The sequence below is a fragment of the Pseudomonas sp. NPDC089741 genome, from assembly GCF_044748825.1.
GTDB classification, from domain to species: domain Bacteria; phylum Pseudomonadota; class Gammaproteobacteria; order Pseudomonadales; family Pseudomonadaceae; genus Aquipseudomonas; species Aquipseudomonas helmanticensis.
Genome location: NZ_JBIVGT010000009.1, coordinates 113,608 through 171,278 on the forward strand (window position 1 = coordinate 113,608; position 57,671 = coordinate 171,278).

A 57,671-nucleotide genomic window follows, 5' to 3' on the forward strand; every position below is an offset into this window, starting at 1 on the left:
TCGGCGCGGGATTGGCGAGGGGAAATCCGCTCACTGGACACATCCGTACATTGATCAAAATTCATACAGCGCAACGCTCAACTAGACTGAAAGTACCAGCCCATGACTCTCGCGGAGGGTCACGTGAACAGTCGTTGTTGTACGTATGTCTCGCTCCTGCTGATCAGTGGCGCTGCCCTCGCCGCTGACACCCCGTTGCCGCCGATGAGTCCGTTCGGCCTGTGGTTGATTACCCTCGGCATCGTCTTTCTGATCGCCGAAGCGGCGCTACCCAACTACGGCGTGATCGGTCTGGGCGGGATCATCATGTTTGTCATCGGCGCGCTGATTCTGGGCAACGCCGAATTGCCGATACCGATGATGATCGGCCTCGGTCTGATCAGCGCCCTGCTGTTGCTCGCGCTAGTGATTCGCGCGCTGAAAACCCGCCCGCGCCAAGCGGTCAGTGGCGACGCCGGGCTACTCGGCAGCGTGACCGCAATCACCACCGTGCAGCCGGGCGATGCCCGCAACGGTTGGGTGCAGTTGCAAGGCGAACGCTGGCAAGTACTCAGCGCGACGCCGCTGCAAACCGGGCAATCGGTGCGCGTAGTGGCTCGCAAGGGATTGTTGCTGCAAGTGGCCGCGGCTGACGCGGCGCCGCTCGGAGAGTGATCATGGGTCTGCAAATCGGTTTTGTTGCGCTGTTGTTTTTGGTGATTGCCCTCGCCGGCTCGACATTTCGCATCCTGCGCGAATATGAACGCGGTGTGGTGTTCCAGCTCGGACGCTTCTGGCAAGTCAAAGGCCCCGGGCTGATCCTGCTGATTCCGGTGGTGCAGCAAATGGTTCGGGTCGACTTGCGCACCGTCGTCCTCGACGTACCGCCGCAGGATGTGATCACCCGCGACAACGTCTCGGTGAAGGTCAACGCAGTGCTGTATTTCCGCGTGCTCGATCCGCAGAAGGCGATTATTCAGGTGGAAGACTTTCTCTCCGCCACCAGCCAATTGGCGCAAACCACCCTGCGTGCCGTACTTGGCAAACACGAACTCGATGAGTTATTGGCCGAGCGCGAGCAGTTGAACATCGATATCCAGCAAGTGCTCGACGCCCAGACCGACGCGTGGGGCATCAAGGTCGCCAACGTCGAGATCAAACACGTCGACCTCAACGAGTCGATGGTCCGCGCCATCGCCAAACAGGCCGAGGCCGAGCGTGAACGGCGGGCCAAGGTGATTCATGCCGAAGGTGAATTACAGGCTTCGGAAAAACTCATGCAGGCTGCGGAAATGCTCGGGCGCCAGCCGGGGGCAATGCAGTTGCGTTATATGCAGACGTTGAGTTCGATTGCGGGGGACAAGAGTTCGACGATTGTCTTTCCGCTGCCGATCGAGCTGCTCAAGGGCATGGCGGACCTGTCCGGCAAGTCCTGAAGAGCAAAAGATCGCAGCCTGCGGCAGCTCCTACAGGGGATCACATTCAAATGTAGGAGCTGCCGCAGGCTGCGATCTTTTCAGGCTCCACGCAATTTTTCCAAAGCTTCATAAGGCGCACGCGCACACGTCTGCACGCGTGCCTGCAACAATGCCGAAGCCTCACGGCGCTTCTCTTCTCCGTCGGCAATGAACGCACGCGAAGGCTGTTTCGCATGCCGTGTCGCTACCGCAAAAACCCGCTGCTGCTGTTCATCGCTCAAGCGAAAAAACCTCGCCAGCCGCCCCGTCATCGCTGCCGGCAATTCGCTGTAATTCACCAGAAAACCGGCCGCATCACGGCAATGCACCAAGCCCGCTTCGAGCAACCGCCCCACACGCCGCGCGATGAAATCTTCGCGCCCCTCAAACGGCAAGCCGTCCTCCAGCACGCAATCGCCGAGCATGCCCGGGACCATGTGCATGCCCGGTCGGCGCAGGTGGGAAACCGCGATTTCCAAAGGGTCACGATAGAGAAACAACCACGGCGTATCGGCAAAACAGGCTTGCAGCAGCGGCCATTCGCCGATGTTCCAGGCATCGAGTTTGATCACCAGATGCTTTTCCACACCGCGCCGGCGCTGGCCATACGCCGAAAGCAAACCGGCAATCGCGGCCTGACGTTCGGCGTCCGGTAAATCGCTGCGCAACAAGGCATCCAGCGGTGGTGGTTCGGACACCACGATGTGATCGTCGAGCTGCGCGAGCATCTGGCTGATCAACGTCGAACCGCAGCGCGAGGCATGCAGAACGAATGCGCTCGGGGCGATTCCCGGGCTTTGCGCTTGCCAAGCGGTCAACGCCGCCAATGGCGTCTGGCGCCGGAATGCCTGGTTGAACGGCAGCCGCAGCGCATCTTCGACCGCATCGCGAAAGAATGGCTGATGCAACGGCGTGTCGCCGAACCAGCACCAATCCACTTGCCATTGCCCGGCGACCGGCCAGATCCGAATGGGCAACCAGCCGTCGAAATTCAGTGGCTCCATTGTTCATTCCATTGCCGGCGACCATTGCGCATGGCCGCGCGCAATTCTTCGCGAGAAAACTCCAGACCCTGTTCAGCGGCCAGCGCCAGTGTGCGGCTGATGAATATTTGCGGATCCTGCAGCGCCTGCAACTCGGCAGACAACGCGGCATCCTCCGCCAGCCGACGCTGAAAACGTTGCAGCGCGCTTTCAGACAACTTGGGCGCGGGCGTGTCCGGTAGACCTTGAGCAATCATCTGCGCCAGCCAGGCACTGGGCCGACAATCGAGGACCAGATGCACCCGCGCCGAGGTGTCACGGTTAGCCACCCGATGCGCACGTGCGAGGTCGAGAAACCAGCACTCGCCGGCCTGCATTGGCACACACTGGCCGTCGAGCCAGAAATCGACATCGGGTGGACTGAGCAACGGAATGTGCAAGCGCAGATCGGCGTCCGGGCCATCAAGATCGTAGTCACGATGCTCATAAATCCGCCCGCCCGGCCCCAGCCGCAGGAGTCGGGCACTGACGATTTCGAGCGGCAAATCCTGCAGCGCGCGCGACCAGCGCTGATCATGCTGCCAGGCTGCGCGGTGCACCGGTTCACCACGACCGGGAGACAACTCGGTGCGCGCGTCGAGCGCTGAAATCAGCGCCACACCGCTCCACTCGCCGGAAAAATAATCCGCATTGAAATGGCTGCGCCAAGCGTCTTCGTCAATGGCCGCCAAGGCTTGCAACAGCCGCGGCAAATCCAGCGTCACCGGCAAGCGCGCGAAGGCCGGTCGGCTCATGTCCGAGGCAACACCGAACATTCGCCGAGCCAGGTCAGCAGGCGATCAAGGCAGGCGTCCACCGACTGCGCGCCGCTATCGAGCACCAGCGACGCCTGCACCGGTGGCTCGTAGGGCGCCGAGATGCCCGTAAACCCGGGCAGCTCACCGCGCCGGGCGCGCGCGTAATGGCCCTTCGGGTCACGTTGCTCACAGACTGCCAATGAAGCGCTGCACCAGACCTCGCGATAGTCGTCGCCCAAGCGACTGGCGAACACTTCACGCAACTCGGCCAGCGGTGCAATCATCGCCAGAATCACGATCTGGCCGTTGTCCACCAGCAACGCAGCGAGTTCGCTGGCGCGGCGGATGTTCTCCAACCGGTCTGCATCACTAAAACCGAGGTCGCGATTAAGCCCGACACGCAAGCCGTCGCCATCCAGTACCACACTGTGCAAACCCCGTGCGAACAACTCGGCGTGCAACGCCTGGGCAAGTGTCGACTTGCCCGCCGCCGGCAGACCGGTCAGCAGAATCGCCGCCCCGCGATGGCCGTTGCGGGCCTCGCGTTGCGTGCGAATGACACTGGCGCGTGGCGCCAGCACATCACTGCTCGGGGGCATGCGCCACCACGGGCACGGAGATATCGCCCGCCGCCCACGCCGATTCACGATTGGCCAGCGCGGTGGCGATCGATTGCACTTCGGTCGATTGCACCTGGTCCGGCAGCGGATCGAGGCCGGCGCTGGCGAAGATCTGGCCGTAGGCATTGCGCAGATCGGCGTACGACAGGTCGCGCCGCAGGTCCGCTTGCAGGTTGTTCAATTCGCCCTGAATCAGTTCCAGTTCACCAATGCCCGCCGCCTGATGACGGTTGCGCAACTGACCGACGATTTGCCCATCGATGTCCGACAGCTGTTGGTTGGTCTTGAACTGGCGCTTGGCTTCCTGATAGTTGGCGTTGGCCACATAGAGTTGGGCCAGCACGGCGATCGACATCGCCTGACGCCGGGCACTGGCGACTTCTTCGCCGGCCTTGGCGACGTTGATGGCGGCCGGTGCGGAAATCACGTTGAACAGGTTCCAGGTGACTTTGACGCCATAGTCGGCCCAGCCCTGTTCGACGAGGAACGAGTTGCTGTCGTAATGCCCGCCAGCGGAAAACTCCAGACCGGGCAGCAGGCGCAACATGGCTTTGCGCGTTTCGGCGGCGCTGATGCGCGTCTGGTAATCCTGCTCACGCAGTTCCGGGCGACTGGTCAGTGCTTCCTGCTCAAGCTTGGCCAGATCGACCTTGAGTTCAGGCACCTGATAACCGTCATCGGTGGCCAGGGTCAGGTTGGTGCCCAGCGGCAGGTTGATCAGCGTCGCCAGTTCGGTTTTCGCCAACGACAGGGCGCGCCGCTGTTCTTCCAGTTGGCGCGTGGCTTCGATCAGCGAACGTTGATAACCGAGCGCTTGCACCGGGTCGCCGATACGCTGGCTGCTCATGCTTTCGCTATCACGCCGGGCGGTGTCGACCCGCGCCATCAGGCTGTCGATCTGTTTGAGCAGACGTTCGGCCGCCATCGCCCGCCAATAAGCCGAGCGCACGTCCTGGACGATGGTGTTGATGACCTTGCGTCGACGCTCCTGAACAATCAGACGCTGGTCGCCCTGCTGTTTGGCGCTGATGTAACTGACGCCGAAGTCGAGGACGTTCCAGACCATGGTCAGGTCAGCGACGTCGCGGTCGCGGTCCTGCGAGGTCGACGGCTCCAGAGACTGGGTGCCGGTGCGCACGCTCTGGCTGCTGGAAGCGTTGACGTTGTTACGTCCGACGTAACCGGCGTCCAGTGCCATGCGCGGCAGCATGTCGAAACTGGCGAGGTCGAGCTGCCGCTTGGCCAACGCTTCCTCCATGATCTTCAAACGCCCTTCGAGGTTGTATTTCACCGCGCGGGCCATGGCTTGATGCAGGGTCAACGGGCCGCGCAGCGGTTCCTGATCCTTGTACATGTTTTGCAGGTCGCTTTTGGCCCGCTGTTCACTGACGCTGCGTTCAATCGGTTCACTGGTCACTGCACATCCGCTGACCGCCAGCGCCAGCAAGCTGGCGCCGAACAACTTCTGAGTTCTTTTCATCCCTGGATCGCCCCTAGGTCCTGCACAGTGTTGAGTAGTTGTGTATTCAGGCCGAAATTTCGCTGATGCCGACCTGTTGCAGAGCCGCCGCCAGGCTGTCGACCCGGTGCTGCTCGCTGTCTTTGAGCTGTTGCAGTTGCTGCACCAGTGACGGCGCGCTGAACACGCCGCGCAGTCCTTGGGAAATATCGCCGGCCTTGAGTGAGTGGCTGCCGAATGCGTTTACCGCATCACGGTCGGCATCGCTGTTCTGGTTGAACAGGCTCGACAGCGTGCTGCTGCCGAAGACCCCGCCATCGCCACCGCCGAAACCGAGAAAACCGTGACCGCTGCCGTCACCGTAGGTGCTGTCGCTGAACACCTGGGCAATGAAGCTTGGGCTCAGCGCGCCGTGGTTGATGAAAATGTCACCGAGCGGGCGCAGGCCACTGCCGATGTCGCGTTGTTCGAACAACGGCGCGAAGGTCAGCGGCGAGCCGAGATCGCCGGTCGGTGGCGAGAAAATGATCGGTTGCAGCGGCACATTCGCTGGCAGTGGCGGCACCACCGGATCGCTGCTGCGGATCAGCGGATCCGGGATCACCACGCTAGTGGTTGGCAACGTCGGCGGCGTTGGCGGCGTTGGCGGCGTCACCAGCGGCAGCGTGTTGATCGCGTAATTATTGGAGCTGCTGACTCCGGCCCCGCTGTTGCCGGACGCATCGCTGACCCCGGCGCTGTTGACGCTGATCGCATTGCTGGCGCTGTTGACGTTGGCGTTCGGCGTCAGGGTTGCGGTCCAGGTCTTGCCGCCGTCGCTGCTGCTCAGATTGGACAGCGTGCCGTTGCCGACATTGATGTCCGACAGATCAAAGCCGCTGACCGCCTCATTGAAAGTAATGGTCACCGCCGACGTCTGACCGAGGCCGATGTTCGGGTTGGCGATCACCACCGTCGCACTCGGCCGCTCGCTGTCGAGCGCGTAATTGTTCGAAACCGCGACGCTGCTGCCGACGTTGCCGGCCAGGTCGCTGACGTTGCTGGTGTCGAGCGCAATGAAGTTGCTCGGATCGGTGACATTGGCCGTCGGTGTGAACGTCGCGGTCCAGGTCTTGCCGCCATCGCTGCTGCTCAGATTGCTCAGGTCGCCATTGGTCACGCTCAGGTCGGACAGGTCGAAGTTGCTCACCGCCTCGCTGAAGGTGAAGGTCACCGTGGTGGTCTGGCCGATGCCCAGATGCGGGTTGGCGACCACAATGTTCACCGTCGGCCGGATCGCATCAAGCACATAGTTGTTGGAGATGGCGATGCTCGCGCCAAGGTTGCCGGCCAGGTCCTGCACCCCGGCAGTGTCGACGATGATCAGGTTGGTTGTGTCGTTGACGTTGGCCGTCGGCGTCAGCGTAGCGGTCCAGGTGATGCCGCCATCGCTGCTGGTCAGGTTCGCCAGCGTGCCGTTGGCGACGCTGATGTCCGACAGGTCAAAACCGCTGACCGCTTCGCTGAAAGTGATGGTCACTGTGGTGGTTTCACCGATGCCCAAGCGGTTGTCGGCGACCACGATGGTCGCGGTCGGCAACGCCGTATCGATGGCGAAATTGTTCGAGTCGGTGGTGCCGACGCCGCTGTTGCCGGAGGCGTTGGCCACGCCACTGTTGTCGAGGGTAATCAGGTTGGTCGTGTCGGTGATGTTGGCGGTCGGGGTGAATGTCGCCGTCCAGGTGATGCCACCATCACTGGAGGCGACGTTGCTCAGGGTGCCATTGGCGATGGTCAGATCTGCATTGGTGAAACCTGTGACCGCTTCGCTGAAGGTGATGGTCACCGTCGAGGTTTCGCCGGCCTTGAGCGCGGTATCCGCGACGACGATGGTCGCGGTCGGCACTTCGGTCTGCACCGCATAGTTGGCCGAGTTGGTGATGCCGATGCCGGCATTGCCCGCCAGATCACTGATGCCAGCATTGTTCAGCACGATCAGGTTGGTGGCATCGCTGACGCCAATGGTCGGCGTGAAGGTCGCTGTCCAGGTGATGCCGCCGTCGCTCGACGAGACATTGCTCAGCGTGCCATTGGCGACGCTCAGGTCAGAGTTGTCGAAACCGCTGACTGCCTCGCTGAAGGTAATCGTGACCAGCGCGGTTTCGCCCGGACGCAGATCGGTATCACTGATGACGATGGTGGCGGTCGGGCGCTGACTGTCGATCACGTAGTTGGCGGAATCGGTGGTGCCGCTGCCGGTGTTGCCCGCGATGTCAGTGATGCCGGTGTTGTCCAGGGTGATGATGTTGCTGGTGTCGGTGATGCCCGCCGATGGCGTAAACGTCGCCGTGTAAGTGATGTTGTCCGAGGTACTCAGCCCGGAGAGTGTGCCGTTGGCCACAGTCAGGTCGGCGAGGGTCAAACCGCTCACCGCCTCGCTGAAGGTGATGGTCACGGTGGTGGTCTGGCCGACGCCCAGCGCCGAGTCGGCAAGCACCACGGTAGCGGTCGGGCGCTGGGTGTCGATGGCGTAATTGTTGGAGTTGGTGGTGCCATTGCCAGCGTTGCCGACGGCGTTCTGCACACCGCTGTTGTCGAGGGTGATCAGGTTGCTCGCGTCGGTGATGTTGCTGGTCGGGGTGAAGGTCGCCGTCCAGGTGATCCCGCCGTCGCTGCTGCTCACCGCCGTCAGCGTGCCGTTGGCAATCGTCAGGTCGGCGTTGTTGAAACCGGTCACGGCTTCGCTGAAGGTAATGGTCACCAGCGACGTTTCGCCGATGGTCAGGCTGTTGTCCGCGACGACGATGGTCGCGGTGGGCGCCACGGTGTTGATGGTGAAGTTGCCGGAGTTGGTCGTGCCCGTGCCGGCGTTCCCGGCCAGGTCAGCGATACCGGTGTTGCTCAGGGTAATCAGGTTGGTCGCATCGTTGATGCTGCTGGTCGGCGTAAAGGTCGCCGTCCAGGTGATGCCGCCATCGGCGCTGCTGACCGCCGTGAGCGTTCCGTTGGGAACGGCCAGGTCGGCGTTGGTGAAACCGCTGACCGCTTCGCTGAAGGTGATGGTCACCAGTGAGGTTTCGCCGGCGCTCAGGCTCGGATCGGCGATCACGATGGTTGCGGTTGGACGCTGGGTGTCGATGCTGTAGTTGTTCGAATCAGTGGTGCCACTGCCGGCGTTGCCCGCCAGGTCGGCAACGCCAGTGTTGTCCAGCGTCACCAGGTTGGTGGCGTCGGTGATGTTCGCGCTCGGTGTAAACGTTGCCGTCCAGGTGATGCCGCCGTCCGCGCTGCTGACCGCCGTCAGGGTGCCGTTGGCGATGGTCAGGTCGGCGTTGGTAAAACCGCTGACCGCTTCACTGAAGGTGATGGTCACCAGTGATGTGTCGCCGATCTTCAAGGTGCTTTGCGCGAACACCACGGTTGCGCTCGGCCGCACAGTGTCGACCGCGTAATTGTTGGAATCGGTGGTGCCGACGCCGGTGTTGCCCGCCAGATCCGCGACCCCGGTGTTATTGAGGGTGATCAGGTTGGTAGCGTCAGTGATGCTGCTGGTCGGCGTGAACGTCGCCGTCCAGGTGATGCCGCCATCCGCGCTGCTGACTGCGCTCAACGTGCCGTTGGCAATGCTCAGATCGGCGTTGGTGAAGCCGCTGACCGCTTCGCTGAAGGTGATGGTCACCAACGACGTTTCACCGATTTTCAGCGCGGTATCGGCGACCACGATGGTCGCGGTCGGCCGCAAGGTGTCGATCACATAGTTGTTGGAGTCGGTGGTGCCGGTGCCAGCGTTGCCGGCCAGGTCAGTCACGCCAGAGTTGTTCAGGGTAATCAGGTTGGTCGCATCGTTGATGCTGCTGTTCGGCGTGAACGTTGCCGTCCAGGTAATACCGCCGTCGGCGCTGCTGACTGCACTCAGCGTGCCGTTGGCAATGGACAGATCGGCGTTGGTGAAACCGCTGACCGCTTCGCTGAAGGTGATGGTCACCAACGAGGTTTCACCGAGACTCAGTGCGGTGTCGGCCACCACGATCGTGGCGGTCGGACGCACTGTGTCGATGGCGTAATTGGCCGAATCGGTGGTGCCACTGCCGGCGTTGCCGGCCAGATCCGCCACCCCGGTGTTGTCCAGGGTGATCAGGTTGGTGGCATCGGTGATGCTGCTGGTCGGCGTAAAGGTCGCCGTCCAGGTGATGCCACCGTCGGCACTGGAAACGTTGGTCAGCGTGCCATTGGCAATCGTCAGGTCGGCGTTGGTGAAACCGGACACCGCCTCGCTGAAGGTAATGGTCACCAGTGAGGTGTCACCGATTTTCAGCGCTGTATCGCTCATCACAATGGTGGCGGTCGGACGCTGGGTATCGATCGCGTAATTGTTCGAGTTGGTGGTGCCGACACCGGCAATGCTGTCGGAGACTGCCGTCACCCCGGTGTTGTCGAGGGTGATGAGGTTGGTGGTGTCGGTAAGGTTGTTGGTCGGCGTAAAGGTTGCCGTCCAGGTGATACCGCCGTCGGCGCTGGAAACATTGGTCAGCGTGCCGTTGACAATGGTCAGGTCGGCGTTGGTAAAACCGTTTACCGCGCGACTGAAGGTGATGGTCACCAGCGAGGTTTCGCCGATTTTCAACGCGGTGTCGGCGACCACGATGGTGGCAGTCGGCGGTTCCACGTAAGCGGTGTTGAGCGTACCGCCGTTGTTGTAGATGCCCACCAGCGCACTCGGCGTTGTGCCCGTCGAACCACCGTTCGACAGCCCGCCACTACCGCTGGCCGCGCCATTGCCACTGATTGCGGCAAAGTTGCTCGCGGTGATCAGCACCACGCCACCGTTGTTCCAGATCGCCCCGACGCCGCGACCGCCGGCACCGCCATCGGCACCGTTGCTGCCGACTCCGCCACCACCGCCACCGCCACCGCCGGCAGCAATGTTATTGCTGATGACCGAGTTGCCGATGACTTTCAGGGTGCCGCTCGCGGCGTTGTAGATACCGCCTGCCGCGTTGGCACCGACGCCGCCGACTTTGTCCCAGCCGGAACCACCGCCGCCGCCACCAATGGACAGCGTGCCGTTGCTGGCCGAACCGCCATTGCCGCCATGGCTGTAACCGGCACCGGCGCTGCCGCCATTGCCGCCCACGCCACCGGTGCTGGTGCCGCCCCGGCCGCCCATGTCGGTCGGGCTGTAACCACCGCCATAACCACCGGCATTGGCACCGCCCGCCCCGCCGGCATAGGTGCCGGTGCCCGGGCCAGAAGTACCGCCATGGCCACCGGTCTGGCCACCGATACCCGCACCGCCGCCACCGCCACCGCCGACATAACCGCCGGTCACACCGCCGCCGCCACCACCGCCGGATGCGGCGTTGGCAGTGACTGTCACGTTGTTCAGGGTAAGAATGCCGGCGTTGAAAATCCCGCCGCCCATGGCCCCCGCTGCTGCTGAGCCACCATTGCCGCCATTGCCCGCCACCAGGCCTTTGGTAATCACCAGGCCGTCGAGAGTCACGGTGTTGCCGGAGGCGACTTCCACCACGCGAGTCTTGTATTGACCATCAAGGGTCACGTCGGCGACGCCATCGTTGTTCAGGTCGCCATCGACGGTGATGCTCTTGTTGATCAGCAATTCCGACGTGAGCTGAACGGTCATGCCGGAACTGAACGTGACGATGTCACCGTTCTGCGCCGACGCCAGCGCCGCACGCAACGAGCCGACGCCCGAGTTGAGGTTGTTGGTCGCCGTCCAGGTGGCCAGCCCCCACTGGTATTCGCTCATGGCTTTGCTCGACAGCACGTTGACGCTCTCGATGCTGCCGGTGGCGATTTCCAGATCCCAGTCGCCGCCAACACCGGTGCGGTTGTTCGAAGCGGCCACATCGCGCCCGGTCAACTGCGCCAGCGAATCGACGAAGCTCAAGCCGCGATCACCTTCGGCGGTGTAGCAGCCGTAGATCAGGATGTCGCCGCCAGCGTTCATGTCCTTGCCGATTTCGGCGAGGACTGCGCTGCGCTGAGCGACGTTGTCGGCAGACAGATAACTGTTGCCCAGCCACAGGTCACCGGCGTTGCCGTGGGCAATGATCTGCACCGAACTGACGCCCTGATGTTGATCGAGGTAATCGGCGATCTGCTGCAAGCCATCTCTGCTCGCGTCGAGCTTGACCACCTGCGTGCCGGGCGCGACGCCCTTGAGCAGGCTGTCGGCATCCTTCACCCGTGAATCGACGAACACCACACTCTGCCCCGGCACCGCAACGGGGCTGGCGGCCGGCGTGGCATCGGCCTGGCCGTGAGTATCCTTGCTCGCGACCGGATGATCGGCCGTCGGCGCCTTGGCCGCATCGGCAGCGGTAGGGGCATGACTGTCGGCTTGCGCGGCGGTATCGGCGACTGTCGCGGCCACCGCGCCGTCGAACAGCATGCGCGGCTCCAGCGACATGATCAGCGGCGAGGCCAGCGAACGCTGACCGGCGACTGCCCGAGACTTGACCTTGGCCCCACCAAAAAGGCTCCACCACATGTTGCTCACCCGAACTCGAACGAAGGTACGTAAGGCATCAATGAAAAACGCCGCGATCAACTGATCGCGGCGTCGGTCTTCATACGAATGACATTGGCGGCGCTGGCTGAGCCATCGAGCCAAAAGGACAAATCGGCGTATTGCTTGAACAGGTCCGGCGGCAGAATCGTCCGCCGGGACTGCAACGCAACCTTGGGTTTGACCTTGTGCAGGCCGGCCAGGCCAAGGCCTTGGTCGAATTCCGGCGCGTCATAGGCCAGATGCTCGAAATCATGCTCGAACCACGGCTCGCCGATAAAGTCGTACACCAGCCGCAGCACCCGCTCCGGGGCCTGGCTCAGGAGGTCGTAATCGATGATCAGCAAAGAGTCGGCGTGCTCGCCGTAATAGGCTTCCTTGAGCGCCGCCCAGGCAAAACCGACCAGACGGTTGCGCTGAGCGAGGGTCTCGCAGCGACTGTAGACGGTGTTGCGCTCGGCGGCATCGCTAAACAATTTGGTGTTTTCGTAAGGGTTGGCGCGGTACAGCCGTTCGAGGCTGTCCATCACCCACGCCACGTTGCGCACGCAGGCAATTACTTTGGCGTTGGGGAACAGGTCGTTGAGTGCCGGCAGGCGCGAGCTCCACTGCCGGTTGGTGTCGAACACCAGCGGTTTGTCGGCCTTGTCGGCGTAGTAGGAATCGAACAGACCACGCAGCAGGCGGCGGCGCATGTCGGTGTCGATCACCGCCCCGTATTCGCTGCCGGCACTGCATTGCTCGAGGACACTGGAAAACAGCGAACCGACCGGGCTGGTCATGCCGGCGTGAAAGCGCGGGTTCTGCAAAAGAATGGCAGAAAGCAGGGTCGAGCCTGAACGCGGCAAGCCGGAGATAAAGTGGAACTGCTGCAATCCCTTCACCATGATCGGAAGTCCTTTTGTCCGTCAGAGCGTAGTTCAACGACAACCCCTGCGCCTAGTAGTGTTTTGATATCACTCAGAGCAAAAAGGACTAACTGGTTAGCTTTTAATCGCGAATGTAAAGGTGAAACGTTTTAGTCCCGATGAAGCCTGATTGCCGGCAGGCTGCGGCACGAATAATCGCGCCTGCACACCCCCCGCATGGATTTCTGCGCCGACCTTCCACGTCGCTGGCAAGGGCAGGAATTCCGTCGGTTCATCGAGGGCGCCAATCAGCCATACCCGTTCATTGCCGGCCAGTTCGCTGAGGCTGTCGAGGTACACGTCAGGGGTGACCAGCGTGCCGAATCCGTATTCGTTCGGACGAGTCGCGCGGCCATCCGCAGCAGGCGGTGTAAACAAGCGCACGTGCGCGCCGCTGCGGTCGTAGTAGACGTAACTCAGGTACCAAAGCATGTCGCTGGTGACGATGCGGTCACCGGGCCGGAAATGTTGGTTGACGTAATTCACCACGCGGTCGAGCTGATCATTGCTGTCGACCGTGGCGTTGTTGTTTACGCCCACCAGTTGCACCCCGACCAGCGACACCAGCACCGCCAGCGCCAACGGCCGCACGCGGCTGTACAAACGGTCGATGGCCAATGCGGCCAACAGCGGCAGGCCCAAGGCATAGGCGGTCAGGTAGCGTTCGATAAACACCGGTGTGATGAACGACACGGCAAACACCAGCAGCAGCGGCAACCCGGTGTACAAGGCCAGCAGCACACTGCCGCGCGAGACGCTGCGATCGCGCATCACCGCCACCGCGGCGAGCATCAGCAATGTCATGGGCAGCGCAGCGAAAACCGGCCATGGCAGATTTTCGCCATCGTCCTGAATCAGCCACGACCAGAGCATCGACGGCAGCGAGCTCAGTGTCACCGGCGGTTCCCAGCCGACATCGCCACCAACCTTGAGCTGTTCCATGTGCTGCATCAGGTCAAACAGATTAGGCAACCAGGGCAGGTACAAGACGAAGATGGCCAGATTCGCCAGCCACCAGCCCGGGCGCTGAATGTGCCGGAATCGATAACCACGTTGCACGCGGATCACGCCGAGGTAGATCCAGTGACACAGCGCCGCCAGCACGGCGAAGTAGTGGGTGTAGAACGCGGCGCTCATCAGCAGCGCATAAAACACCAGGTAGCGGTGACGCTGCGGGCGCCGGATCCAGTAGACCAGCGCCAGCGTCGCGGCGATCAGCAGCAAGCCGAGCAACGAATACATGCGCACTTCCTGGCTGTAGCGCACCGCTGTCGGCAACAGCGCCAGCAACACCCCGGCGATCATCGCCGCGCGGCGCGTGGCGAGGCGGTCCACCAGCCAGATACCCAGTCCAACGGCAGCAACGCCCGCCAATGCGCTGAGGCAGCGGATCGCAAAAATCCCGTCGCCGAACAGTTCAATCCAGCCATGCAGGAGCATGAAGTACAGCGGCGGATGCACATCGAAGGCCGCGTGATGCCAGATCCCGCCCAGCGAATAGCGCGCCAGCAGCAGGCTGGAGCCTTCATCGCCCCAGACGGCAGCGGCCGTCAGATCGTAAAAACGCACGGCGGCGGCCAGCAATATCACCGGCAGCAGCCAGTGCTCTCTGGCCCAGCGAATCAGCCGCAAGTTGCCAAACCACGACCCCGGCGTTGCGTGCGGGTCCTGTGTGTCGCCCACCGGCGTAACTCTGTTGACCGCCATTGCTTCCTCTTGCCGTGCCACGAGACCACGCCTGTATCAGCCAGAACCTGGCAGTCACTCTAGGTCAGCCAGCGCCGAACCGTCGATGCCGATTTGCGCTTTCACGACATCCGGCAACGTTGGCATTCCGGGTCTACGCTCTGGCGTGGCGTGACCTGGCCACGGAGTGCCAAGGCAACAGCAGCCTGAACCCACTAGCGGCCCGCCGACAACCAATCAGAAGGATGAGGATCTTATGGACGTTTACATGGGCACTGTGATGACGTTTGCCTTTAACTTTGCGCCCTCCAACTGGGCCTTGTGCAATGGTCAGATCATGAGCATTTCCCAGTACAACGCGCTGTTCGCGTTGCTGGGTACGGTGTATGGAGGCAACGGCCAGCAGACGTTCGGGTTACCCAATCTGCAGAGTCGCCTGCCAGTCTGCCAGGGCAGCGGCCCGGGCCTCACACCGCGAGTGATGGGCGAAGTCTCCGGCGCCGAGCAAGTCACCGCCACCCTCAACAACCTGCCAAACCACACCCACACCCTGGCTGGCCTCACCGCCACCACCACCGTGCAACTGGCCAACCCGGCCAGCAACGTTGTGGGCACGCCCACGGCGACCAACGCCTACATCGGCGCATCAGGCACCGGCCCGGGGCTGGCGAATATCTACTCCGATGCCCAGGGCGCATCGCCGGTGCCCCTCAAAGGTGCCGCGACCACCATCAGCGGGACGATCACACCCACCGGCAATGGTTTGCCAATGCCGATCATGAACCCGTATCTGGTGCTCAACTTCAGCATCGCGTTGAACGGTATCTTTCCTTCGCGCAACTGACCGACCGCCGGGGGAGGCGATTCCCCCGGCTTCCATCCTTGCGGGAGCGAAACCATGCTGCAATCGGTTCAAAGCCAACATTTCCAGGCGCTGCGGGGACGAGTCGGCACCTTGCACCTGCCGGACGGCAGCGCGATGCAAATCCATATCGGCGAGCTTGAAGAAAAACCCCTGGCGAAAATGCGCTACAGCGAGCGCATGCCGTTCAGCGTCGAGCTGAACAGTCTGGAGCCGACCGAATTTGTCGATGGCCTGTGTGCGCTGGAGTTGCCGGAGCTGGGACGGGTCGACAACATCTTCGTATCCCGGGTACCACCCATGGGCCGCGACCCGGCGCTGGCTTACTTCCACATCACCTTCAACTGACACGAACCCGTGCAGGAGCTGCCGCAGGCTGCGGCAGCTCCTGCACGGGGTTATTGCGGATACCAGACCAGGCGTTCGGCGGCGGGATTGCTTTCTTCGACAGCAAATCCCAATGCCAGGTAATGCCGTCGTGCATGCGGATTGCTGGTCCAGACCACCGTCGCCACCGGGCAGCGAATCTGTTGCGCGGCTTTCTGTACGCCTTGCAGCACAGCGCGACCATAGCCTTGGCCGCGTGCCTGCGGGATGAATGCCAGGTACAACACGCGAATTTCGTTGGCACCAAAATCCGTGCTCAACGCGCCGATGTGGCTGCCGAGTTTTTCCACCACGTAGTGCATGGCGTTGGGGTAGTTCTCGCCCATGCCCTGTTCCTGCACCTGAAATTGCTGGGCGATGACTTGCTGCACCTGCTCCTGCTCGCCATCGATCCATTGCAGATCCGGCCGCGCCGCCTGATACAGGCTTTGCAAAAACGGCCCGTCGGTTGCCCGCGCTGGGCGTACCACCAATCCCTCTGCTGCCACTGCTGCGTTATCCGTCATCGTGCACGCCCTCAGAAACCGCTTTCCCTGACCCCCAGCGCCGCCAACCGGCGCCACGCCACTCCGAGCAACGACTCGCCGCTACCCTGCAACACCACCACGCCGCGCAACGGTTGCGGCGGCGTCGAGGCATCATCCAGCGCACTGAGCCGAACGCCGTATTGCGCCTGCACAGGCTCCGCGCGCTGTTGTTGATCGCGGCGCACGGCAATCGGCCCATGGTGATCGGAGGTCAACGCCTCCTGATCAACATAGGCCACGCCGTTGGTGTCGATTTCATTCAATTGCACGGCAAGCGCCGGGTGCATCGGATCGTCGGCAATGAACCGGCCATTGGCCCCCGGCTGGATCCGCCACAGTTCGGCTTCGGCCAGATAACCGCGCAGTCGCGCGCCGTCTTCGACTACCCGCGCCAACGCATCGTGGCTCGACAACCAGCGCCCGACGCTCAAGTTCGGCAGCAGATCACGCACGCTGCCGGCATGCGGTGCGCGCAGCAGCAAGCGTTCGCGCTGGGCGCTCAGCCCACGGTATTCGGCGACCGCTTCGGCCAGTCGTTGCTCAACGATGCCGGCGTCGGCGGCGGTTTCACTGCGCCCGGCCTGACGCCGCATGAGCAATTGCTGGATCTGGATTTCCCGGCGCACGATCGCCAGCCGCGATTCAAGATCCGGTGACTCCAGTTCGATCAGCACATCGCCCTGCGCGACTTTCTGCCCATCCGTAACTTTCACCGCTTTGACCCGCGCCGCCGTCGGTGCGTGCAGGGCACTGGCGCGCCCGGCTTCAAGCATGGTCGGCAACTCCACCGAACTGCGCCACGGCACACTCACCACCAGCAACAATCCGAGCAGTGCCAGCGCACTGAGCAACACGCGCGGGGCGTGCGCCTGCTCACGGCGACTCCACCACTGGCGCCACTCACGCATGATCGGCAGAAAGATGAACCACACCAGTTCCACCAGCATCAGGAAGATCCCCAACACCTTGAAGAACAGGTGATAGACCGCCAGCGCGATCCCGAAAAACAACGCCGCACGCCATAACCACGAGCCATACCCCCAGATCAGCAAACGCCGTTGCATCTTCGGCGACCACGGCTCCGGCGCGGGTGCGCCATAGCCGAACAAAAACTCACGCAAGCGCCAGCGACACAAGGCAAACGCGCGGCCCTGCAGATTGTCGACTTCCCAGAAGTCACTGATCAGAAAATAGCCATCAAAGCGCATGAACGGATTGAGATTGATCACCAGCGTGGTGATCCACGTGGCACTGGCGAGCATGAACGCCGCCGTGCGTCCCGGCCCGTCGGGCAACAGCGACCACGCCAGCAGCGCGAGACAGGCCAGCAATAATTCGGCGAGTACGCCACCGGCACCGATCAACAATCGTGCGCGACGATCATTGACCCGCCAGGCATCGCTGACATCGGTATAGAACATCGGTAGCAAGACCATGAACGCCACCCCCATGCTCTGCACGCGACAGCCGGCACGCTTGGCCATGAACGCATGACCGAATTCGTGGCAAAGCTTGGCGAAGAACAGCGCCACACCGAACGCCAGCGCACCGCCGAGGCTGAACAGGTGCGGAAAGGTGCCGATGAACCGCTGCCAGTCCCGCGATACCAGAAACACACCCAAGGCCAACGTTGCCGGCAAACCGTAGCGCAGCAAACGCGGGCCATAACGTTCAAGCCATGGCCAGGCACGATTGAGAAACGCGTCCGGGCGCCACAGCGGAATGCGGAAGAACAGGTACTGATGCAGGAGGATCTGCCACAGGCTTTGCTTTTGCGCCAGGGCCTTGAGTCGATAGCTCGCCCGCTGCTGATCGTCGAGTGCACTGATCAAATCGTGACCGCGCAGAAACTCCAGCAACTGCTCAAGCTCGCTGCCGTCCAGCGGCAGGCCCGGTTCGCGGTTGGCGGCACGCAAGACTTGGTCGGCATCGCCCAACGACCAATGACGCAACAGGCGCATTGCCGCCGTACCGAGTTTGAAATAGCGCCCGCGCACCGGATCGGCCAGGGTCCAGCGCGGCGAACCATCCAATGCCGGTGCCGCGGGCGATAATTGCAGGTCGGCACGCAGGCTCGGCAGATTCATCTACAGGCCCACGCTCTGGCGCAGACCGGCCAATGGCCGGCGCAGCAGGTACAGCGCCAGTGGCGCGCGGTCGCCGAAAATTTTCGCCGTGCCGCGCAGGCCGATCCGCGGCGGTGCATCGGCGAAATTGGCGTCGAGGCGGTAGGCCAGTTGCCCGCCCGCCGTGGGTTGCGCTTCGTAGGCCGAGCGTTCCAGCGTCGCGCGATGGCGCTGCAAGGGATCGCTGTCGAGAAACAGGGCGATTTCCGCGCCGGACTCCAGAGCAATCGCATCGCCCACCGCCAGTTCGATGCGCAGTTCGGCCTGATTCGGATCGGCGATTTCCATCAACCGTTCGCCGGTCTGCACCGGTTTGCCGGTCAAGCGCTCGGCGTCGGCGAACACCGCAATGCCGTCGCGTTCGGCGCGAACTTCGCTGCGGTTGAGCAGCTCACGGGCATAGTCGCGCTCGGCACGTTTTTGCTCGGCACGCGCGGCCAGCAAGTCGACACGCGAGCTGGATTCGGCATCGGCAAACGAACGCTGGGAATTGGATTTCAGTTCGGCTTCGGCCACACCCAGCGCACGCTCGGCGACATCGGCCTGCGCCTTCAGCGTGGTGCTTTCGAAACGCACCAGGACATCGCCGGTTTTCACCGTCTGATTGGGTTTGACCAGAAACTCGGTGATCACCCCGTCCAGCGGCGCCGCCACCACGCGCCCGCCCAGCGGCACCACTTCCGCCGGCGCCAGTACCGATTGGCGCACCGGGATGAACAAGCCGAGCAGCAACAGCGCCACCAGCGCCACCTGACGTTTGCGCGTCCAGCGCAGCCGCCACGGTTTGCGCGGTTGCAGCGCCAGCCAGGCGTGGCTGTAGGTGTCGCCCAGTTGCGACAACAGAACCTGTTCGGAGGGGTTCCACGGTACGTCGCGCGCCAGCCACAAACCGCCAAAAACTTGAGCGTCGCGATCTATCAATGGCAGCCAGAACACCTGCGCGGCGGACAAATCGCGCCAGTCCGCCTGAATCGATTCGCTGACCCATTGCGGCGCAATCACCCGTGCCTGCTTCAGCAGATCCTGCTTGAACAACTGCGCCACGGCCTGTTCGACGAAGGCCACGAACGGCGCGTTCGGCTCCACCGCGCTGATCCCGGTCACGGCTTGCACCTTACCGGCGATCAGCAACGCCGCATGGCGAAAACCAAACAGCGCCTGACCGTCATTGACCAGGCTGTAGGCCAGTTGTGCAGTATCGCGGGCGGCGCGGGTCTGCCGTTCAAGATCAAGAAACCTGGCGAACACCTGCTCGGCGCCGCCACTCACCGGGGCGTTCACTTGAGCTCCGGAAAGCGCGCCGTACCGCTCATGCCGGCGAGCAAGCCTTTGGATTCCGGCATCGTCGCGACCAGCAACAAGGTCTGACTGCCCTCATCGATACGCGCACCAAGGCGCTTGACCGTGGCGTCAAGCGGCTGGCCTGTTTCATCGGGAACGAAGCTGAACGTCTGGCCGGGTTTGAGCCTGGCCATCCAGCGCGAGGGCACCAGCAAATGAATTTCCAGGGTGCGGTTATCCACCACATCGAGCAGTGGCGCGCCGGCCGGCACGCTTTCGAAACGTTGCACCTTGCGCTCGACCACTTGCCCGTCGAACGGCGCGATCACGCTGCAACGTTTGACCTGCACCTGATAAACCTGGGATTGCGCCTGGGTTTCGCTGACCTTGGCCTCGGCCCGCGCCACTTCAAAACGCCCGACGGAATTCAGTGCGGCGAGTTGCTTGTTGTGCGACAACTCTTCGCCGGCACCACGGCTGGCGGCCTGCGCGGCGTTGAGTTGCGCCTGATAGGCCGAGCAGTCGAATTTTGCCAGCGTATCGCCCTTCTTGAACGACTCGCCCTCGCTGAACGGCAACTCGACAATCCGCCCGGACAGCTCGCTAGCCAGAACGGCCTGATCGCGAGCGCGAAGCACGCCCCGCGCTTCACTGCTCGAAGCCTGCGCACCCGCCGCGCCTTGATCCAGCAGCGGATCGTCTGGCCCGGGCGTTTGCGCCTGAACTGCACACGTAACCAAGGTCAATCCAATAACCCAACCACGAAAACGCTGCATGACCGCTACTCCCTGACGGATGTGCGGAGTCTACGACAGCGGGGGTTAGCGTCAAGCGAAAGGCCATTACTCCTTGGAAATGTAATGTTTCAAAACAGCTCGCAGGCTTCTATCTGTTTAAAAGCTGTAGGCACGCTCCCTCTTCCTACACGACTTAGAGAACCTGCCGCAGGCTCAAACTGAAAGCGGCGATAGACAGGGTGTCAGTGTCAGTAAATGCGCTGAAATTGACCGTTCCTCGCAACAAACGCTCATACAGAGGCAAGTAAACAACTTGACCCTGAAGGGTATGAGCAACAAAAACTGACTCGCCGGTGCTGGAGAGAAACCAGACGAGTGAGTCTGTAATCATGGGGTGGTTGACCTGCATGACGCACTCAATCTAGGATTGCCTTACTCAACCCCGTACGTAGCGATTCAGTTCGCTGGCAGTTGGGGATGAAAAAACCGGCTTAGGCCGGTTTTTTCGTTTCTGAGGATTTTTTTTGTGCGCACCGCTTTTTTCGTCGATGGCTATAACCTGTTTTACGGATTACTCGCTGGCACTCCCTATAAATGGCTGAATTTACGCAGCCTGTTAACGCACATAGCTTTTGTCGAAAATCCTCAGAGTTCAGTCGTCTCGATTGATTACTTCACCTCGCCGATCAAACCCCAACTGGCAACTCGCGGCCGCGTTTCCAAAGAAGCGCAGGATGCATACGTGCGGGCTGTGCGCGCCAGCAACGTCACCGTGCATTTCGGTCGTCATCAATTGGAGCCGGCAAAAGCGCCAAGGCTTGTCGATAAACACACCCAGGCGTCACGTCAGGACAAAGTCGATATCTGGAAGCTGGAAGAAAAGGAAACCGATGTTCACATAGCAATCAGCATGTATCGCGCTGCAAGCCGGCAACTGATGTATGAGGGGGCCGAGCGCCTTGAGCAGATCATTCTGGTATCCAGTGACACCGATATGACCCCTGCCTTGAAGGCGCTTCGAACAGATTTTCCCGGCCTGATCATCGGCGTGATCCTCCCACACAGGTCCGGATCTGTCCGGCCCCTCCCAGGTTCTTTGAAAGACAACTCACATTGGTTGAGACGATTTATTTCTGCTGAAGAACTGCGACTTCATCAGCTCCCAAGCCGAGTTGCCACTCACAAGAAACCAGCGATCAAACCGGATTACTGGTAGGAGCTTTCGCCAGCGGATACACCGACTCCCATCCCCCACCCAACGCCTTGTACAACCCGACCATCGCCAGCGATACGCCGGTCGAGCTTTCCACCCACTGCTCCTGCGTCGCCAGCAGTGCGCCTTGCACCGTCAGCACGTTAACGAAATCGACTACGCCTTCGACGTATTGCTGTTGCGCGGTACGCAGGGCGATCTGGTTCTGGCGCACGGCTTCGGCGAGGCTGTCGCGGCGGCGTTGACTGGCGTTGTAGGCAGTCAATTGATCGTCGATTTCGTGCCAGGCGCGCAGCACGGTTTGCTGGTAGGCGATGGCCGCTTCCTGTTGCTGGGCTTCGCGCAATTGCAGCACGCCGCGCAGGCGGCCGCCGTCGAACAATGGCAGGCTGAATTGCGGGCCGATACCGAAAGCACGCGAGCCCCACGAGCCGAAATCGCTGAGCTGCATGGCTTGCGAACCGAGGTTGCCGGACAGGGTGATGCGCGGATAGAAATCGCCCTTGGCCACGCCAATGTTGGCGGTCGCCGCATGCAGACGAGATTCGGCCTGGCGAATGTCCGGACGCCGCTCGGCCAGTTGCGACGGCAAGCCGATGGCGACCTGCAGTGGCGACTGCGGCACCGCAGCGTCTGTGGATAACTCTTTGGCCAAAGCCTGTGGCGGTTCCCCCATCAACAGACTGATCGCATTGATCAGTTGCGATTGGCGTTGTTCCAGCGCCGGCAGGCGCGACTCGATGGCGGCAACTTGCGCGGCGGCTTCGGCGACGTCCAGATCGGTCGCCACACCGTCGGCCAGACGCAGTTGCGAAAGTTTCAGGCTATGCCGCGCCACGTCGAGGTTCTGCTCGGTGACGGCGCGGGTGTTCTGCACCCCGCGCAATTGAATGTAGTTTTGCGCGGTGTCGGCGAGCACAGCCAGCAGCACACCGCGACGGTCGTTTTCGGCGACTTCGAGGTTGGCGTCGGCGGCCTCGGTTTCGCGGCGCACACGGCCCCAGAAATCCAGCTCCCAGGAAGCGGAGAAACCGGCGTCCCAGAGATTGAAGGCGGAATCACCGTCAAGTCCGGATGGATCGCTCAGGCCCTTGCCACTGTTGCGTTCGCGGCCATAGCTGCCGGTCGCGGCGGTTTTCGGATAGCGATCGGCGCTGATGACCTGGCGTGAGGCGCGGCTTTGTTGCAAGCGGCTGCTGGCCAGTTGCAGGTCAAGGTTGCTGCGTACCGCGCGCTGGGTCAGCGCCGAGAGTTGCGGGTCGTGGAAGACTTCCCACCAGCGTTCGTTGAGGGGTTCGCTGACGGCTTGGCTCGGGGCGGACTTGGCGGGTTTGGCCCAGTCGCTGATTTGGGTGGCTTGGGGTTTCTGGAAGTCTGGGCCTACGGTGCAGGCGGTGAGACTGGCGGCGAGCAACGCACTTAGAGTGAGTTGCTGCCACTGGCCCTTTCGCGAGCAAGCCCGCTCCCACATTTTGGAATGCGTTCCCCCTGTGGGAGCGGGCTTGCTCGCGAAGGCGTCAGATCGGTGAACACGGCTCATCGCTGGGTCACCTCACGCACGGACGTCGTCGAGGTACGCGTATCAATGTTCGCCTCCACCGACATCCCCACCCGTAACCGCTCGGCCAATGGCTGACCCGGTTCGAGGAGGATCTTCACCGGAATGCGCTGCACCACCTTGGTGAAGTTGCCCGTGGCGTTATCCGGTTTTACTGCCGCGAACGTCACGCCAGTAGCCGGGGCGATGCTTTCCACCCGGCCGTTCAAAGCCTCGCCACCGAGGCTGTCGACACGCACTTGCACTTGCTGCCCCGGCTTTACATCAGTCAGTTGCGTCTCCTGAAAATTGGCTACGACGTACGCCTGCTTCAGCGGCACCACCGCCAGCAGCTTGCTGCCCGGTGTGACATAAGCGCCGACGCGCACGGCGCGCTCACCGATCATGCCGTCCTGCGGCGCAGTGATGCGCGTGTAGGAAAGCTCGAAACTGGCGATTTCCAACGCTGCCTGTGCGTGTTTCAAACTGCCCTCTGCGGCATCCCGCTGGGCCGTAAGGATGTCGACCTGTTTGCGCTCCGCCGCCAGTTTTGCGCTCGCCGTGTCGAGGTGCGCAGTGGCCTGATCGATACGCGTACGTGCCTGCTGCGCGTTCTGCACGGTGCCGGCACCGACGCCGGCCAAATGGTTGTAGCGATTCAATTCCTGCTGGGCGAAGGCCATTTCTGCCTTGGCCGATACCACTGATGCCTGCGCCTGGGCGATCACCGATGTCTGGCGCTCCAGTGTCGCCCTGGCGTTGTGCAATTGTGCCCGCGCGACCAGCGTTTGCGCATCGGCTGCTTCGGCGGATGCACGCAAATCGCGATCATCGATCAGCGCCAGCAACTGCCCGGCCTTCACTTGCTGGTTGTCCTCCACCAGCACTTCCTTGATGAAACCGGCCACGCGCGGCACCACCAAGGTGTAGTCGGCAGAAACGTAGGCATCGTTGGTGCCTTGTTGCGTACGTTTGCCAAACAGGCCGGGCATGGCCAGATACACCAGCACTCCGACAGCCAGCGCGGTCGCTACGGCCACCGCGAGTTTTTGCTTTGCTTGAGTCGTCATAAAAACCTTCTGTTCAGTGCAGCAATCAGGTCGGTGCGCGCGGTGGAAAAATCCGCGTCGGCAGCCAGAAAATCAGCAGGATCAGCGCCACTGCGACGCCGGCCATGCACACATAGAGATCGGAAGAAGTCAGCACCACGGCCTGCTCGTGCAAGCGATGGGCAAGACCGGGATCGCTGCGCTCGGCCAGTGGTGAGTTGCCGAGGTTGTCGATCAGCATGGTCGAGTGAAAATGCACCCGCGCTGTGGTCAGCGCTTCAAGCACCCCGGTGGCAACCACCGCAGCCAGGCCTTTGACGGTGTTGAACCATGCCGAGGCGAACGGCCCGTCCATCGGAGTAATGCTGCCGGTCGAGAGCATCAGCAGCGGCAACACCGCCATCGGCTGACCGAAAATCTGCAGCCATTGCAGCGCGTAGAAATTTTCGCGGTTCCATTCTGCGGTCAGCAGCGAACCGCCCAGACAGGACAGCGCCAACATGCTCAAGCCAATCCCGAGAACCCAGCGGCAATCGACCCAACGCAAATTGCACAGCGCGGCCACCAGCGGCAGCGCGAGCAACTGCGGCAACGCTGCGATCAACATGATTGGCGCGGTCTGAACCGGCCGATAGCCCTGCACTTGCGCCAGATAACTCGACGGAATCAACACCACCGCCTGCAACACCACCAGCACCCCGGCGAGGGTCAGCAACGCAAATGACAGATTGCGAATACCGAGCATCTGCAACTTGAAGAACGGGATCGGCTGCGACCACTCGTTGATCATGAAAGCCACCAGCAGCAGCGTGCCGGCGCCGAGCAGGCCGCAGATCAGGCTCGACTCGAACCAGTCGAGGCGATTGCCCTGCAACAGACCGATGACCAGCATGCAGATCGCCGGAAAGCCCAGCAGCAGTCCTTTCCAGTTGAATGATTTGAGGCGTTCCAGCCGCAGCGGATCCTGCGGAATGCCGTAAGCCACCATCGCCATGGCGATCAGGCACGGCACCACGATTTGCCAGAAGGTCCATTGCCAGCCGACGTATTCGCCCCACATGCCCGCGAGCGGCGTACCCAACCCTGGGCCGAAGGTGGCGGTCAGCGCGTACCCGGCCAGGCCATATAGTTTGAAATTCGGCGGCAGGAAGCGCAGGGCAACGGTCATCAGCATCGGCGGTAAGGCCCCACCGGCCAAGCCTTGCAAGGTGCGCATCAACAGCAGGCTTTCGTAGTTCGGCGCAAACGGGCAGAGCACGCCGAGCAAAGTGAACAGGCTGATTGCGCAGAGCGTGAAACGCCGCAGCGAGAAGGTCACCGAGCACCACGGCGCGAAGGCCATGGCGGCGACCGAAGTTGCCGCGTAACAGGCCACCAACCAGGTGCCCTCATCGTAGCCAATGCCCAGCGCGCCCCGAATATCGGCGAGGGCAACCTTGGTCACCATCTCGTTGAGGCCCGACACCAGCACTGCCAGCAATACGCCGACCAGACCGATGATGATCCGCGCCCCGAACACCGGTGGCGTGATCGCCTGCGCCGGGCTGGCCGCAGCGACAGGCGCCGGGACCGTCAGGGATGTCATGAATACTTACTCCGGAGGGAAAAATACCGGAGCATCTTAGTAGGGCTTACAGCTTACGAAAATTGACTTATTGGCAGGTTATAAGTGCGCCAGACACAACTATTAAACCTGTAGGAGTGAGCCTGCTCGCGATGGCGCCGTATCAGTCGACCTATGCGTTGATTGACACACCGTCATCGCGAGCAGGCTCACTCCTACAGGGGATTTTTGTTGAATTTCGGATCAGGGCTGGGCGGCCAGCCAGGTTTCGTCGCAGCAGGTTTTCAGGGTTTCACGCAGCCAGCGGTGCGCCGGGTCTTTATCGAAACGCGGATGCCAGGCTTGAGTCAGCATCAGCGTCGGCAGCGGGATCGGCAGGTCGAACGAGCGCAGTTTCAAGCCCAATCGGCGCACACTGAGCAGCGCCTCTTTGGGTACGGGCAGGATCAGATCAGAATCCGGCAACGCAAACATTGCCGCATGAAAGCTCGGCGCAATCACCGCCACCCGCCGCTCCAGGCCCAAGGCATTCAGCGCTGCGTCGATGGGGCCGCGAGCAATGCCACGGCGCGACATGCTGATGTGGGAAAACCCGGCATAGCGCTCAGCGGTGATTTCGCCATCGAGCAGCGGATGGTCTTCGCGCACCAGGCCAACGAAGTGTGTGGAAAACAGATTCTGCACCTTCACTTCCGGGCTCAGTGGGCGCGTATTGCTGACGCTCAGGTCGATGCGCCCTTCGCGCAGCGCTTCATCATCGCCATCACCTTCCGGGACGAAGCGCAGTTCGCAGTGCGGCGCCATCTGGTCAAGCGTATCGAATAGCTTGCCGCCATAAACGCCGACGAAAAAGTCATTGGCGCGGATGCTGAAACGGCGGCGCAAAGTGCCGAGGTCCACGGCGTCCGCCGAACGGAACAGCAGCGCGGCCTGCTCGACCACATCGCGTACCTGGTCGCGCAATTCCAGCGCTTTGGGGGTTGGCACCAGTCCACGACCAGCACGCACGAGAATCGGATCGCCGATGGCTTCGCGGATTCGCGTCAGTGTGCGGCTCATCGCGGCCGGACTGAGGTTCATCCGCCGCGCGGCGCCGACCACGCTGCCCTCGTCGAGCAAGGCGTCGAGGGCGACCAGAAGATTCATGTCCGGGAGTTGCATGCTGAGCACTCGTGGCTGATCAGGATTGATCTGTACGCAATGCTAGCAGATCAAAAGATCGCAGCCTTCGGCAGCTCCTACAGGGCAATGCATTCCAATGTAGGAGCTGCCGAAGGCTGCGATCTTTTCAGGCTCAGCGCTGCATGCCCCAGCGTTTTACGGTCACCCGCTCCAGCGTGTCGAACACCAGGTTCTCCACCAGCAAACCGATCAGGATCACCACCGCCAACCCGGCAAACACCTTGTCGGTGTACAGCTCGTTGCGGTTCTGGAAGATGTACCAGCCCAATCCGCCCTTGCCGCTGGTGGCGCCAAACACCAATTCCGCCGCGATCAGCGTACGCCAGGCAAACGCCCAGCCAATCTTCAGCCCGGCGAGAATCGATGGCAGCGCCGCCGGAATCAGGATGAACAAGACAAAGCGCATGCCCTTCAAGCCATAGTTGCGCCCGGCCATGCGCAGGGTTTCAGACACGCCGAGAAAACCGGCATAGGTGTTCAGCGCCAGCGCCCAGAGCACCGAATGCACCAGTACAAAAATCAGGCTGTTCTGCCCCAGGCCAAACCACAACAAGGCCAAGGGCAGCAGGGCAATCGCCGGCAGCGGGTTGAACATCGACGTCAGTGTGCTCAACAGGTCTCGACCAAACTGCGTCGAGACCGCCAGCGTGGTCAGCGCAAACGCCATAACGATGCCGATCAGATAGCCCTTTAGCAGCACCACCAGCGATATCCACACCTTGCCGAGCAACTCGCCGCTGAGCAGGCCGTCGTACAGCGCGTGACTGGTCTGCAGAAAACTTGGCAGCAGCAGGTCGTTGTTTTGCACCCGGGCGACGATTTCCCAGAACACCGCGAGCAATATCAGAATCAGGCTTTTCCGCAGCCAACCCTGCTGCCACAGCCGCGTACCGAGCGACAGTTCGCGCTCGACCGGCACTTCAGTCAACGGCTGCAAGACCGTTTCGAACTCTTCACGCACAGATGATGAATGGCTCATCGGGTTTTCCTCCTAGCCGCTCAATAGGCGATGCGAATGTCGTTAAAGTCGTGCACTTGCTCGGTTTCCGGCGACTGGCCCTCATCGAACAGCAAACGATGAATACGCCGTGCCGACTCCTGAAACGCCACGCCGCCAAGACTCTGCAGATCGTATTGATGACTGTGTACTTCCGCCCTCACCCGCCCTGGATGTGGCGACAGCAACAGGATGCGATTACCGACCACCAGCGCCTCTTCGATCGAGTGCGTGACGAACAGCAGGGTGAAGCGCACCTCCTCCCAGAGCAGCAGCAATTCTTCCTGCATCTTGCGTCGGGTCAACGCGTCCAGCGCGGCAAACGGCTCGTCCATCAAGAGGATTTTCGGCTGCATCGCCAACGCCCGGGCAATCGCCACCCGCGCTTTCATGCCGCCTGACAAGGTGTGCGGATAAGCATCGGCGAACGCCGCCAGCCCGACCTTTTCCAGATAGTGCAGCGCACGTTCTTCGGCTTCTTTTTTCTTCAGCGTTCGCGACGCCAGCAGCGGAAACATCACGTTCTGTTTGACGGTTTTCCACGGCGGCAGTTGATCGAATTCCTGAAACACCACGATCCGGTCCGGCCCCGGCGCATCGACGCGCTGGCCTTGCAGACGGATCTCGCCCTCGCACGGCGCGATAAATCCAGCGACAGCTTTCAACAAGGTGGACTTACCGCAGCCGGACGGGCCGAGCAGCACAAAGCGATCCTGTCGGTCGACTTCAAAACTGACTTGATGGGTGGCCCGCACCACGCGTTGCGGGGTGCGGTATTCAAGGCTGACATGGTCGACGGCCAGCAGCGCTTCGGCGCTGACAATCGGCTTGCTGGCCGCGTGGCCTGGCAAAGGGGCGTTCATTTCGGTCAGCTCCCTTGCAGCGGTTTGGCGTCCTGGAAGAAGTAATCCTTCCACGATTCAGGTTTGTTCTTGATCGCGCCGACGCGATAGAGGAATTCCGCCAGTGGATAGGTGTTCTTTGGCGTGACGCTGAATTCGAATTGCGGGTTATCGATGATTTTCAGCAGCGCTGCGCGGTCGATTTTCGCCTTGGTCACGCGGATGTAAGTATCGGCCGCTGCGCCCTTGTCGTTCTGCGCGAATTGCGCCGCTTCGGTCAGCGCTTCGACGAAGGCTTTGTAGGTTTTCGGGTTTTCATCGCGGAATTTTTCCGTGGCGAACAACACCGTTGGCGAGTTCGGACCGAGCACGTCATAGGAGTTGAGCACCACGTGCACATTAGGATTTTCCAGCGCCTGATCCTGGAACGGCGGGTTGGAAAAATGCCCGGTCAGCTCGGTGCCGCCAGCGATCAGTGCCGCCGTGGCGTCCGGGTGCGGGACGGCGATGGTGTACTTGTCGAGGCGATTGAATTCCTTGTCGCCCCACTGCTTGGCCGCCGCGTATTGCAGGAAGCGCGACTGCACCGAAACGCCCACCGCCGGCACCGCGATGCGATCTTTCTCGGTGAAGTCGGCAATGGTTTTCACCTTGGGATTGTTGCTCACCAGGTAGTAGGGAAAGTTGCCCAGCGAGGCGACGGCTTTGACATTCTGTTTGCCGTGGGTGCGATCCCAGATGGTCAGCAGCGGGCCGACACCGGCACCGGCGATGTCAATGGAGCCGGAGAGCAGCGCATCATTGACTGCCGCGCCTCCCGAGAGCTGCGTCCAGTCGACCTTGATGTCGATGCCTTCCTGCTTGCCGTACTTCTCGATCAGGCCCTGATCGCGCACCACATTGAGCAATAAATAAACGATGCCGAACTGCTCGGCGATGCGGATTTCACCTTCGGCGTGGGCCACGGTCGGCGCGACCAGGCTGCCGGCGACCAGGCTGAAACCCAGGCCGATGGCGGCGGCCAGCGGTGCAAATGGAAGACGTTTGGACATGATCGAATCTCCGGCAAATCAGAAAGGCGCGTCGCCCTGAATGGTCGTGCGATACAGCTTGCGGCGCAGGTGCGCGGGGCAGCCGGCGGCAAGGTGGATCAGCGAGCGGTTGTCCCAGAACACCAGGTCGTGGGGCTGCCACTGATGGCGGTAGATGTTTTGCGCCAACACGCTGTGGGCGTAGAGCTCGCTCAGCAGTTGTTGGCTTTCGTCTTCCGGCAGGCCGACGATGCGCGTGGTGAAACCTTCGCTGACAAACAGCGCCTTGCGGCCGTTTTCCGGGTGCGTGCGCACCACCGGGTGCACCACTTCGGCGACCTGCGCGAGTTGCTCGGGCGTCAGGGTCGGGCGCCAGTTGCCTTCGAATTTGGTTTCGCTGTAACGCGCCGTGTAGGAGTGAGCGGCGCTGCGGCCTTCGACCGCTTTGCGCAGCTCTGCGGGCAGGCTGTCCCAGGCTTTGTGCATGTCGGCGAACAAGGTGTCGCCGCCCTCGGAAGGCAGCTCTTGCGCGTGCAGCATCGAGCCGAGACTTGGCAGCTCTTTATAGGAAAGGTCGGAGTGCCAGAATTTGCCGGCATCGCCGAGGCCGATGTTCTGGCCGTTTTCGACAATGTTGGAAACGATGAGGATTTCCGGATGATTGGCCAGCAGGAACTGCTTGAGCACGTGGATCTGCAACACACCGAAGCGGCGGCTGAAGTCGATTTGCTGTTGCGGGGTGATTGGCTGATCACGAAACACCACCACGTGGTGATCGAGGTGCGCGCGGTGGATGCGCGCGAAGTCCTGATCATTGATCGGCCGTGTGAGGTCGAGGCCAATGATCTCGGCGCCAACGGCACCGCTGAACGGACGAATTTCGAAGGTTTGCGGCGCTGCGCTCGCGGCGCTTGGGGTAGCAGTAGCTGCGGACATCTTTCAATCTCCCACGCACGGCGCGCTCACGGACGCGCTCGTCGATCAGACACTCACGCTGGATTGCGTGTCGGTTCAGGTCGTGCGGCGCGCCGATTGGTCGGCAGGTACGCAGGGGAATGACTTTATAGCTATAAGAATCGGAAATTAAATACCGTTAATGAATAACGATATGGCGAATGGTGAGGAATAGACTGGATGGTGAGTGACGGTTTTTGTCACTTATTCACCCTTCGCGCATTCCCTTGTAGGAGCTGCGGCACGCTGCGATCTTTTGATTCTGCTGTCATAAATCAAAAGATCGCAGCCTCGTTTCACTCGACAGCTCCTACAGGGTTATTAGGGCATTAGCGTTCGTGCAACGCCTCGGCCCGTGCGCGGATGATCGGCTTGAGCAAATAGCTCAACACCGACTTCTTGCCGGTGATGATATCCACCGACGCGACCATCCCCGGGATGATCAGCAAGGGCTTCTCGTCCGTGCCGAGGTGGCTGCGCTCAGTGCGCACCTTGATGATGTAGTAGGTGGTTTTCTTGTCTTCATCGGTGATGGTGTCGGCACCGATCTGCTCAAGCTTGGCTTTCAGCCCACCGTAAATGGTGTAGTCGTACGCGGTGAATTTCACCGTCGCTTCCTGCCCCGGGTGCAGGAACGCGATGTCCTGTGGACGGATCTTCGCTTCGACCAGCAAGGTGTCGTCCAGCGGCACGATCTCCACCAGGTCGCTGCCCGGCTGGATCACACCGCCGATGGTGTTGACCAGCAACTTGTTGACGATGCCGCGCACCGGCGATGTCACCAGCGTACGGCTGACGCGGTCTTCCAGAGCTTTGCCGGTGGCGCTGGCCTTGTTCAGGTCGGTGCGCGCTTCGTTGAGCTGGGTCAGCGCTTCACTGCGGAATTTGCCGCGCGTTTCGTCGATCTTGCGCTGCACTTCCTTGATCGCCGATTCGGCACGCGGAATCGCCAGCGTCGTGGCGTCCAGCTGACCACGGGTTTCCACCTCGGCGCGCTTCAGACGCAAGACTTCCACCGGGGACACCGCGCCCTGCGCCACCAGCGGCTCGGACATGTTGATTTCCTGGCGCTGCAAGCCGAGCTGCTGACGATACTGCGCTTGCTTGGAGGCGAATTCGCGCAGCTCCTGCTGACGCTGAATCAACTGTTCCTGCAGCCCGCCAATCTCGTCGTGCAATTGCTGACGGCGGCTGATGTACAGCGATTCTTCACTTTTCGCCTGACCGGGCACGGCTTTGAGCACGTCCTCGGGGAAATTCAGCGGACGGTCATCGACCTCAGCGCTCAGACGCTCAACGCGCAACAGCATCGACAGGCGATCGGCCTCGGTTTCGCCGACGTTGGAGGCAAATCGCGTGTCGTCGAGGCGAATCAGCGGTGCGCCGGCCTCGACGATCTGGCCTTCCTTGACGAACAGTTCAGAGACGATCCCGCCCTCAAGGTTCTGGATTTTCTGAATCTTCGACGATGGAATCGCCTTGCCGTCGCCCTTGGTCACTTCGTCGATCACGGCGAAATTGGCCCAGAGCATCAGGAAGACGAAGAAACCGATGATTGCCCAGATCGTCAATCGGACGACGCGCGGGGCGTCCTCGATCAGCGCCTTGTTGACCTCCGGCAGCGGCTGGCCCTGCAGCGAAGCAGTGCCTTTGAAGTAGCGACGGATCGAATCCTTGAAGCCCGACTTAAGCAACACTGATCTGCCCCTTCTTCAACGCTTCCATCACGGCGGCTTTCGGGCCATCGGCGAGAATCTGTCCACGGTCGATCACCAGCAAACGATCGACCAGCGACAACAGTGAAGCCCGGTGCGTGACCAGCACCACGGTCTTGTTTTCGATCACGGCGGCGAGGCGTTGCTTGAGGCGTTCTTCACCGGTGTTGTCCATGGCGCTGGTCGGTTCATCCATCAAAAGGATGGGCGGATTGAGCAACAGCGCCCGGGCCAGTGCGACGTTCTGCCGTTGGCCGCCGGAGAGGTTTTGTCCGCGCTCGCCGACTTGCAGCTCATAACCTTGCGGGTGCAGACGGGCGAATTCGTGGACGCCAGCCAGTTCAGCGGCTTGCAGGACAAGTTCGTCTTCGACATAACGCGCGCCGGAAACCAGGTTGTCACGCAGGGTACCGGCCAGCAGTTGGATGTCTTGCGGCACGTAGCCAATGTTGTAGCGCAATTCGCTGACGTCGATCTGGCGGATGTCCACGCCGTCGACCAGCAAGGCGCCGTCGTCCGGCTGATAGAGGCCGACCAGCAATTTGGCGAGGGAGCTTTTACCCGAGCCGCTGCGGCCGATGATGCCGATCTTCTCGCCGGGACGGATTACCAGATTGATGTTCTTCAGCGCCGGGTTCTGTTGTTCCGGATAAGTGAAGTTGAGCTGGCGGCACTCGATGGCGCCCTGCAGAACCTTGCGGCTCAGCGGGCGCTCTTCGAAATTGCGCTCTTGCGGCAGCTCCATCATCTGGTCGACCGACGTCATGGTCACGCGGGCTTGCTGATAACGGGTCAACAGACCGGACAGCGACGCCAGCGGGCTGAGCGCGCGACCGCTGAGCATGTAGCAGGCAATCAGACCGCCCATGCTCAGGTTGCCAGCGATGATCTGGTACACACCGAAAACGATCATGATCACCCCGGCCAGCTGCTGGATCAGCAGGGTGATGTTCATCGCCAGGCCGGAAAGCATTTTCACCCGCAGTTCGAGGCGGCTGAGGGTGCCGATGGTCTGCTCCCACTGGTACTGACGTTCGCTTTCAGCGTTGTTGACCTTGACCGCATCGAGGCCGGCGAGGGTTTCGATCAGGCTCGACTGGCGCTCGGCACCGAGGGCCATGGTGCGTTCCATGGTTGCCACCAGCGGCTTCTGCAACGCATAGCCGATCAGCAGGGCAATCGGGAACGCCAGCACCGGAATCCACACCAGATGCCCGCCGAGAATGGCGATGACAATGAAGATCAGGATGGTGAACGGCAGATCGATCAGGCTGGTCAGGGTCAGCGAGGCGAGGAAGTCGCGCAGGCTCTGGAACTCATGGATGTTCTGCGCAAAGCTGCCGACCCGCGCCGGGCGGTATTTCATCGACATGCCGACGATGCGTTCGAACAGCGTCGCCGAGATGATCAGGTCGGTTTTCTTCCCGGCCAGATCCAGACACAGGCTGCGCAGGCTCTTGAGGATCAGGTCGAAGAGGTAGGCGCCGGTAATCCCGAGGGCCAAGACCCACAGGGTCGCTTCGGCCTGGTTCGGCACGACGCGGTCGTAGACGTTCATCACGAACAGCGGCGCGGCCATGGCGATGATGTTGATCAGGAAACTCGCGGCGATCGCATCGGCGTAGAGCCAGCGCGAACGCTTGAGGGTGTCACGGAACCACGAGCGCGCACGCGGAATCAGCGTGCCGTGGTTGACGTCGAATTTGTGTTGCGGCTGGGCGAAGAAGACTTTCCCGGTGTAATCGTCGGCGAGCAGTTCGCGGCTGACAATCGACTCGCCGCCATCGCTTTCGCTGAGCAACACCCGCGCCTCGTTTTCACCTTGCCAGCCGAGCAGGACGGCGCTGCGGCCATCCTTGAGCAGCAGCAGCGCGGGCATGGCGATCGCCGGAATTTCTTCCAGTTTGCGCTGCAGCACCCGCCCTTGCAGGCCGGCGCGAGCCGCCGCGCGGGGCAGCAACTCGACACTCAAACGCTGTTTGGGCAGCGGCAGGCCGGTGGTCAGCATCGCCGCGCTGGCGGGTTTCTGGTGCAGCATGCAAAGGGCGAGCAGACCATCCAGTAACGGATCGTCGTGCAACGCGCGTGGATCATGACTGAGATGAACTCGACTGACTTCTGATTCCACGCTCGACACTCTTAACAGTTGAAAAGGGACAACTCAATTCATCCCAGGCAGCTGGACCTTGGGCTTCACGTCGTTCTGCACAACGGATGCCAACGGTGCGACCACTCCCTGGCTTCTGAGCAACTCGCCCATGGTCGCCTTGATTCGGTACTGAGTAAATAACTGAATGTTTTTGATTTCAGCCAGACGCCGCGAAGCGGTGAACAACTCGTTTTCGCTGTCGAGCAAATCGAGCAGGGTCCGTTCGCCGAGGCTGAACTGACGCTGGTAAGCCGTGCGTACCGCAGTGCTGTGATCAACGTATTGCTGAGCGATCGGCACCTGCGCGTTCGCATTGTTCAAGGCGTTCCAGGCCAGGCCCAGCTCTTCATTCAACTGGCGCAAAGCGTTGTTGCGGATGTCCAGCGCCTGGTTCGACAGGTACGACTTGGATTCCAGATCGGCCTTGTTGCTGCCACCGGAATAGAGGTTGAAGCGCATGCGCAGCATGGCTTGCCACTCGTTGTTGTGGCCATTCTGACCGTCAAGATCGTTGTCGGCGGTGCGGCCCAGCTCGGCGTCGAAGCGTGGGTAGAAGGTCGATTTGGCGGTTTCGTACTGCTTCTCGGCAGCGGCGATATCCGACTCGGCCGAACGCAGGATCGGGCTGTTTTCCAGCATCTGCGTACGCGCTTCATTGAGGTTGGCCGGCATCATCGCCATGAACGGCGCCGGACGCTCCAGTTGATCGGGCATCTGGCCGACGGCGCTGAGGAAGTTGGTTTCCGAGTCCGCGAGGTTGGTCTGCTCGGTGATCAGGTTGTTGCGGGCCTGAGCCATACGCGCTTCGGCCTGATCAAGGTCGGCACCGCTGCCGACGCCGCGCTGGGTGCGCAACTGGATCTGGTCATAAATGCGCTGGTGGCTCTTGAGGTTTTCCTCGGCCAGACGCACGAATTCGCGGCGGGTCAGCACGTCCAGATACACCTGGGCGACAGTCAGCGCGGTGCGCTCGGAAGTGCCGAGCAACGAATAAGCGCGGGAGTTGACGGTGGCTTGTTGACGCCCGACTTCGCTCGACGTCGCAAAACCGTCGAAGACCATTTGCGAGAGACGTAAACTTGACTCGCCGCGGTTCAGGGTTTCGTAGTGATTGCCACCGGGATTCGCGCGGGTGGTGACGCTGTCGGTGCCTTCACGGCCATAACCGCCGAGCAGATCGACCTTCGGCAGGTATCCACCTTTCGCCGCTCTTAACTGATAATCCGCGGCCAATCGACTATTGACCCCTGCCTGGATTTCCGGATGGACATCCATTGCCTGTTGCATGGCTTCTGGTAAGGATTGTGCTTGTACAAAAGAGGCGGCGAGAGCGAAGGGTACAGCCAGAAACAGGGGCGAACGCATGATAGGAATTTCCCGGAACTACTTGTCTTGAATCACAGCAAAACGTGGCGCTGCGTCGGATGATGGCAACCAGATTGACCGTATGTCGGAAAGTTCAAAACAGGAACTGGATCACACGCTGAAGGACGGGTCGCCGCGGAAATATCAATGTGACATTAGTGGGGCGATTGTTTAGGATGGCACCCATAAGGTCAATAGTTTGGCATAAAGTTAATAGCGAAAGAATATAGCCAAATTATTGACGAATAGATGCGTCAAACTTGTTTCGCAAATTTTTAAAGTACGTCCAGACTGAATCGGCGCCCATGCCCTCAGGTCCATGGAAGTCAACTGAACGTGACACCCCGGAGAGTCTTCAATGAGCAGTGTTGTTGCCATCGTCAAAAGCATTGTTGGTCAGGTATTCGTGGTGTCCCCAGAGGGCGTACGCCGCGTACTCGTTGAAGGCGATCGCCTGTTTGTCGGCGACCAGATCGACACCGGCCTCTCCGGCGCCGTGTCGCTTGAATTGGCCGATGGCCGCACCCTCGATCTGGGCCGTGAAACCCAGTGGAGCGCCAACGCGCCCGACTCCAGCACTGACCTCGCTGAAGCCACCGCGCAGGCTGCGCCGTCTGTAGCAGAACTGCAGCAAGCCATCGCCGCCGGTGTCGACCCGACTACCGCGCTTGACGCCACGGCTGCCGGCCCGAGTGCCGCAGGTACTGGCGGCGCGGCCGGTGGCGGCCACAGCTTCGTGATGCTCGACGCCACCGCTGGCCGCGTCGACCCGACCATTGGCTTCCCGACCGCAGGCATCAACTCTGCCGGTCAGGCCGCGCAAAACATCACCGGCGGGCAGACCACCGATACCACCACCAACGCCCTGCGTGAGTCGACCCTGAGCCTCAGCGCCACGCCGACCATCACCGAAGCCGGCGGCGTGCTGGTGTATACCGCGACCCTGACCCAGGCGCCGCTGACCGACCTGACCATCACCCTGTCCAACGGCGCGGTGATCGTGATTCCGGCCGGTTCCACCACCGGCACCGTCAATGTGCCGCTGGCACCCAACGACACTGTTTATAACGACCCGACCCAGATCAACGTGACCGTCACCGGCACCACGGGCGGCAACGGCATCACCGTGACCCCTCCGACCGTTCCGGCGACGACGCAGGTCACCGACACCATCGACACCACCACTGTCACTTTGACGGCAGGGCCGAGTGTCACTGAAGGCGGGCAGATCACTTACACCGCGACCTTGACCAACCCGGCGCAGACGCCGGTGACCGTCACCCTGTCGAATGGCTCGACCATTACCATCGGCGCCGGCCAGACCACCGGCACCGTCAACGTGCCAACCCCGGCCAACGACGTCTATAACAACGGCAGCACCGTCACCACCACCATCACTGGTACCAGCGGCGGCAACTTCGAAAACCTGGTGCCGAACCCGACGCCAGCGGTGACCACCATCACCGACTCGATCGACACCACCAACCTGACCCTGACCGCCACCGGCAGCGTTGTCGAGGGTGGCCAGATCACTTACACCGCGATGCTGACCAACCCGGCGCAAACCCCGGTGACCGTGACCCTGTCGAACGGTTCGACCATCACCATCGAAGCCGGCAAGACCAGCGGCAGCGTCAACGTGCCGACCGTAGCGAACGACGTCTACAACAATGGTGGAACCGTCAGCACCACGATTACCGGCGCCAGCGGTGGCAACTTCGAGAACCTGGTACCGAACACGACGCCAGCGACCACCACTGTTACCGATTCGATCGACACCACCAGCGTGAGCCTCACCGCTACCGGCACGGTCGTCGAAGGTGGCCAGATCACGTACACCGCGACCCTGACCAACCCGGCGCAAACGCCGGTGACGATCACCCTGTCGAACGGTTCGACCATCACCATTGAAGCCGGCAAAACCACGGGCTCGGTCAACGTGCCGACTGCGGCCAATGACGTCTACAACAATGGCAGCACCGTCAGCACGACGATTACCGGTACCAGCGGCGGCAACTTCGAAAACCTGGTGCCGAACACCACGCCGGCGACCACGACCATTACCGACTCGATCGACGATACCAACCTGTCGCTGACAGCGACCGGGACCGTGGCCGAAGGTGGTTCGATCGTTTACACGGCAACCCTGACCAATCCTGCCGGCACACCGGTAACCGTGACCCTGAGCAACGGCTCGGTGATCACCATCGATGCGGGCAAGACCACCGGCAGCGTGACCGTTGCGGCGCCTGCCGATGACGTCTACAAAGACGCCGGCAAAGTTGAAGTCACCATTAAGGATGCAACGGGCGGCAACTTCGAGAATCTGGTACCGAGCACTGTCCCGGCCGTGACCGAAGTGACTGACACCATCGACACCTCGACCGTGAAGCTGACGGCTGACACCTCGGTTGCTGAAGGCGGCACGGTCACTTACACCGCCACCGTGGGCGCGCCGGTGACCGGTTCGCCTGTTGTGGTGACATTGGCCAACGGCCAGAGCATCACCATCGAAGTCGGCAAAACCACCGGTACCGTCACCAGCACCGCGCCGAACGACGCGTTGACCGGCAATGCACCGCTGACCAACTCGATCACTGGCGTTACCGGCGGTAATTACGAAGATCTGGTTGCCGACAAAACCCCGGTATCGACTACCGTGACTGACGTCACCGACAACACTAACCTGTCGCTGAGCGCGACCGGTTCTGTGGCTGAAGGCGGTCAGATCACTTACACCGCGACCCTGACCAACGCCGCAGGTTCGCCTGTCACCGTAACCCTGTCGAACGGTTCGGTGATCACCATCGAAGCCGGCAAAACCAGCGGCACCGTGACCGTTGCGGCACCTGCCGATGACGTCTATAAGGACGCCGGCAAAGTCGAAGTGACCATCAAAGACGCCACTGGCGGTAACTTCGAGAATCTCGTTCCGAGCACCGTTCCAGCCGTCACCGATGTGACCGATACCGTCGACACCACCACCGTCAAACTGACCGCCACTGAGTCTGCAGCTGAAGGCGGCACCGTCACCTACACCGCCACAGTTGGCGCTCCCGTGACCGGTTCGCCTGTCGTCGTGACCTTGGCCAATGGTCAGAACATCACCATCGAAGTGGGTAAAACCACCGGCACTGTGACCACCACTGCACCGAATGATGCGTTGACCGGCCACGCGCCGATCACCAACGCGATCACTGGCGTGAGCGGCGGCAACTACGAAGACCTCGTTGCCGATAAAACCCCGGTCAGCACCACTGTCACCGACACCACTGACACCACCGATCTGACGCTGAGCGCGACAGGGACCGTGGCTGAAGGTGGCCAGATCACTTACACCGCGACCCTGACCAACGCTGCTGGCTCGCCAGTCACGGTGACCCTGTCGAACGGTTCGGTGATCACCATCGAGGCCGGTAAAACCACCGGCACCGTGACCGTCGCTGCACCGGCCGATGACGTCTACAAAGACGCCGGCAAAGTCGAAGTGACCATTAAAGATGCCACTGGCGGTAACTTCGAGAATCTGGTGCCAAGCACCGTTCCAGCCGTCACCGACGTCACTGACACCATCGACACCTCGACGGTCAAACTGACCGCCTCCGAGACTGCCGCTGAAGGTGGCACCGTTACATACACCGCTACCGTGGGTGCGCCGGTCACCGGTTCGCCAGTTGTCGTGACTTTGGCTAATGGCCAGAACATCACCATCGAAGTGGGTAAAACCACCGGCACCGTGACCACTACCGCGCCAAACGATGCGCTGAACGGCCATACGCCGCTGACCAACTCGATCACCGGCGTGACCGGCGGCAATTACGAGAATCTCGTCGCCGAAAAGACGCCAGTCAGCACTACCGTGACTGACGTAACCGACACCACCAACCTGACGCTGAGCGCCACCGGTTCCGTGGCCGAAGGCGGTTCGATCGTTTACACCGCGACCCTGACCAACCCGGCCGGCACGCCAGTGACCGTAACCCTTTCGAACGGTGCAGTGATCACCATCGAAGCCGGTAAAACCGCCGGCACCGTCACCGTTGCAGCACCTGCCGATGACGTCTACAAAGACGCCGGCAAAGTCGAAGTGACCATCAAGGACGCTACCGGCGGCAACTTCGAGAACCTGGTACCAAGCACCGTTCCAGCGGTGACCGACGTCACTGACACCATCGACACCTCGACGGTGAAACTCACCGCCACCGAGACCGCTGCTGAAGGCGGCACCGTCACCTACACCGCGACCGTCGGCGCACCAGTCACCGGTTCGCCTGTCGTGGTGACCCTGGCCAACGGCCAGAACATCACCATCGAAGTCGGCAAAACCACCGGCACCGTCACTACCACTGCACCGAACGACGTGCTCGCGGGCCATGCACCGCTGACCAACTCGATCACCAACGTCAGCGGCGGCAACTACGAAAATCTGGTTGCCGACAAAACCCCGGTCAGCACCACAGTGACCGACACCGTCGACACCACCACCGTTTCGCTGACCGCCACCGGCAACGTCAACGAAGGCGGTTCGATCGTCTACACCGCGACGCTGACCAACCCGGCCGGCACTCCGGTAACCGTGACCCTGAGCAATGGCTCGGTCATCACCATCGAAGCCGGTAAAACCACGGGCACCGTGACCGTCGCAGCACCGGCCGATGACGTCTACAAAGATGCCGGCAAAGTCGAAGTGACCATCAAGGGCACCGACGGCGGCAATTTCGAAAATCTGGTGGCCAATCCGACACCAGCGGTGACCAACGTCGCCGACACGATCAACACCACGCACCTGACCCTCAGCGCTGAAAGCTATGTGCTCGAAGGCACCTCGATCACTTACACCGCGACCCTGACCAACGCCGCGCAAACGCCGGTGACCGTCAACCTGAGCAACGGCCAGACCATCACCATCGAGGCTGGCAAAACCAGCGGTTCGGTGACTATCGCCGCGCCGAGCGATGACGTTTACAAAGATGTCAGCAAGCTCACCGTGACCATGACCGACGCCACTGGCGGCAACTTCGAGAAGCTTGATGTCAGCAAGACCCCGGTCAGCACCACCGTCAATGACACCGTCGACAAAACCACGCTGACCCTCAGCGCCAGCGACACCGTCAGCGAAGGTGGCCAGATCACCTACACCGCGACCCTGAGCAACCCGGCCGGCACCGCCATGACCGTGACCTTGGCCAACGGCGCGGTGATCAACATCGCTGCCGGTGCGACCAGCGGCTCGGTGAATTTCGCCGCGCCTGCGAATACTCCGTACATCGACGGCGGCAAGGTACAGACTGCGATTGCCAGCCACAGCGGCGGCAATTTCGAGCTGGTCGATGCCAACCGCTCGGCGGTGGTCACCACCGTTACCGACACGGTCGACACCACCAATATCAGCCTGAGCGCCACCGGTTCGGTCGCCGAGGGCGGCTCGATCGTCTACACCGCAACGCTGACCAACCCGGCCGGCACGGCCATGAGCGTGACCCTGAGCAATGGCGCAGTAATCAACATCGCCAAGGGCGCGACCACCGGCACCGCGACCGTCGCAGCACCGGCCGATGACGTCTACAAGGACGCCGGCAAGGTCGATGCGAGCATCACCAAGACCACGGGCGGCAACTTCGAGAACCTGGTGGTCGACAAGACCCCGGCCGTTACCGACGTTACCGACACCATCGACAACAGCACCGTTTCGCTGACGGCCACCGCCAGCACCACTGAAGGCGGCGTGGTGGTTTACACCGCGTCCGTGACCGCGCCGGTCACCGGCGCGCCAGTTGTGGTGACCCTGTCCAACGGCCAGACCATCACCATCCCGGTCGGCGCCAGCAGCGGCAGCGTCAACTTCACCGCACCAAACGATGCATTGGCCGGCGGCAACACGCTGAGCGTGAAAATCGACGGCGCCAGCGGCGGCAACTACGAAAATCTCGTGGCCGACAAGACCCCGGCCGTGACGTCGGTGAGCGACACCATCGACACCACCAACCTGTCGCTGACCGCGACCGGCACCGTGGCTGAAGGCGGTTCGATTGTTTACACCGCAACCCTGACCAACCCGGCTGGCACGCCAGTGACCGTGACATTGAGCAACGGTTCGGTCATCACTATCGAAGCGGGCAAGACCACGGGCACCGTGACCGTTGCGGCGCCTGCCGATGACGTCTACAAGGACGCTGGCAAAGTCGAAGTCACGATCAAAGACGCCACTGGTGGCAATTTCGAGAACCTCGTTCCGAGCACCACGCCAGCGGTCACCAACGTTACCGACACCATCGATACCTCGACCGTCAAACTGACGGCCGACACTACTGTGGCTGAAGGCGGCACCGTTACTTACACCGCTACAGTCGGCGCGCCGGTCACCGGCTCGCCAGTCGTCGTGACCTTGGCCAATGGTCAGAGCATCACCATCGAAGTCGGCAAGACCACCGGCACCGTGACCACCACCGCGCCCAACGACGCGCTGAACGGTCAGGCATCACTGAGCAACTCGATCACTGGCGTCAGCGGCGGCAACTACGAGAACCTCGTGGCCGACAAGACACCGGTTTCGACCGGCGTCACCGATACCGTCGACACCACCAACCTGTCCCTCAGCGCCACCAACTCGGTCGCCGAGGGCGGTTCGATCATCTACACCGCGACCCTGACCAATCCGGCCGGCACGCCGGTGACCGTGACCCTGTCGAACGGCGCGGTGATCACCATTGAAGCGGGCAAGACCACCGGCACCGTGACCGTTGCGGCGCCAGCCGATGACGTCTACAAGGACGCCGGTAAAGTCGAAGTGACCATCAAGGACGCTACCGGCGGTAACTTCGAGAGCCTGGTGCCAAGCACCGTTCCAGCCGTAACGGAAGTCACTGACACCATCGACACCACCACCGTGAAGTTGACCGCTACCGAGTCGGCTGCCGAAGGTGGCACCGTCACCTATACCGCCACTGTCGGCGCGCCGGTCACTGGTGCGCCGGTCGTCGTGACTTTGGCCAACGGCCAGAACATCACCATCGAAGTCGGCAAAACCACCGGCACCGTGACTACCACTGCACCGAACGACGCGTTGACCGGCCATGTGCCGATCAGCAATGCGATCACCGGCGTCAGCGGTGGCAACTACGAAAACCTCGTGGCCGACAAGACGCCGGTTTCGACCACCGTCACCGATACCGTCGACACCACCAACCTGTCGCTGACCGCGACTGGCACTGTGGCCGAGGGCGGTTCGATCGTTTACACCGCAACGCTGACCAACCCGGCTGGCACGCCGGTGACCGTGACCCTGTCGAACGGCGCGGTGATCACCATCGAGGCCGGCAAGACCACCGGCACCGTGACCGTTGCGGCGCCAGCCGATGACGTCTACAAGGACGCCGGTAAAGTCGAAGTGACCATCAAGGACACGACTGGCGGCAACTTCGAGAACCTCGTTCCGAGCACCACGCCTGCGGTCACTGACGTCACTGACACCATCGACACCTCGACGGTCAAACTGACCGCCACCGAATCTGCCGCTGAAGGTGGCACCGTCACCTACACCGCGACTGTCGGCGCGCCAGTCACCGGTTCGCCGGTCGTCGTGACCCTGGCCAACGGTCAGAACATCACCATCGAAGTGGGTAAAACCACCGGCACCGTGACCACCAGCGCGCCAAACGATGCGTTGACCGGGCATGCACCGCTGACCAACTCGATCACTGCTGTAACCGGTGGCAACTACGAGAACCTCGTCGCCGATAAAACCCCGGTCAGCACCACCGTGACCGATATCGTCGACACCACCAATCTGTCGCTGAGCGCGACCGGCTCGGTGAACGAAGGCGGCCAGATCACCTACACCGCGACGCTGACCAACGCTGCTGGCTCGCCAGTCACTGTGACCCTGAGCAACGGCGCGGTGATCACCATCGAAGCGGGCAAAACCACCGGCACCGTGACCATCGACGCACCGAAAGACGACGTCTACAAAGACGCCGGCACCGTTGAAGCGACCATCAAGGGCGCGACCGGTGGCGATTTCGAAAGCCTCGTCACCAACACAGCGCCGGCCGTCACTACCGTCAATGACACCATCGACACCTCCACCGTGTCGCTGACCGCCACCGCCAACGTCGCCGAAGGCGAAACCGTGGTCTACACCGCGACCGTCACTGCGCCAGTGACCGGCGCGCCGGTTGTCGTGACCCTGTCCAACGGCCAGACCATCACCATCGCCGTCGGTGAAACCACCGGCACGGTGAACTACGTTGCGCCGAACAGCCCATTGGCGGGCGGCAGTTCGCTGAGCGTGACCATCGATGGCGCCACTGGCGGCAACTACGAAAAACTCGCGGTCGACGGCAAGTCCGCCGACACTGCGGTTTCCGACACCACTGACACTACCAACCTGAACCTGACCGCGACCGAGTCGGTGGCTGAAGGCGGTTCGATCGTTTACACCGCGACCCTGACCAACCCAGCCGGCACGCCGGTGACCGTGACCCTGTCGAACGGCGCGGTGATCACCATCGAGGCCGGCAAGACCACCGGCACCGTGACCGTTGCTGCGCCAGCCGATGACGTCTACAAGGACGCCGGCAAAGTCGAAGCGACCATTGCAACCGCTACCGGTGGCAATTTCGAGAACCTGGTGCCGAGCACCGTTCCAGCCGTGACCAACGTCACCGACACCATCGACACCACCACCGTCAAACTCACCGCGACCGAGTCGGCGGCTGAGGGCGGCACCGTTACTTACACCGCGACGGTGGGCGCGCCAGTGACCGGTTCGCCAGTTGTGGTGACTTTGGCCAACGGCCAGAACATCACCATCGAAGTCGGCAAAACCACCGGCACCGTGACCACCATTGCACCGAACGATGCGTTGACCGGCCATGCGCCGATCAGCAATGCGATTACCGGCGTCAGCGGCGGCAATTACGAGAACCTGGTAGCGGACAAGACCCCGGTTTCGACCAACGTCACCGACACCGTCGATACCACCAATCTGTCGCTGACCGCGACCGGTTCCGTGGCCGAAGGTGGCTCGATCGTTTACACCGCAACACTGACCAACCCGGCCGGCACGCCGGTGACCGTGATCCTGAGCAATGGCTCGGTGATCACTATCGAAGCGGGCAAGACCACCGGCACCGTGACCGTTGCGGCGCCAGCCGATGACGTCTACAAGGACGCCGGCAAAGTCGAAGTGACCATCAAGGACGCCACGGGCGGCAATTTCGAGAACCTCGTTCCGAGCACCACACCTGCGGTCACTGACGTCACTGACACCATCGATACCTCGACGGTCAAACTGACCGCCACCGAGTCTGCCGCTGAAGGCGGCACCGTCACTTACACCGCAACTGTCGGCGCGCCGGTGACCGGTTCGCCAGTTGTGGTGACTTTGGCCAACGGCCAGAACATCACCATCGAAGTCGGCAAAACCACCGGCACCGTGACCACCATTGCACCGAACGATGCGTTGACCGGGCATGCGCCACTGACCAACGCCATCACTGACGTCAGCGGCGGCAACTACGAAAACCTCGTGGCCGATAAAACCCCGGTCAGCACCAACGTGACCGACACCGTCGACACCACCAATCTGTCGCTGACCGCGACCGGTTCCGTGGCCGAAGGTGGCTCGATCATCTACACCGCGACCCTGACCAATGCCGCTGGCTCGCCAGTCACCGTGACGTTGAGCAACGGCGCGGTGATCACCATCGAAGCCGGCAAGACCACGGGCACCGTGTCTGTTCCAGCGCCAGCCGATGACGTCTACAAGGACGCGGGTAAAGTCCAGGCAACGATTTCGACCGCGACCGGCGGCAACTTCGAAAGCCTGGTGCCGAGCACAGTTCCTGCGGTCACGCAGGTCACCGATACCATCGACACTTCGACGGTCAAACTGACCGCCGACACTTCGGTGGCTGAAGGTGGCACGGTCACCTACACCGCGACTGTTGGCGCTCCAGTCACCGGTTCGCCGGTCACTGTGACCCTGGCCAACGGTCAGAACATCACCATCGAAGTCGGCAAAACCACCGGCACCGTAACCTTCACCGCACCAAACGATGCGTTGACCGGTCACGCGCCTGTGACCAACTCGATCACCGGCGTCACTGGCGGCAACTACGAAAACCTCGTGGCCGACAAGACACCGGTTTCGACCAGCGTCACTGATACCGTCGACACCACCAACCTGACGCTGTCGGCAACTGGCACCGTCGCCGAAGGTGGCCAGATCACCTACACCGCGACCCTGACCAACGCCGCTGGCTCGCCAGTCACTGTGACCCTGAGCAATGGCTCGGTGATCACCATCGAAGCTGGCAAAACCACCGGCACCGTGACCGTTGCAGCCCCTGCCGACGACGTCTACAAAGACGCCGGCAAAGTCGAAGTGACGATCAAGAACGCCACGGGCGGCAACTTCGAGAACCTCGTTCCGAGCACCACGCCTGCGGTCACCGACGTTACCGATACCATCGACACCTCGACGGTCAAACTGACCGCCGACACTTCGGTGGCTGAAGGCGGCACGGTCACCTACACCGCGACTGTTGGCGCGCCAGTCACCGGTTCGCCGGTCACCGTGACTTTGGCCAACGGTCAGCACATCACCATCGAAGTCGGCAAAACAACCGGCACCGTGACCACTATCGCACCGAACGATGCACTGACCGGTCATGCACCGATCAGCAACGCGATCACTGGCGTCACTGGTGGCAACTACGAAAACCTCGTCGCCGATAAAACCCCGGTCAGCACCAACGTGACCGACACCGTCGACACCACCAATCTGTCGCTGACCGCGACCGGTACCGTGGCCGAGGGCGGTTCGATCATCTACACCGCGACACTGACAAACGCCGCTGGCTCGCCAGTCACTGTGACCCTGAGCAATGGCTCGGTGATCACCATCGAAGCTGGCAAAACCACCGGCACCGTGACCGTTGCAGCCCCTGCCGACGACGTCTACAAAGACGCCGGCAAAGTCGAAGTGACGATCAAGGACGCCACGGGCGGCAACTTCGAGAACCTCGTTCCGAGCACCACGCCTGCGGTCACTGACGTCACTGACACCATCGACACCTCGACGGTCAAACTGACCGCCGACACTTCGGTGGCTGAAGGTGGCACGGTCACCTACACCGCGACTGTCGGCGCACCAGTCACCGGTTCACCGGTCGTTGTGACACTGTCGAACGGTCAGAACATCACCATCGAAGTCGGCAAAACAACCGGCACCGTGACCACCATCGCACCGAACGATGCACTGACCGGTCATGCACCGATCAGCAACGCGATCACTGGCGTCACTGGTGGCAACTACGAAAATCTCGTGGCTGACAAAACTCCGGTCAGCACCAATGTGACCGACACGGTCGACACCACCAATCTGTCGCTGACTGCGACCGGTTCTGTGGCCGAGGGCGGTTCGATCGTCTACACCGCGACATTGACCAACGCCGCTGGCTCGCCAGTCACCGTGACCTTGTCGAACGGCGCAGTGATCACCATCGAGGCCGGCAAAACCACAGGCACCGTGACCGTTGCAGCGCCAGCCGACGACGTTTACAAAGACGCCGGCAACGTTCAAGCAACAATCAAGACCGCCACCGGTGGCAACTTCGAAAACCTGGTGCCGAGCACGACGCCGGCCATCACCAGCGTCACCGACACCATCGACACCACCACCGTCAAACTGACCGCCACCGAATCGGCTGCTGAAGGTGGCACCGTCACTTACACCGCGACTGTCGGCGCACCAGTGACCGGTTCACCGGTCGTTGTGACACTGTCGAACGGTCAGAACATCACCATCGAAGTCGGCAAAACCACCGGCACCGCAACCTTCACCGCACCAAACGATGCGTTGACCGGTCACGCGCCTGTGACCAACTCGATCACCGGCGTCACTGGCGGCAACTACGAAAACCTCGTGGCCGACAAGACACCGGTTTCGACCAGCGTCACTGATACCGTCGACACCACCAACCTGACGCTGTCGGCAACTGGCACCGTCGCCGAAGGTGGCCAGATCACCTACACCGCGACCCTGACCAACGCCGCTGGCTCGCCAGTCACTGTGACCCTGAGCAATGGCTCGGTGATCACCATCGAAGCTGGCAAAACCACCGGCACCGTGACCGTTGCAGCCCCTGCCGACGACGTCTACAAAGACGCCGGCAAAGTCGAAGCGACCATTTCGACTGCTACTGGCGGCAACTTCGAGAACCTGGTGCCGAGCACTGTTCCGGCTGTCACTCAAGTCACTGACACCATCGACACCACCACCGTCAAACTGACAGCGACTGAATCGGCAGCGGAAGGTGGCACCGTCACTTACACCGCGACTGTCGGCGCACCAGTGACCGGTTCACCGGTCGTTGTGACACTGTCGAACGGTCAGAACATCACCATCGAAGTCGGCAAAACCACCGGCACCGTGACCACCATCGCACCGAACGACGCATTGACCGGTCATGCACCGATCAGCAACGCGATCACTGGTGTCACTGGTGGCAACTACGAAAATCTCGTGGCTGACAAAACCCCGGTCAGCACCAATGTGACCGACACCGTCGACACCACCAACCTGTCGCTGACCGCGACCGGTTCCGTGGCCGAAGGTGGCCAGATCACCTACACCGCGACACTGACCAATGCCGCTGGCTCGCCAGTCACCGTGACCCTGTCGAATGGCGCCGTAATCACCATCGAGGCCGGTAAAACCACGGGCACCGTAACCGTCGCCGCTCCGGCCGATGACGTTTACAAAGACGCCGGCAAAGTCGAAGCGACCATTTCGACTGCTACTGGCGGCAACTTCGAGAACCTGGTGCCGAGCACTGTTCCGGCTGTCACTCAAGTCACTGACACCATCGACACCACCACCGTCAAACTGACAGCGACTGAATCGGCAGCGGAAGGTGGCACCGTCACCTACACCGCGACTGTCGGCGCTCCGGTGACCGGTTCGCCGGTCGTCGTGACCCTGGCCAACGGTCAGAACATCACCATCGAAGTCGGCAAAACCACCGGCACCGTGACCACCATCGCGCCGAACGATGCATTGACCGGTCATGCACCGATCAGCAACGCGATTACGGGTGTCACTGGCGGCAATTACGAAAATCTCGTGGCTGACAAAACTCCGGTCAGCACCAATGTGACCGACACGGTCGACACCACCAACCTGTCGCTGACCGCGACCGGTTCCGTGGCCGAGGGCGGTTCGATCGTTTACACCGCGACCCTGACCAATGCTGCTGGCTCGCCAGTCACCGTGACCCTGTCGAACGGTGCCGTCATCACCATCGACGCGGGCAAAACCACAGGCACTGTGACCGTCTCGGCCCCGGCTGACGACGTCTACAAAGACGCGGGCAACGTTCAAGCAACGATCAAGACCGCCACCGGCGGCAACTTCGAGAACCTGGTGCCAAGCACGACTCCGGCCGTGACCAGCGTCACCGATACCATCGACACCACCACTGTCAAACTCACTGCGACCACCACCGCAGCCGAGGGTGGCACCGTCACTTACACCGCGACTGTTGGTGCGCCAGTGACCGGTTCGCCGGTCGTCGTGACACTGTCGAACGGTCAGAACATCACCATCGAAGTGGGTAAAACCACCGGCACGGTCACTACCACCGCGCCAAACGACGTGTTGACGGGTCATGCTCCGCTGACCAACTCGATCACTGGCGTGACCGGTGGCAACTACGAAAATCTGGTTGCCGATAAAACGCCGGTCAGCACCAATGTGACCGACACGGTCGACACCACCAACCTGTCGCTGACCGCGACCGGTTCCGTGGCCGAGGGCGGTTCGATCGTTTACACCGCGACCCTGACCAATGCTGCTGGCTCGCCAGTCACCGTGACCCTGTCGAACGGTGCCGTCATCACCATCGACGCGGGCAAAACTACCGGCACCGTGACCGTTGCAGCGCCAGCCGACGACGTTTACAAAGACGCCGGCAACGTTCAAGCAACAATCAAGACCGCCACCGGCGGCAGCTTCGAAAGCCTGGTGACCAGCACTGCGCCAGCCATCACCAGCGTCACCGACACCATCGATACCACGACGGTGAAACTGACCGCGACAGGCACGGCGGCTGAAGGCGGCAACGTCGTCTACACAGCGACTGTCGGTGCCCCGGTGACCGGCTCGCCGGTTGTCGTGACACTGTCGAACGGTCAGACCATCACCATCGGTGTTGGCCAGACCACCGGCACCGCAACCACCACGGCGCCAAACGACGCATTGACTGGCCACGCTCCGTTGACCAATGCCATCACCAACGTCAGCGGCGGCAACTACGAGAATCTCGTCGCCGACAAGACGCCGGTCAGCACCACCGTCACCGATACCATCGACACCACTAATCTGACGCTCAGCGCGACAGGCACCGTGGCCGAGGGCGGTTCGATCGTCTACACCGCGACATTGACCAACGCCGCTGGCTCGCCAGTCACCGTGACCTTGTCGAACGGCGCAGTGATCACCATCGAGGCCGGCAAAACCACCGGCACCGTGACTGTTGCAGCGCCAGCCGACGACGTCTACAAAGATGCCGGCCCTGTGCAGGCAACGATCAGCACCGCCACCGGTGGCAACTTCGAAAACCTGGTGCCGAGCACGACGCCGGCCATCACCAGCGTCACCGACACCATCGACACCACCAGCGTGAAGTTGACGGCAACGGCTACAGCGGCAGAGGGCGGTAACGTCGTCTACACCGCCACCGTTGGTGCGCCTGTTACTGGCTCGCCGGTCGTCGTGACACTGTCGAACGGTCAGACCATCACCATTGGTGTTGGCCAGACCACCGGCACCGTGACCACCACCGCGCCAAATGACGCATTGACCGGTCATGCACCACTGACCAACTCGATCACCAACGTAACGGGCGGCAACTACGAAAACCTCGTGGCCGACAAGACCCCGGTCAGCACCACGGTGACCGACACCATCGACACTACCAACCTGTCGCTCTCTGCGACCGGCACCGTGGCCGAAGGTGGCCAGATCACCTACACCGCGACCCTGACCAACGCCGCCGGCTCGCCAGTGACCGTGACGTTGAGCAATGGTGCGGTAATCACCATCGACGCCGGCAAAACCACTGGCACCGTGACCGTTGCAGCTCCGGCCGACGACGTCTACAAAGACGCCGGCAATGTGCAAGCCACGATTAAAACCGCCACCGGTGGCAGTTTCGAAAACCTGGTGACCAGCACAACGCCTGCCGTGACCAGCGTCACCGACACGATCGACACCACCACGGTGAAACTGACCGCAACCGGCACCGCAGCTGAAGGCGGTAACGTCGTCTACACCGCCACAGTCGGTGCAGCTGTGACCGGCGCGCCGGTTGTCGTGACCCTGTCGAACGGTCAAACCATCACCATCGACATCGGCAAAACCACTGGCACCGTGACTAGCATCGCACCGAACGATGCGCTGACTGGCCACGCACCACTGACCAACGCGATCACCAATGTCAGCGGCGGTAACTACGAAAACCTGGTCGCCGACAAAACCCCGGTCAGCACTACCGTGACCGACACCGTCGACACCACCAACCTGACGCTGTCCGCGACCGGCACCGTGGCCGAAGGTGGCCAGATCACCTACACCGCGACCCTGACCAACGCCGCTGGCTCGCCAGTGACCGTGACCCTGAGCAACGGCTCGGTGATCACCATCGACGCCGGCAAAACCACCGGCACCGTCACGGTTGCGGCACCGGCTGACGACGTCTACAAAGACGCCGGCACCGTTCAAGCCACGATCAGCAACGCAACGGGCGGCAGCTTCGAAAACCTGGTGACCAGCAACACACCAGCCGTGACCAACGTCACCGACACCATCGACACCACGACTGTCAGCATCACCGGCAGCACCTCGGTGACCGAAGGCCAGACCGCCAGCTACACCGTCAGCCTGAACCACCCGGCGCAAACCGAAGTGACCCTGAAAATCGTCTACAGCGGCACCGCCGCCGACGGTTCGGACTTCACCGGTGTGTACACCGTGAAGATCCCGGCAGGTGCGAGCAGTGCGCAGTTCAACGTCGCCACCATCGATGACAAGATCACCGAAGGCACCGAGAACTTCGTGGTCAAGATCGATTCGGCCACCGGCGGCAACTTTGAGAATCTCGCGGTCAGCGCCACCAACGGCAGCGTCAGCACCTCGATCATCGACAACGACGCACCGCCGGTCATCGACCTCGACGCCAACAACTCCAGCGGCGCCACCGGTGCCGACTACAAGGTGACTTTCACCGAAAACACTCCGGGCGCGGGCGTGTCGATTGCCGACACCGATATCAAGATCACCGACCCGGACAGCACCATGCTGACCGGCGCCACCGTAGTGCTGACCAACCGTCAGGACGGCGATGCGCTGAACCTGGGCAACAGCGTCAACGGCATCACCATCAATGCCAACAGCACCAACGGCACCGTGACCCTGACCTTGTCGGGCAACGCGACGCTGGCCGACTACATGCAGGCCATCAAGAACATCAGCTTCACCAACAGCAGTGAAGACCCGAGCACCGTGCCGCGCATCATTACCGTCACCGTGACCGATGGCGGCAACTACTCCAACACCGCGACCACCACGGTCAACGTGGTGGCGATCAACGATGCGCCGATCGCCGCACCGGTCAACGTCACCGGCACTGAAGACACGCCGCTGATCCTCGGCTGGTCGACCTTCGGTGTGACGGATGTCGACAGCCCGGCGAGCAGCCTCGGGGTGAAAATCACCCAGCTGCCGGGCGAAGGCAAACTGCAGTATCTGGACGGTTCGACCTGGAAAGACGTCGCCAACAACCAGACCTTCAGCAAAGCCGATATCGACGCTGGCAAGCTGCGCTTCCTGCCGGATACCAACGAATCGGGTGTGAACGGTTACGGCGGCACTGGTCTGGGCAACAATCAGGCGGACTACGCGCAGATCAAGTTCCAGCCAACCGACGGCCAACTGCTGGGCAACACCGGCACGGTGAAAATCGACATCACGCCAGTCGCGGATGCGCCAACCGTCAGCGTCGCCGACAACAGCGTGAAGTCCACCGGGCTGATCAAGGAAGTCTGGACCGGTCTGTCGGGCCTTGGCACCGACGGCAGCGGTGCGAATTCGACCACCCTGAAAAACGTCATCGACGGTGCGGGCACACCGAACACCAGCACCAACGTCAACAACGTGCAGTCCGACGGCAGCGTGACCGCCGGCACCGCGTCGAAGACTTCCGGCCTGATCTATCTGGAAGCCGGCAAGACCTACACTTTCAGTGGTGTCGGCGATGACAGCCTGCTGGTGACCATTGGCGGCAAGAGCGTGGCCTCGACCACGTGGGGCGCGGGCGGCAACCTCAACGGTTCGTTCACCCCGACCACCAGCGGCTACTACACCCTGGACATCTACCACCACAACCAGAGCGGCCCGGGCAGCTACGACGTCAACCTGTCGGTCAACGGCAGCACGCCGATCGACCTGAGCAGCACTGGCGTGCCGATCTACACCGGCGTGCAGGATCTGGTGAACTCCGGCGTGACCGTTTCCGATCTGCACGGCACCAATGGCGAAGGCTATTACGACGGCTACAAACTCAACACCGGCGCCGAAGGCACCACCGTCAAGCTGTCGGCGATCACTACCGCACTGACCGACACCGACGGTTCGGAAACCCTGAGCGTGAAGATCAGCGGCGCGCCGGTCGGTTCGGTGCTCAGCGATGGCGCCGGCCATAGCTTCACCGTCACCGCCACCAGCGGCGATGCCAACGTCACCGGCTGGAACCTCGGCAGCCTGACCGTGACGCCTCCGCCGTACTACAACGGCCAGTTCAACCTGACTGTGACCTCGACCTCCACCGAGCAGGTCGGCGGTTCGGCGAGCAGCACCGCGACCATTCCGGTCAGCGTGGTGCCGGCGGTTTACAACGCGATCGTGGCAACCTCGGCTGACGACACCGTCACTGGCACCGATGGCAACGACATCATCGTCGCCGACATCGGTGGTCTGACGGTGGTCCCGGGCACCAACTACAACATCGCCTTCATGGTCGACAGCTCCGGCAGTATGAGCAGTTCCTCGATCAACTCGGCCAAGGACTCGCTGACAGCGGTGTTCAACACCCTCAAGCAGAGCTTGGGCGGCAGCAACTCGGGCACGGTGAACATCTTCCTGGTGGACTTCGATACCCAGGTCAACAAGTCGGTGTCGGTGAATCTCAACGACCCGAACGCGCTGACCCTGCTCAAATCCGTCCTCGACTCGATGAGTTCCGGTGGCGGCACCAACTACGAGGACGTGTTCAAGACCACGGCCAACTGGTTCCAGAGCGCCGACGCTGTGGCGAACACTGGGGCGAAGAACCTCACGTACTTCATCACCGACGGCCAGCCGACCTACTACCAGAGCGGCGAGCAGACCAACCCGACGCTGTACGGCAGCGTGAAGTTCGACAGCGTGGTGACGACCAGCAATTACAAGCTGGGCGATACGTTCGCCACTTACATCGACAACACGCACTACCTGACCATCAGTGCCGCCGGTGCTGCTGTTCTGCAGACGTATAAAAACGGCAGCTGGAACTGGAGCAGTCTGGGTACCGTTCACGCTCAGGGCGACGGCACTTACGAGCTGTCGAGCCTGGCAGGCAGCGGTAGCAGCACCACCTCGACCACCACCGACAACTCGACCAGCAGCTTCACGTTGCTCAGCGGTCTGTCGAACGTCGAAGCCATCGGTCTCAACAGTGGTGTCAGCCTCAACGATCTGAAACCGTACGATTCGGACAAAACCCCGCAGACCAACATCGATCCGAAGGATCTGGCCAACTCGATCATCGGTCACACCGAAGCGACGCTGCCGGGTAACGACACCGTCAGCGGTGGCGACGGCAACGACATCCTGTTCGGCGATCTGGTCAGCTTCAACGGCATCGCCGGCGAGGGTTATCAGGCGATGCAGGCGTTCGTTGCGCAGCAGACCGGTGTCGACGTCAGCAAAGTCACCACCAGCAACGTGCACCAGTACATTACCGAGCACTATCAGGCGTTCGATGTGTCCGGCGCGCATGACGGTAATGACACGCTGCTCGGCGGCGCGGGCAATGACATCCTCTTCGGCTCGGGCGGCAACGATCTGCTCGACGGCGGCAAAGGCAATGACATCCTGCTCGGCGGTACCGGTAACGACACGCTGATCGGCGGTCAGGGCAACGACATCCTGATCGGTGGTTCCGGCGCCGACACCTTCGTCTGGAAGGCGGGCGACACCGGCAACGACGTGATCAAGGACTTCAAGGCCAGCGAAGGTGACCGCATCGATCTGCGCGATCTGTTGCAGGGCGAGACCGGCAGCACCATCGACAACTTCCTGAAGATCACCACGGTCGATGGCACGTCGTCGCTGCAAGTCAGCTCGGCGGGCAAGTTCAACTCGGCCGACGCCGCTGCGGCAACCCCGGACGTGACGATCAAACTGGAAGGCAACAACTGGTCGAGTGCCAACATTCACAACCTGATTGCCGGTAGCGACCCGACCATCAAGGTCGACCACAACAACAGCTGATGCGTGAACAAAACGGCCGCCCTCATGGGGCGGCCGTCACGTTTGTGCTGTCCGGACCGGTGACGATTGCGTCGCCGCACCGCATACTCGCGCGCAGTTGGCTATGCTGCTGACAGCATGACGCTGGTTCATTTCTGAGGGATGCTCAATGTTTTACGTGCAACGCGATGCGCAAGGCCAGTTGATTCGCGTGGAAGCCGCGGCCTACGCCGAGGCCACGGAAACGCTGCCCGCCGACCACCACGAAATCCAGGCGTGGTACGCCAACGAAGCCGTGGAAAACAGCCTCAAACAGCTCAAGCAGAGCGACTTTGAGATGATTCGGGTACTCGACGACCTGATTCAGGTGTTGACCCAGAAAGGCGTGATTCGCGTCACCGACCTGCCGCCGGCGGCGCAGGCCAAACTGATGGACCGGACCCAGGCGCGTGAAGCGTTGGGCGGCTTGAGCCAGTTGATCGATGAAGATGAAAGCGGGTTGATCTGATCCGCTCAGAATCAAAAGCCCCTCACCCCAGCCCTCTCCCGGAGGGAGAGGGAGCCGATCAAGTTGTGTGGCGCTATACATCGACCTGAAAAACCGGGTCGATTATGGATTCAAGACAAATCGCTCACGTCGGCGTACTTCCCGAATATCCCCCAATCAGTCCCCTCTCCCTCTGGGAGAGGGCTAGGGTGAGGGTTGCTTTTGCGATGACTCACCGCCAGGGCTTGGGCTCACCCAACAACTGTCCCTGAACCCCATACAAGCCCATCTCGCGAATCACCGACAACTCCCCCTGCGTCTCGACCCGCTCGGCAATCAGCGGCAGATCAATGCTGTGCGCCGCACGCTGGATCGCTTCGATGAACAGGCGTTTGTCGCTCTCCTGATCGATCGCACGAATGTAGCTGCCATCGATCTTCAAGTACGCCAGCCCCAGCCGTGCCAGATTGCCGATCATGCTGAAGCGGCCGCCAAAACGTTGCAGGCTGAGGGAGAAGCCGAGTTCGCGCAGACGTCGGGTCAACTGCTCCAGCACCGCTTGCTCGGGCAATTGCTCCTCGCCGATCTCAAGGGTCAGTCGCGCGCCGAGGTTGGAATGCGCCCGGAGAATTTCGAAGACTTTGTTCAACGCCTGCGGATCGCCCAGGGTCGCCGAAGACAGGTTCAGCGCCAGCGACTCTTCATGCCCTTTCATCTGCTCCAGCACACGTTCGAGCATCAGCCGATCGAGCCGCGCGGTCCAGCCGAAGCGCTCCAGCCACGGCAGGAAGCGCCCGGCCGGAATGGTCTGGCCCTGTTCGTCGAGCAAGCGCGAGAGCACTTTGTAGTGCAGCACCAGTTGCGTGTCCTGCGCCGCTACCACCGGTTGGAAATACAGCTCGAAACGCTGCTGACTCAAGGCCTGGTCAAGCAAGCGATGCCAGGCATGGTGATCGTCACCGACATCGGCATTCAGGCTCTGATCGATGCACGCCCAGCTCTGCTCACCCTGCCCCTCAGCCTGCGCCAGCGCCTGATCGCCAAGGCTGAGCACCGCTTGCGGCGAGTCGCCGTGAGCGAACGGCGCGAGACCGATCGACGCCACCGCCGGCACATCGGTAGCCCCCGTGGCGTGCAGGCTGCTCAGGGCGTTGTCGAGATTTTGCGCCAGTTGCAGCGCCTCCTCACGCACCAGTCCCGGCGCCAGCACGGCGAATTCACCGCCACGAATACGCGTGACGAGGTTCTGCGTTTCCGGGTACTTGGCGCATTCGCGAGACAGTTGCTCACCGACCGCTTTCAACAGTTCATCGGTGCGCTGCCCACCGAGGCGCTGGTTGAGCCCGGCCAGATCCTTCACCCGCAACAGCAACAGATAACCGGAGCTGGCCTGCTCCGGGTTACTCACCCGGTTGTTCAGTTGCATCTCGAAATAGCGCCGGTTAGCCAACCCCGTCAGGTTGTCCTGATACGACTCGGCGCGCAGTTTTTCACTGCGCTCGGCCTGCTCCTGAAACAGCGCCTTGAGCTTCTCGACCATCTGATTCATCGCCTGTACGACGCGACGCAATTCAGGCGTGCGCGGCAGTTCAGGCAAGCTGAGAAACTCGCGGCGGGCAATCGCGTGGGATTGCTGGACCATGTAGTCCAGCGGCTTCAACTGCCGGCGCAGCAGCAGCGCCCCGAGCACCGC

General features: G+C 61.7%; 31 protein-coding genes (1 of these 31 running past the window's edge). 7 read left to right on the forward strand and 24 right to left on the reverse strand.

Translation table 11 applies throughout. The features are described 5' to 3' along the window. The first annotated feature begins 102 nt into the window (after positions 1-102). On the forward strand, positions 103-654 hold the full coding sequence (locus tag ACIPZE_RS12350; protein ID WP_400773060.1) for an NfeD family protein: 552 nt from the start codon (positions 103-105) through the stop codon (positions 652-654). 2 nt (positions 655-656) lie between these two features. Beyond that, the gene (locus ACIPZE_RS12355) at positions 657-1,415 is read left to right on the forward strand and encodes a slipin family protein (protein ID WP_129387349.1); all 759 of its coding nucleotides are present in this window, start codon (positions 657-659) and stop codon (positions 1,413-1,415) included. An 80-nt stretch (positions 1,416-1,495) separates the two neighbouring features. Here ACIPZE_RS12355 and ACIPZE_RS12360 read toward each other — a convergent pair whose 3' ends face one another. The 7 genes from ACIPZE_RS12360 to ACIPZE_RS12390 form a co-directional block, all read right to left on the reverse strand. Then, a complete protein-coding gene (locus ACIPZE_RS12360) occupies positions 1,496-2,440 on the reverse strand; it encodes a sulfotransferase family protein (protein ID WP_283438125.1) in 945 nt (314 codons plus the stop codon). Then, positions 2,428-3,213, reverse strand: coding sequence for an aspartyl/asparaginyl beta-hydroxylase domain-containing protein (locus ACIPZE_RS12365; RefSeq protein WP_400773062.1), 786 nt, complete (start codon positions 3,211-3,213; stop codon positions 2,428-2,430). The genes ACIPZE_RS12360 and ACIPZE_RS12365 overlap by 13 nt, the downstream gene beginning before the upstream one ends. After that, positions 3,210-3,815, reverse strand: coding sequence for an adenylyl-sulfate kinase (gene cysC, locus ACIPZE_RS12370; protein WP_400773064.1), 606 nt, complete (start codon positions 3,813-3,815; stop codon positions 3,210-3,212). The genes ACIPZE_RS12365 and cysC overlap by 4 nt, the downstream gene beginning before the upstream one ends. Next, entirely contained in the window at positions 3,799-5,316 is a 1,518-nt protein-coding gene (locus tag ACIPZE_RS12375) for a TolC family protein (RefSeq protein ID WP_400773065.1), read from the reverse strand. Before ACIPZE_RS12375 ends, cysC begins: the two co-directional genes overlap by 17 nt. A 46-nt stretch (positions 5,317-5,362) precedes the next feature. Further along, a complete protein-coding gene (locus tag ACIPZE_RS12380; protein WP_400773067.1) occupies positions 5,363-11,788 on the reverse strand; it encodes an Ig-like domain-containing protein in 6,426 nt (2,141 codons plus the stop codon). 56 nt (positions 11,789-11,844) lie between these two features. Further along, positions 11,845-12,690: a sulfotransferase gene (locus ACIPZE_RS12385; RefSeq protein ID WP_129396077.1), complete on the reverse strand. Its 846-nt coding sequence runs from the start codon at positions 12,688-12,690 to the stop codon at positions 11,845-11,847. A 99-nt stretch (positions 12,691-12,789) separates the two neighbouring features. Beyond that, the gene (locus ACIPZE_RS12390) at positions 12,790-14,421 is read right to left on the reverse strand and encodes a glycosyltransferase family 39 protein (protein WP_400773069.1); all 1,632 of its coding nucleotides are present in this window, start codon (positions 14,419-14,421) and stop codon (positions 12,790-12,792) included. Between the two features lie 235 nt (positions 14,422-14,656). On the opposite strand from ACIPZE_RS12390, the gene ACIPZE_RS12395 reads away from it, so the two are divergent. Next, positions 14,657-15,244 carry a phage tail protein gene (locus tag ACIPZE_RS12395; RefSeq protein WP_283438131.1) on the forward strand — a complete coding sequence of 196 codons (588 nt, stop codon included), beginning with the start codon at positions 14,657-14,659 and terminating at the stop codon, positions 15,242-15,244. Positions 15,245-15,298: 54 nt separating this feature from the next. Further along, positions 15,299-15,610 carry a DUF6916 family protein gene (locus tag ACIPZE_RS12400; RefSeq protein WP_283438132.1) on the forward strand — a complete coding sequence of 104 codons (312 nt, stop codon included), beginning with the start codon at positions 15,299-15,301 and terminating at the stop codon, positions 15,608-15,610. 50 nt (positions 15,611-15,660) lie between these two features. Here ACIPZE_RS12400 and ACIPZE_RS12405 read toward each other — a convergent pair whose 3' ends face one another. From ACIPZE_RS12405 to ACIPZE_RS12425, 5 genes are all read right to left on the reverse strand, one after another. Continuing rightward, entirely contained in the window at positions 15,661-16,155 is a 495-nt protein-coding gene (locus tag ACIPZE_RS12405) for a GNAT family N-acetyltransferase (protein ID WP_400773071.1), read from the reverse strand. A gap of 11 nt (positions 16,156-16,166) precedes the next feature. Continuing rightward, positions 16,167-18,263, reverse strand: a complete 2,097-nt coding sequence (locus ACIPZE_RS12410) for a biotin/lipoyl-binding protein (RefSeq protein ID WP_400773073.1) — start codon at positions 18,261-18,263, stop codon at positions 16,167-16,169. Continuing rightward, positions 18,264-19,583, reverse strand: a complete 1,320-nt coding sequence (locus tag ACIPZE_RS12415; RefSeq protein WP_283438135.1) for an efflux RND transporter periplasmic adaptor subunit — start codon at positions 19,581-19,583, stop codon at positions 18,264-18,266. Continuing rightward, the gene (locus ACIPZE_RS12420) at positions 19,580-20,359 is read right to left on the reverse strand and encodes an efflux RND transporter periplasmic adaptor subunit (protein WP_283438136.1); all 780 of its coding nucleotides are present in this window, start codon (positions 20,357-20,359) and stop codon (positions 19,580-19,582) included. Before ACIPZE_RS12420 ends, ACIPZE_RS12415 begins: the two co-directional genes overlap by 4 nt. 154 nt (positions 20,360-20,513) lie before the next feature. Continuing rightward, entirely contained in the window at positions 20,514-20,729 is a 216-nt protein-coding gene (locus ACIPZE_RS12425) for a hypothetical protein (protein ID WP_400773075.1), read from the reverse strand. A 117-nt stretch (positions 20,730-20,846) separates the two neighbouring features. Between ACIPZE_RS12425 and ACIPZE_RS12430 the strand changes: the two genes are divergently transcribed. Continuing rightward, positions 20,847-21,536 carry an NYN domain-containing protein gene (locus ACIPZE_RS12430; RefSeq protein ID WP_400773076.1) on the forward strand — a complete coding sequence of 230 codons (690 nt, stop codon included), beginning with the start codon at positions 20,847-20,849 and terminating at the stop codon, positions 21,534-21,536. Here ACIPZE_RS12430 and ACIPZE_RS12435 read toward each other — a convergent pair. The 11 genes from ACIPZE_RS12435 to ACIPZE_RS12485 all read right to left on the reverse strand — a co-directional run bounded on the left by ACIPZE_RS12435 (position 21,517) and on the right by ACIPZE_RS12485 (position 35,918). Then, positions 21,517-23,004, reverse strand: coding sequence for an efflux transporter outer membrane subunit (locus ACIPZE_RS12435; protein ID WP_400773078.1), 1,488 nt, complete (start codon positions 23,002-23,004; stop codon positions 21,517-21,519). The two genes, ACIPZE_RS12430 and ACIPZE_RS12435, sit on opposite strands and share 20 nt — an antisense overlap. Before the next feature lie 65 nt (positions 23,005-23,069). Next, positions 23,070-24,140 (reverse strand): HlyD family secretion protein, encoded by a 1,071-nt coding sequence (locus ACIPZE_RS12440; protein WP_400773080.1) that lies wholly within the window; start codon positions 24,138-24,140, stop codon positions 23,070-23,072. A 25-nt stretch (positions 24,141-24,165) separates the two neighbouring features. After that, a complete protein-coding gene (locus tag ACIPZE_RS12445; RefSeq protein WP_283438141.1) occupies positions 24,166-25,704 on the reverse strand; it encodes an MFS transporter in 1,539 nt (512 codons plus the stop codon). Positions 25,705-25,926: 222 nt separating this feature from the next. Continuing rightward, the gene (locus tag ACIPZE_RS12450) at positions 25,927-26,844 is read right to left on the reverse strand and encodes a LysR family transcriptional regulator (RefSeq protein ID WP_129387301.1); all 918 of its coding nucleotides are present in this window, start codon (positions 26,842-26,844) and stop codon (positions 25,927-25,929) included. A gap of 133 nt (positions 26,845-26,977) precedes the next feature. Next, the gene (locus ACIPZE_RS12455) at positions 26,978-27,844 is read right to left on the reverse strand and encodes an ABC transporter permease (protein ID WP_400773082.1); all 867 of its coding nucleotides are present in this window, start codon (positions 27,842-27,844) and stop codon (positions 26,978-26,980) included. A 20-nt stretch (positions 27,845-27,864) separates the two neighbouring features. Then, positions 27,865-28,725 carry an ABC transporter ATP-binding protein gene (locus tag ACIPZE_RS12460; protein ID WP_283438142.1) on the reverse strand — a complete coding sequence of 287 codons (861 nt, stop codon included), beginning with the start codon at positions 28,723-28,725 and terminating at the stop codon, positions 27,865-27,867. A 5-nt stretch (positions 28,726-28,730) separates the two neighbouring features. Beyond that, positions 28,731-29,756, reverse strand: coding sequence for an ABC transporter substrate-binding protein (locus tag ACIPZE_RS12465; protein WP_283438143.1), 1,026 nt, complete (start codon positions 29,754-29,756; stop codon positions 28,731-28,733). A gap of 18 nt (positions 29,757-29,774) precedes the next feature. Further along, positions 29,775-30,671 (reverse strand): TauD/TfdA dioxygenase family protein, encoded by an 897-nt coding sequence (locus ACIPZE_RS12470; RefSeq protein WP_400773084.1) that lies wholly within the window; start codon positions 30,669-30,671, stop codon positions 29,775-29,777. A gap of 347 nt (positions 30,672-31,018) precedes the next feature. Then, on the reverse strand, positions 31,019-32,386 hold the full coding sequence (locus ACIPZE_RS12475) for an HlyD family type I secretion periplasmic adaptor subunit (RefSeq protein ID WP_400773086.1): 1,368 nt from the start codon (positions 32,384-32,386) through the stop codon (positions 31,019-31,021). Then, positions 32,376-34,532 carry a type I secretion system permease/ATPase gene (locus tag ACIPZE_RS12480; protein ID WP_283438146.1) on the reverse strand — a complete coding sequence of 719 codons (2,157 nt, stop codon included), beginning with the start codon at positions 34,530-34,532 and terminating at the stop codon, positions 32,376-32,378. Before ACIPZE_RS12480 ends, ACIPZE_RS12475 begins: the two co-directional genes overlap by 11 nt. A 33-nt stretch (positions 34,533-34,565) precedes the next feature. Beyond that, on the reverse strand, positions 34,566-35,918 hold the full coding sequence (locus ACIPZE_RS12485; protein ID WP_283438147.1) for a TolC family outer membrane protein: 1,353 nt from the start codon (positions 35,916-35,918) through the stop codon (positions 34,566-34,568). Between the two features lie 358 nt (positions 35,919-36,276). On the opposite strand from ACIPZE_RS12485, the gene ACIPZE_RS12490 reads away from it, so the two are divergent. Both ACIPZE_RS12490 and ACIPZE_RS12495 read left to right on the forward strand, forming a co-directional pair. Then, on the forward strand, positions 36,277-55,512 hold the full coding sequence (locus ACIPZE_RS12490) for an immunoglobulin-like domain-containing protein (RefSeq protein ID WP_400773088.1): 19,236 nt from the start codon (positions 36,277-36,279) through the stop codon (positions 55,510-55,512). Positions 55,513-55,660: 148 nt separating this feature from the next. Beyond that, positions 55,661-55,999: a tryptophan synthase subunit beta gene (locus ACIPZE_RS12495; RefSeq protein ID WP_129387275.1), complete on the forward strand. Its 339-nt coding sequence runs from the start codon at positions 55,661-55,663 to the stop codon at positions 55,997-55,999. Positions 56,000-56,210: 211 nt separating this feature from the next. Here the strand turns inward: ACIPZE_RS12495 and lapD are convergent, their stop codons facing one another. After that, positions 56,211-57,671, reverse strand: partial view of a cyclic di-GMP receptor LapD gene (lapD, locus tag ACIPZE_RS12500; protein ID WP_283438149.1) — the 3' portion only. It continues 486 nt past the right edge of the window; only the last 1,461 of its 1,947 coding nucleotides appear in the window; its start codon lies beyond the right edge, outside the window; the stop codon is at positions 56,211-56,213.

What these genes read in the sequence shown, in the direction of transcription:
- ACIPZE_RS12400 (WP_283438132.1), top strand. Translation starts at nt 15,299, where the DNA reads ATGCTGCAATCGGTTCAAAGCCAACATTTCCAGGCGCTGCGGGGACGA.
- ACIPZE_RS12395 (WP_283438131.1), top strand. Translation starts at nt 14,657, where the DNA reads ATGGACGTTTACATGGGCACTGTGATGACGTTTGCCTTTAACTTTGCG.
- ACIPZE_RS12435 (WP_400773078.1), bottom strand. Translation starts at nt 23,004, where the DNA reads ATGTGGGAGCGGGCTTGCTCGCGAAAGGGCCAGTGGCAGCAACTCACT.
- ACIPZE_RS12455 (WP_400773082.1), bottom strand. Translation starts at nt 27,844, where the DNA reads ATGAGCCATTCATCATCTGTGCGTGAAGAGTTCGAAACGGTCTTGCAG.
- ACIPZE_RS12460 (WP_283438142.1), bottom strand. Translation starts at nt 28,725, where the DNA reads ATGAACGCCCCTTTGCCAGGCCACGCGGCCAGCAAGCCGATTGTCAGC.
- ACIPZE_RS12470 (WP_400773084.1), bottom strand. Translation starts at nt 30,671, where the DNA reads ATGTCCGCAGCTACTGCTACCCCAAGCGCCGCGAGCGCAGCGCCGCAA.
- ACIPZE_RS12490 (WP_400773088.1), top strand. Translation starts at nt 36,277, where the DNA reads ATGAGCAGTGTTGTTGCCATCGTCAAAAGCATTGTTGGTCAGGTATTC.
- cysC (WP_400773064.1), bottom strand. Translation starts at nt 3,815, where the DNA reads ATGCCCCCGAGCAGTGATGTGCTGGCGCCACGCGCCAGTGTCATTCGC.
- ACIPZE_RS12425 (WP_400773075.1), bottom strand. Translation starts at nt 20,729, where the DNA reads ATGCAGGTCAACCACCCCATGATTACAGACTCACTCGTCTGGTTTCTC.
- ACIPZE_RS12485 (WP_283438147.1), bottom strand. Translation starts at nt 35,918, where the DNA reads ATGCGTTCGCCCCTGTTTCTGGCTGTACCCTTCGCTCTCGCCGCCTCT.
- ACIPZE_RS12495 (WP_129387275.1), top strand. Translation starts at nt 55,661, where the DNA reads ATGTTTTACGTGCAACGCGATGCGCAAGGCCAGTTGATTCGCGTGGAA.
- ACIPZE_RS12350 (WP_400773060.1), top strand. Translation starts at nt 103, where the DNA reads ATGACTCTCGCGGAGGGTCACGTGAACAGTCGTTGTTGTACGTATGTC.
- ACIPZE_RS12380 (WP_400773067.1), bottom strand. Translation starts at nt 11,788, where the DNA reads ATGTGGTGGAGCCTTTTTGGTGGGGCCAAGGTCAAGTCTCGGGCAGTC.
- ACIPZE_RS12355 (WP_129387349.1), top strand. Translation starts at nt 657, where the DNA reads ATGGGTCTGCAAATCGGTTTTGTTGCGCTGTTGTTTTTGGTGATTGCC.
- ACIPZE_RS12390 (WP_400773069.1), bottom strand. Translation starts at nt 14,421, where the DNA reads ATGGCGGTCAACAGAGTTACGCCGGTGGGCGACACACAGGACCCGCAC.
- ACIPZE_RS12420 (WP_283438136.1), bottom strand. Translation starts at nt 20,359, where the DNA reads ATGCAGCGTTTTCGTGGTTGGGTTATTGGATTGACCTTGGTTACGTGT.
- ACIPZE_RS12360 (WP_283438125.1), bottom strand. Translation starts at nt 2,440, where the DNA reads ATGGAGCCACTGAATTTCGACGGCTGGTTGCCCATTCGGATCTGGCCG.
- ACIPZE_RS12450 (WP_129387301.1), bottom strand. Translation starts at nt 26,844, where the DNA reads ATGCAACTCCCGGACATGAATCTTCTGGTCGCCCTCGACGCCTTGCTC.
- ACIPZE_RS12410 (WP_400773073.1), bottom strand. Translation starts at nt 18,263, where the DNA reads ATGAATCTGCCGAGCCTGCGTGCCGACCTGCAATTATCGCCCGCGGCA.
- ACIPZE_RS12445 (WP_283438141.1), bottom strand. Translation starts at nt 25,704, where the DNA reads ATGACATCCCTGACGGTCCCGGCGCCTGTCGCTGCGGCCAGCCCGGCG.
- ACIPZE_RS12465 (WP_283438143.1), bottom strand. Translation starts at nt 29,756, where the DNA reads ATGTCCAAACGTCTTCCATTTGCACCGCTGGCCGCCGCCATCGGCCTG.
- ACIPZE_RS12440 (WP_400773080.1), bottom strand. Translation starts at nt 24,140, where the DNA reads ATGACGACTCAAGCAAAGCAAAAACTCGCGGTGGCCGTAGCGACCGCG.
- ACIPZE_RS12375 (WP_400773065.1), bottom strand. Translation starts at nt 5,316, where the DNA reads ATGAAAAGAACTCAGAAGTTGTTCGGCGCCAGCTTGCTGGCGCTGGCG.
- ACIPZE_RS12365 (WP_400773062.1), bottom strand. Translation starts at nt 3,213, where the DNA reads ATGAGCCGACCGGCCTTCGCGCGCTTGCCGGTGACGCTGGATTTGCCG.
- ACIPZE_RS12405 (WP_400773071.1), bottom strand. Translation starts at nt 16,155, where the DNA reads ATGACGGATAACGCAGCAGTGGCAGCAGAGGGATTGGTGGTACGCCCA.